The organism is Enteractinococcus helveticum, from assembly GCF_020742345.1.
In the GTDB taxonomy this organism is placed as follows: Bacteria; Actinomycetota; Actinomycetes; order Actinomycetales; family Micrococcaceae; genus Yaniella; species Yaniella helvetica_A.
On record NZ_DYXC01000069.1, the window covers coordinates 1 to 57671 of the forward strand.

Annotated in this window: 50 protein-coding genes and 1 tRNA gene (1 of these 51 running past the window's edge); 27 read left to right on the top strand and 24 right to left on the bottom strand. The window is 55.9% G+C overall.

Annotation, left to right across the window (positions count from 1 at the left end):
* Positions 1–93 precede the first annotated feature (93 nt).
* From rsmA to K8V32_RS05355, 3 genes are all read left to right on the top strand, one after another.
* Positions 94–990 carry a 16S rRNA (adenine(1518)-N(6)/adenine(1519)-N(6))-dimethyltransferase RsmA gene (rsmA, locus tag K8V32_RS05345; RefSeq protein ID WP_303904019.1) on the top strand — a complete coding sequence of 299 codons (897 nt, stop codon included), beginning with the start codon at positions 94–96 and terminating at the stop codon, positions 988–990.
* Positions 987–1955 (top strand): GHMP family kinase ATP-binding protein, encoded by a 969-nt coding sequence (locus K8V32_RS05350; protein WP_303904022.1) that lies wholly within the window; start codon positions 987–989, stop codon positions 1953–1955. Before rsmA ends, K8V32_RS05350 begins: the two co-directional genes overlap by 4 nt.
* A gap of 67 nt (positions 1956–2022) precedes the next feature.
* On the top strand, positions 2023–3822 hold the full coding sequence (locus K8V32_RS05355) for an ABC-F family ATP-binding cassette domain-containing protein (protein WP_303904024.1): 1800 nt from the start codon (positions 2023–2025) through the stop codon (positions 3820–3822).
* 195 nt (positions 3823–4017) lie between these two features.
* On the opposite strand, the gene K8V32_RS05360 is transcribed toward K8V32_RS05355, so the two are convergent.
* The 3 genes from K8V32_RS05360 to K8V32_RS05370 form a co-directional block, all read right to left on the bottom strand.
* Positions 4018–4422 (bottom strand): nuclear transport factor 2 family protein, encoded by a 405-nt coding sequence (locus K8V32_RS05360; RefSeq protein WP_303904026.1) that lies wholly within the window; start codon positions 4420–4422, stop codon positions 4018–4020.
* Between the two features lie 100 nt (positions 4423–4522).
* A complete protein-coding gene (locus tag K8V32_RS05365; protein WP_303904029.1) occupies positions 4523–5671 on the bottom strand; it encodes a threonine synthase in 1149 nt (382 codons plus the stop codon).
* A gap of 46 nt (positions 5672–5717) precedes the next feature.
* Entirely contained in the window at positions 5718–6275 is a 558-nt protein-coding gene (locus tag K8V32_RS05370; RefSeq protein WP_303904031.1) for a MarR family winged helix-turn-helix transcriptional regulator, read from the bottom strand.
* A 532-nt stretch (positions 6276–6807) separates the two neighbouring features.
* Between K8V32_RS05370 and K8V32_RS05375 the strand changes: the two genes are divergently transcribed.
* Positions 6808–8940, top strand: a complete 2133-nt coding sequence (locus K8V32_RS05375; RefSeq protein WP_303904033.1) for an MMPL family transporter — start codon at positions 6808–6810, stop codon at positions 8938–8940.
* A 17-nt stretch (positions 8941–8957) separates the two neighbouring features.
* Here the strand turns inward: K8V32_RS05375 and K8V32_RS05380 are convergent, their stop codons facing one another.
* Positions 8958–9878: a DNA-formamidopyrimidine glycosylase family protein gene (locus tag K8V32_RS05380; RefSeq protein ID WP_303904035.1), complete on the bottom strand. Its 921-nt coding sequence runs from the start codon at positions 9876–9878 to the stop codon at positions 8958–8960.
* Between the two features lie 78 nt (positions 9879–9956).
* A complete protein-coding gene (locus K8V32_RS05385; protein WP_303904038.1) occupies positions 9957–10451 on the bottom strand; it encodes an Rv1352/Rv1906c domain-containing protein in 495 nt (164 codons plus the stop codon).
* Positions 10452–10609: 158 nt separating this feature from the next.
* Here K8V32_RS05385 and K8V32_RS05390 point away from each other — a divergent pair, with 158 nt between their 5' ends.
* From K8V32_RS05390 to K8V32_RS05400, 3 genes are read left to right on the top strand one after another with little or no spacing between them, the layout of a single operon-like run.
* Positions 10610–11545 carry a DMT family transporter gene (locus K8V32_RS05390; RefSeq protein WP_303904041.1) on the top strand — a complete coding sequence of 312 codons (936 nt, stop codon included), beginning with the start codon at positions 10610–10612 and terminating at the stop codon, positions 11543–11545.
* 42 nt (positions 11546–11587) lie between these two features.
* Positions 11588–11938: a DMT family transporter gene (locus K8V32_RS05395; protein ID WP_303904044.1), complete on the top strand. Its 351-nt coding sequence runs from the start codon at positions 11588–11590 to the stop codon at positions 11936–11938.
* On the top strand, positions 11935–12249 hold the full coding sequence (locus K8V32_RS05400) for a DMT family transporter (protein ID WP_303904047.1): 315 nt from the start codon (positions 11935–11937) through the stop codon (positions 12247–12249). Before K8V32_RS05395 ends, K8V32_RS05400 begins: the two co-directional genes overlap by 4 nt.
* Before the next feature lie 10 nt (positions 12250–12259).
* Here K8V32_RS05400 and acs read toward each other — a convergent pair whose 3' ends face one another.
* The 7 genes from acs to K8V32_RS05435 all read right to left on the bottom strand — a co-directional run bounded on the left by acs (position 12260) and on the right by K8V32_RS05435 (position 20335).
* Positions 12260–14212, bottom strand: coding sequence for an acetate--CoA ligase (acs, locus tag K8V32_RS05405; RefSeq protein ID WP_303904050.1), 1953 nt, complete (start codon positions 14210–14212; stop codon positions 12260–12262).
* Positions 14213–14330: 118 nt separating this feature from the next.
* On the bottom strand, positions 14331–14480 hold the full coding sequence (locus K8V32_RS05410) for a hypothetical protein (protein ID WP_303904053.1): 150 nt from the start codon (positions 14478–14480) through the stop codon (positions 14331–14333).
* A 45-nt stretch (positions 14481–14525) separates the two neighbouring features.
* A complete protein-coding gene (locus K8V32_RS05415) occupies positions 14526–15683 on the bottom strand; it encodes a cysteine desulfurase family protein (RefSeq protein ID WP_303904056.1) in 1158 nt (385 codons plus the stop codon).
* A complete protein-coding gene (nadC, locus tag K8V32_RS05420; protein ID WP_303904058.1) occupies positions 15683–16537 on the bottom strand; it encodes a carboxylating nicotinate-nucleotide diphosphorylase in 855 nt (284 codons plus the stop codon). Before nadC ends, K8V32_RS05415 begins: the two co-directional genes overlap by 1 nt.
* A complete protein-coding gene (locus K8V32_RS05425) occupies positions 16524–18128 on the bottom strand; it encodes an L-aspartate oxidase (RefSeq protein WP_303904061.1) in 1605 nt (534 codons plus the stop codon). The genes nadC and K8V32_RS05425 overlap by 14 nt, the downstream gene beginning before the upstream one ends.
* The gene (gene nadA / locus K8V32_RS05430; protein WP_303904064.1) at positions 18125–19438 is read right to left on the bottom strand and encodes a quinolinate synthase NadA; all 1314 of its coding nucleotides are present in this window, start codon (positions 19436–19438) and stop codon (positions 18125–18127) included. Before nadA ends, K8V32_RS05425 begins: the two co-directional genes overlap by 4 nt.
* A gap of 36 nt (positions 19439–19474) precedes the next feature.
* Complete coding sequence (locus tag K8V32_RS05435; RefSeq protein ID WP_369681045.1) at positions 19475–20335, bottom strand: NUDIX hydrolase; 861 nt, start codon at positions 20333–20335, stop codon at positions 19475–19477.
* A 650-nt stretch (positions 20336–20985) separates the two neighbouring features.
* Between K8V32_RS05435 and bioB the strand changes: the two genes are divergently transcribed.
* The 8 genes from bioB (at position 20986) to pth (ending at position 27753) form a co-directional block, all read left to right on the top strand.
* The gene (gene bioB / locus K8V32_RS05440; RefSeq protein WP_303904067.1) at positions 20986–22191 is read left to right on the top strand and encodes a biotin synthase BioB; all 1206 of its coding nucleotides are present in this window, start codon (positions 20986–20988) and stop codon (positions 22189–22191) included.
* A gap of 264 nt (positions 22192–22455) precedes the next feature.
* A complete protein-coding gene (locus K8V32_RS05445; RefSeq protein ID WP_303904070.1) occupies positions 22456–22977 on the top strand; it encodes a type 1 glutamine amidotransferase domain-containing protein in 522 nt (173 codons plus the stop codon).
* A 128-nt stretch (positions 22978–23105) separates the two neighbouring features.
* Positions 23106–23537, top strand: coding sequence for a Rho termination factor N-terminal domain-containing protein (locus K8V32_RS05450; RefSeq protein WP_303904073.1), 432 nt, complete (start codon positions 23106–23108; stop codon positions 23535–23537).
* Positions 23538–23638: 101 nt separating this feature from the next.
* Positions 23639–23710 (top strand) — tRNA-Gln (locus tag K8V32_RS05455).
* A gap of 47 nt (positions 23711–23757) precedes the next feature.
* Positions 23758–25218 (top strand): bifunctional UDP-N-acetylglucosamine diphosphorylase/glucosamine-1-phosphate N-acetyltransferase GlmU, encoded by a 1461-nt coding sequence (glmU, locus tag K8V32_RS05460; RefSeq protein WP_303904261.1) that lies wholly within the window; start codon positions 23758–23760, stop codon positions 25216–25218.
* An 84-nt stretch (positions 25219–25302) separates the two neighbouring features.
* Positions 25303–26283: a ribose-phosphate diphosphokinase gene (locus K8V32_RS05465; protein WP_303904076.1), complete on the top strand. Its 981-nt coding sequence runs from the start codon at positions 25303–25305 to the stop codon at positions 26281–26283.
* A gap of 220 nt (positions 26284–26503) precedes the next feature.
* On the top strand, positions 26504–27130 hold the full coding sequence (locus K8V32_RS05470; RefSeq protein ID WP_303904080.1) for a 50S ribosomal protein L25/general stress protein Ctc: 627 nt from the start codon (positions 26504–26506) through the stop codon (positions 27128–27130).
* A gap of 8 nt (positions 27131–27138) precedes the next feature.
* Entirely contained in the window at positions 27139–27753 is a 615-nt protein-coding gene (pth, locus tag K8V32_RS05475) for an aminoacyl-tRNA hydrolase (protein ID WP_303904083.1), read from the top strand.
* Positions 27754–27818: 65 nt separating this feature from the next.
* On the opposite strand, the gene K8V32_RS05480 is transcribed toward pth, so the two are convergent.
* On the bottom strand, positions 27819–28343 hold the full coding sequence (locus K8V32_RS05480) for a DUF2505 domain-containing protein (RefSeq protein WP_303904086.1): 525 nt from the start codon (positions 28341–28343) through the stop codon (positions 27819–27821).
* A gap of 191 nt (positions 28344–28534) precedes the next feature.
* On the opposite strand from K8V32_RS05480, the gene mfd reads away from it, so the two are divergent.
* Positions 28535–32074: a transcription-repair coupling factor gene (mfd, locus tag K8V32_RS05485; protein WP_303904089.1), complete on the top strand. Its 3540-nt coding sequence runs from the start codon at positions 28535–28537 to the stop codon at positions 32072–32074.
* On the opposite strand, the gene K8V32_RS05490 is transcribed toward mfd, so the two are convergent.
* The 5 genes from K8V32_RS05490 to K8V32_RS05510 all read right to left on the bottom strand — a co-directional run bounded on the left by K8V32_RS05490 (position 32071) and on the right by K8V32_RS05510 (position 37579).
* Positions 32071–33135: an acyltransferase family protein gene (locus K8V32_RS05490; protein ID WP_303904092.1), complete on the bottom strand. Its 1065-nt coding sequence runs from the start codon at positions 33133–33135 to the stop codon at positions 32071–32073. The two genes, mfd and K8V32_RS05490, sit on opposite strands and share 4 nt — an antisense overlap.
* A gap of 862 nt (positions 33136–33997) precedes the next feature.
* On the bottom strand, positions 33998–34291 hold the full coding sequence (locus K8V32_RS05495; protein ID WP_303904095.1) for a hypothetical protein: 294 nt from the start codon (positions 34289–34291) through the stop codon (positions 33998–34000).
* Between the two features lie 50 nt (positions 34292–34341).
* On the bottom strand, positions 34342–35037 hold the full coding sequence (deoC, locus tag K8V32_RS05500) for a deoxyribose-phosphate aldolase (protein WP_303904098.1): 696 nt from the start codon (positions 35035–35037) through the stop codon (positions 34342–34344).
* 9 nt (positions 35038–35046) lie between these two features.
* Complete coding sequence (locus K8V32_RS05505) at positions 35047–36750, bottom strand: phospho-sugar mutase (RefSeq protein ID WP_303904102.1); 1704 nt, start codon at positions 36748–36750, stop codon at positions 35047–35049.
* Position 36751: 1 nt separating this feature from the next.
* Positions 36752–37579, bottom strand: a complete 828-nt coding sequence (locus K8V32_RS05510; RefSeq protein ID WP_303904105.1) for a purine-nucleoside phosphorylase — start codon at positions 37577–37579, stop codon at positions 36752–36754.
* Between the two features lie 99 nt (positions 37580–37678).
* Between K8V32_RS05510 and K8V32_RS05515 the strand changes: the two genes are divergently transcribed.
* Both K8V32_RS05515 and K8V32_RS05520 read left to right on the top strand, forming a co-directional pair.
* Positions 37679–39085 (top strand): NAD(P)H-quinone dehydrogenase, encoded by a 1407-nt coding sequence (locus tag K8V32_RS05515; protein ID WP_303904108.1) that lies wholly within the window; start codon positions 37679–37681, stop codon positions 39083–39085.
* Between the two features lie 89 nt (positions 39086–39174).
* Entirely contained in the window at positions 39175–41160 is a 1986-nt protein-coding gene (locus tag K8V32_RS05520) for an acetoacetate--CoA ligase (RefSeq protein ID WP_303904111.1), read from the top strand.
* Positions 41161–41445: 285 nt separating this feature from the next.
* Here K8V32_RS05520 and K8V32_RS05525 read toward each other — a convergent pair whose 3' ends face one another.
* The 4 genes from K8V32_RS05525 to K8V32_RS05540 form a co-directional block, all read right to left on the bottom strand.
* On the bottom strand, positions 41446–42858 hold the full coding sequence (locus K8V32_RS05525; RefSeq protein ID WP_303904114.1) for an MFS transporter: 1413 nt from the start codon (positions 42856–42858) through the stop codon (positions 41446–41448).
* A gap of 136 nt (positions 42859–42994) precedes the next feature.
* Positions 42995–44824, bottom strand: coding sequence for an acetyl/propionyl/methylcrotonyl-CoA carboxylase subunit alpha (locus K8V32_RS05530; protein ID WP_524536696.1), 1830 nt, complete (start codon positions 44822–44824; stop codon positions 42995–42997).
* 176 nt (positions 44825–45000) lie between these two features.
* Positions 45001–45636 carry a Maf family protein gene (locus tag K8V32_RS05535; RefSeq protein WP_303904120.1) on the bottom strand — a complete coding sequence of 212 codons (636 nt, stop codon included), beginning with the start codon at positions 45634–45636 and terminating at the stop codon, positions 45001–45003.
* Positions 45633–47261, bottom strand: a complete 1629-nt coding sequence (locus K8V32_RS05540) for a DUF885 domain-containing protein (RefSeq protein WP_303904123.1) — start codon at positions 47259–47261, stop codon at positions 45633–45635. Before K8V32_RS05540 ends, K8V32_RS05535 begins: the two co-directional genes overlap by 4 nt.
* Before the next feature lie 174 nt (positions 47262–47435).
* Here K8V32_RS05540 and K8V32_RS05545 point away from each other — a divergent pair, with 174 nt between their 5' ends.
* The 4 genes from K8V32_RS05545 (at position 47436) to K8V32_RS05560 (ending at position 50828) form a co-directional block, all read left to right on the top strand.
* Positions 47436–48197 carry an amino acid ABC transporter ATP-binding protein gene (locus K8V32_RS05545; RefSeq protein ID WP_303904126.1) on the top strand — a complete coding sequence of 254 codons (762 nt, stop codon included), beginning with the start codon at positions 47436–47438 and terminating at the stop codon, positions 48195–48197.
* A 42-nt stretch (positions 48198–48239) separates the two neighbouring features.
* Positions 48240–49106, top strand: a complete 867-nt coding sequence (locus K8V32_RS05550; RefSeq protein WP_303904129.1) for a glutamate ABC transporter substrate-binding protein — start codon at positions 48240–48242, stop codon at positions 49104–49106.
* A gap of 115 nt (positions 49107–49221) precedes the next feature.
* The gene (locus K8V32_RS05555; RefSeq protein WP_303904132.1) at positions 49222–49896 is read left to right on the top strand and encodes an amino acid ABC transporter permease; all 675 of its coding nucleotides are present in this window, start codon (positions 49222–49224) and stop codon (positions 49894–49896) included.
* Positions 49893–50828 (top strand): amino acid ABC transporter permease, encoded by a 936-nt coding sequence (locus tag K8V32_RS05560; RefSeq protein ID WP_303904135.1) that lies wholly within the window; start codon positions 49893–49895, stop codon positions 50826–50828. The genes K8V32_RS05555 and K8V32_RS05560 overlap by 4 nt, the downstream gene beginning before the upstream one ends.
* A 69-nt stretch (positions 50829–50897) precedes the next feature.
* Here K8V32_RS05560 and K8V32_RS05565 read toward each other — a convergent pair whose 3' ends face one another.
* Positions 50898–51101, bottom strand: a complete 204-nt coding sequence (locus K8V32_RS05565; protein ID WP_303904138.1) for a hypothetical protein — start codon at positions 51099–51101, stop codon at positions 50898–50900.
* Positions 51098–52717 (bottom strand): acyl-CoA carboxylase subunit beta, encoded by a 1620-nt coding sequence (locus tag K8V32_RS05570; RefSeq protein WP_303904141.1) that lies wholly within the window; start codon positions 52715–52717, stop codon positions 51098–51100. The genes K8V32_RS05565 and K8V32_RS05570 overlap by 4 nt, the downstream gene beginning before the upstream one ends.
* Positions 52718–52790: 73 nt before the next feature.
* Between K8V32_RS05570 and K8V32_RS05575 the strand changes: the two genes are divergently transcribed.
* The 5 genes in view from K8V32_RS05575 to ligA are tightly spaced (at most 27 nt apart) and all read left to right on the top strand, a layout consistent with a single transcriptional unit that may run on beyond the window.
* On the top strand, positions 52791–53522 hold the full coding sequence (locus tag K8V32_RS05575) for a biotin--[acetyl-CoA-carboxylase] ligase (protein WP_303904144.1): 732 nt from the start codon (positions 52791–52793) through the stop codon (positions 53520–53522).
* 27 nt (positions 53523–53549) lie between these two features.
* Positions 53550–54086, top strand: a complete 537-nt coding sequence (locus K8V32_RS05580) for a PH domain-containing protein (protein WP_303904147.1) — start codon at positions 53550–53552, stop codon at positions 54084–54086.
* Complete coding sequence (locus K8V32_RS05585) at positions 54086–55243, top strand: adenylate/guanylate cyclase domain-containing protein (protein ID WP_303904151.1); 1158 nt, start codon at positions 54086–54088, stop codon at positions 55241–55243. The genes K8V32_RS05580 and K8V32_RS05585 overlap by 1 nt, the downstream gene beginning before the upstream one ends.
* Entirely contained in the window at positions 55243–55965 is a 723-nt protein-coding gene (locus K8V32_RS05590; protein WP_303904154.1) for a PP2C family protein-serine/threonine phosphatase, read from the top strand. The genes K8V32_RS05585 and K8V32_RS05590 overlap by 1 nt, the downstream gene beginning before the upstream one ends.
* Before the next feature lie 7 nt (positions 55966–55972).
* Positions 55973–57671, top strand: the 5' portion of a protein-coding gene (ligA, locus tag K8V32_RS05595) for an NAD-dependent DNA ligase LigA (protein WP_524536695.1). 512 nt of this gene lie beyond the right edge of the window; the window shows 1699 of its 2211 coding nt (coding positions 1–1699); it begins with the start codon at positions 55973–55975; its stop codon lies beyond the right edge, outside the window.

Below are 57671 nucleotides of genomic sequence, written 5' to 3' on the forward strand. Positions count from 1 at the left end.
GCATAGAATTTCGGGGCGGAATCCACCAGGTGGGTTCCGCCCCGAAGCGTTTAACCCGGCCCGTATCTGGCAGAGCAGACTAAGATGGGCTTTGTGACTTCAACAGATCAACCATTATTGTCCGGCGCGGATATCCGCAAACTCGCCGATATCCTCGATCTTCGACCCACAAAAACACTGGGGCAAAACTATGTGATCGACCCAAATACGATCCGCAGAATCGTAGATGCAGCCGACCTGAAGTCCACCGAGCACGTCTTAGAAATCGGCCCCGGGCTGGGGTCGCTCACCCTGGGGCTGATAGATGCTGCTCAGGCGGTTACCGCCGTCGAAATTGATCCACCGGTTGCAGCACGACTTGCCACCACTGTTGAAGAATACCGGGCCGGCAGCGCGCACAGGTTAGCTGTGATCGAAGGAGATGCCATGCGCATCAGTGCTGCCGATATTGCGGCTGCTGCGCCCCAAGCAGCCGCTGGGCCACCCACCGCGATCGTGGCGAACCTTCCCTATAATGTGGCCGTACCGGTCATGCTGCACCTGTTGGCAGAGCTGCCCAGCATCCAACACGGTTTGGTCATGGTTCAACAAGAGGTCGCCGAACGGCTCACCGCCCAACCTGGTAGCAAAATCTACGGTGTCCCCTCGGTGAAAATGGCCTGGTACGCGCACGCAACCTACGCCGGCACGGTTGGCACCAAAGTCTTCTGGCCCGCCCCACGCATCACATCGGGTCTGGTGCAATTCACCGCTCGAAAACCACCTGCCACCACGGCGACTCGAGCCCAGGTCTTTGAAGTCATCGATACGGCTTTTGCCCAACGCCGCAAGACACTGCGTGCTGCGCTGAGCAACTGGGCTGGTTCGGGTGCGGACGCCGAAGAACTCTTGGTGGCAGCAGACGTGGACCCCAAAGCTCGCGGCGAGGTGCTGGATATTGAGCAGTTCTCGCGCATTGCCGAACAAAAACAGCTCAGGGATACACCATGAGTGCACACGCTGCTTCCGATTCCCGCTTTGTGGTCTCCGCCCAAGCACCAGCCATGGTAGCGATCGCCACAGCAGTCGGTACCCCAAGTTCATTCGATGAAGCGGCTGTTGCACACCTCAAACTAGCAATCTCACGGTACGACGTCGCCGTCGTTGAAGCCCGAAAAGATAAAGAAATCTTCATCAGCTTTGAAGACGGGTTCCAAAACCTCATCGACTACGGTGATATTCCTCAACAGGATATGGCCCAGATCTTTCGTGCTATCGACGAGCTACGTACCCACCTGCAGCGACCCCGAGAAATCTCGGGACTAGATATCACCATCCAGAAAAACATTCCCTTTGAAACACACTTAGGCGGGCGTGCTGCCAGTACCGCAGCCGTGTTAGTCGCCCTTGCGCGACTCTGGCATGCCTCCGTGGCTCGCGAGGACTTGATACGGCTGGGCAACCGGATCGGTGACGGCGTGGCCGAAGCGCTCACCGGTGGAGCGCTGATCACCCACTACAGTGCCGATGAGCAATTGCAGACCCCACTGCTGGTACAACGGGAACTTGCCATGGTGATCGTGCCTGCCGCCGTGGATATCGAACCCCAAGAGATGTTCCAAAAAGTCACCGTGATCCGCCAGACCCAATCCGATGCTCATGATCGAAGCAACCTGGAATTTGATTCGAAACTGTTGCACGCCGTCACTCACGGCGAAGCCGAGCAAGTCGCGCTGATGATGCACAATGATTTTCAAAGTGCGCTAGTGAGCATCCTGCCGGAGCATAATGATTGGTTGACCGCCGGCATGAACGAAGGGGCTCTGGCAGCTCAGACCATCGGGGTAGGCGCCTCCTTGGTGTTCATGACCGAAGATATGTCACAAGCCATAGAGCTGGCTGAACGTTTCGAAGAACACATGGAGATCTCCGCGGTTGCCGAATACGGCCCGGTCGCCGGAGCTCATCTACTATAGCGATTCTTCGTGCCCAGAACGAAGCACAGCTACGTCCTAGCGGGCGTCCACTATTATTGATGACGATATGGTGCATCTTTTAGGGGCAGAAGCCCTCCACTTTGAATACCCGACCCAACAAGTCCTAGATTCCGTGACCCTTGGGGTTTCGGCAGGCGACCGTGTTGGCATTGTTGGCCGCAACGGTGATGGTAAGTCCACGCTCATGAAACTCCTTGTGGGCAAACTTGAACCCGACGCCGGTCAGGTGACTGTGCGCAGCGATACCACCATCGGCTTGCTCGACCAATCCGACACCGTTGATACCTCATTGACTGTAGGGCAAGCCATCGTGGGCGATCTTGCCGAACACGAATGGGCCGGGGATCCCAAAATTCGTGACATCATTTCAGGTCTGGTTGCGGATCTGGACTGGGAGGCTACCGTCGGCTCCTTATCCGGAGGACAACGTCGTCGAGTGGCCTTGGCACGATTACTGATCGGTGACTGGGATATTCTGGCACTGGACGAGCCCACGAACCATTTAGATGTTGAAGGTATCGCCTGGCTGGCCGAACACCTGAATCGTCGCTGGCAGAAAAATGCTGGCGGACTGCTCGTCATCACACACGACCGTTGGTTCTTAGATGAAGTGTGTACCCAAACGTGGGAAGTCCATGACGGTATTGTCGACCAGTTCGAGGGCGGTTATGCGGCCTATGTGTTGCAGCGTGTCGAACGCGACCGGATGGCCGCGGCTGCTGAAGCGAAACGGCAAAACCTGCTGCGTAAAGAACTCGCCTGGTTGCGCCGCGGGGCACCAGCCCGAACGGCTAAACCCAAATTTAGAATTGCTGCCGCCAACCAACTCATCGAAGATGTACCACCGGTACGAAATTCGATTGAGCTGCAACGCCTAGCCGTGGCTCGTCTAGGCAAAGACGTTGTTGATATTGAAAATGCCAGCGTCTGCTTTGGCGAACGCGAGGTTCTGCGCAATATCACCTGGCGGATTGCTCCGGGGGAACGAACGGGAATTCTGGGTGCCAACGGAGCCGGCAAATCCACTTTGTTGAGCTTAGTGACCGGGGATCTAGAACCAACATCTGGACGAGTTAAACACGGCAAGACCGTGCAGATCGGGATGCTGGACCAGCAGTTTTCGCAGCTGAAAAAGATCGGATCTGACCGGGTTCGAGAGGTTCTGGCTCAAACGAAAACGAGTTTCACCATTGATGGTAAAGAGCATACACCGGCTCAGTTGCTGGAACGGTTGGGATTCCGCCGGGCGCATCTTTCTGCCCGGGTGGCTGACCTGTCCGGTGGCCAGAAACGTCGTCTGCAATTACTGATGCTGTTACTGAGTGAACCTAACGTGATTGTGCTGGACGAGCCAACCAACGATGTCGATTCGGATATGCTCACGGCCATGGAGGATCTGTTAGATTCCTGGCCTGGTACGCTCATCGTGGTTTCGCACGACCGCTACTTATTGGAGCGGGTGACCGATCAGCAATACGCGATTCTTGATGGCACCTTGCGGCACGTACCCGGGGGAGTGGACGAGTATCTGCAGCTGCGCAAGGCACAGGAACGACAAGCGGAGTCGAACGCTAACGTCAGGAATACTAAGCAAGCCAACGGCACATCATCGACTTCGAAGTTGACGGGTGCACAGCGAAAAGCCGTTCAAAAAGAGGTCGGTTCCATTGAGCGCCGGTTGGGGAAACTCGCCGCAGTTATCGAAGGGCTGCAACACAGCCTTATTGAACACGATCAAAGTGACTACACCGGTTTGCAACGCTATGGTGACGAGCTACGTGAAGCCGAAGATGAGGTCGAAGCACTCGAAGAGCGCTGGCTGGAACTCTCCGATCAGCTCGACTAATTCACAAAGCTCAGCGCGGTTTTACACAGCTGAGACTGACATGGCAGTTACCATAGGATCCCGTTACTGATAGATGGCTTGTTATTACACCGCTTCACACTCGATCCTGAGATAGCGTATGCGCCGCACATTATTCGCGCACTTGACAGTTGTCTTCAGGCATCCCACTGCCTCCAGCGCATGTTGCATGCTGGGCTAGTCGCTTGACGAATGTCTTGGGGTCAGCGACGTATGGTGACATACCCAGCGATTGTCCTGCCATACAAAAATTTCGGTTGTCCATTCGTCGGCAGAGAAGGCTTTGCCCTGCCAGCGACCATGATTTCGTCCGTGCGTCACCACAATGGCCACGTCATGTATGTGCTGAACTGATGTCACCTCGTGAGTCATTTCATCATGTTCCAGGTCACCGCTTTTGACGACCTCTAAAAAGCGATCAAGTGGAATGATGCCATTGGTATCTACTAGCTGCCAATCGGAGGTGGTGAAGTGGCGAAATTTGTCGGCATCATTTTCCACAATTGCCTGTGACCAGTCATCCAGGAGTTTTTGAAAATCTGCTGGGCCAGACGGTGGTGGTGGTTGAGTTGAGAGTTCCATTGCGAGTCCTTTCGATGCTGGGATAAATCACTCGGCACTGACAGGGCTTCACAATTGATGATGTCAGATTAACACCGGCGGTGGAACCTCGGGCAAGGTTTCAGAGGGCTGGATGACCACTAGAAGCCAGCAAGTTGGCAATTGTGGGGGCTGACTTCAAGCCTGATCCGCTTAACACTATGACCGTCTGGTCCGAGCCGCGGATGGTGCCCTGTTCAACCAGTTTCGTGTAGGCGGCCGCGGCAAGAGCACTGGTGGGTTCTACCAACAGTCCGCGCTGGCATAACTGGTGTAGTGCTTGGACGATCTCTGATTCGGTGATCGCCACCGACCTGCCACTGGTGTCACGAAGTGCGTCAACCATCTGGGCTAGGCGCAACGGATGTGCGATAGCCGTGCCTTCAGCAATGGTTGGTCGTATTTCGCGTTGCACCGGCTGGAGTGTGTTTGCGGTGAAGCTCGCGTCCACTGGTGAACAACTTAGCGGTTGCGCGGCGAAAAGTTGCGGCATCTGCTCGATTTGTTTGGCTGCGAGTAATTCACGGAAACCAAGCCAACATCCCAATAGGCTGCTGCCGGCCCCGACTGGAACAATGACGTGATCCGGTGCCTGAAAGTCCAGGTCCTCCCAAAGCTCATAAGCCAAAGTTTTTGTTCCCTGGAGAAAGAACGCTTGCCAATTGTGGTTAGCATAAAACATGTGGTTGATGGCTTGTCGAATGGCTTCATCTTGAGATGCTTCTCGAGACCCCTCGACCAGTTGCACCTCGGCGCCAAAGGCATGAATCTGGGCAATCTTGCCCAGCGAGGTCGATGCAGGCGCAATAACCTTCACCTTCATACCCCCGGCCGCGCCGTATCCTGCCACCGAGGCGCCTCCATTACCGGAACTGTCTTCCACCACGGATGTGATTCCTCGGTCACGTAAATACGACAGCATGACACTGGTGCCGCGATCCTTGAAGCTACCGGTCGGGTTCAGGTAGTCCAGTTTGAAGAAGGGATGCTGATCAGTATGCCATTCATGCGTTACAAGCGGTGTTTTGCCTTCACCGATGGAGATGGGATTGCTGATGGCTATTGGCAGTGCAGCCCGATAGCGCCAAATGGAGTCGGCTGAATGGTCGAGGGCTGCCGGTGTCAGGCCGCTACCTGGTTCGATCCATAGGGGCCGACCTGCGTCAGATCGCCACCGAGGTTGATCAAGGTCATAGGAACTGCCGTCAACGGGATCACGATATACAGCCATGGCCTCATCCTAAGCCCTGAACCCCTTCCTGAAGTTCTGGAGGATCCTACTGGCCTTCGTGAACCGTGAGTTCTTGGGTCATGTCATTCAAAAACCGAATGACCACGTCACGTTCGTCAGGTGTGAGTCGTGCAGCAGCGTGGAAACGTTTGGCCTGTTGTCGTCCAACGGTTTCAACGGCAGCCTCATACGTTTCGTCGGTAATCGAGATGGCCAGCGCGCGACGATCATACGGATGCGGTGCACGGATAATGTGGCCGGCCGCTTCGAGGCGGTCCAAGAGCTTGGTCGTAGAAGCTGTTGAAATATCTAAATGCGCCGCGATGGCACCTGGTGTGGCGATGGTGTCGGTGTTTTGGGCAACGACCAGAAAATGCAGCGCTTTCATATCGGTCGATCCAAGCTTCATATAGCGCCGGGACGCTTCAGACAGCCGTTGTTCTGCCTCTCGAAGCTGGGCTAGAGCGGCCATCAGGTCACCGATTTGTTCGATGTCTGCTGCTGACTGGCCCTTGGGATCGATGAGTCGAGCATTTGGGTCAGAGACGTCCAACGCATAAAGGTTTAATGCATTCTGTGTTGGGTCTTGAGATTTTTTGACCATGAGGAAATATTCCGCCCGTTCTTTGCTCAACCAAAATTAATTGCTAGGTTAGCTAGTAATGTAGCTCAACTAATTATTTTACTGTGATGGCGGAGGCTCCAATGGAAACAGTAAAACTACGATCTCCTCACGCTGTATTGTGGTCTCGCATCACCAAGCATATGAGCGCTCGGTCTACCACGCGGCAAAAACAACGAGACGGATACGAGCTAACTTTCTAAGAGAATACATCTATGGCTGGCTTGTGGAGGTCTCGTTGAGGAATCACACGGTGTTCGCCCCGTAATCGCAACATGTGCCTTTGAACGCGAGATTAGCTCAGCCTTGACCTGCACACCAGCTGCATCATTAGGGGTTTGCAGCAGGCCAATTTTGAGAATCCAACCACCCACCTCGTCGAACGGATATCCGCATGCACCACGACTCGACAACTGCCGTGCGTTCTCGGCAGGATGGCTCTGAACTTCCCAAAGGGCAGGAAAACCAATCACACCGTAGAGTTCCAAAGTGGTTCCGCACGTTCTTGCCTGCCGTGTTGATTTTGATATGGCTTACCGCAGCAGGCATTGGCGGTCCCTATTTCGGGAAAGTCAATGAGGTCTCCTCCAACGATCAGACCGCCTACTTGCCCGAATCGGCTGAAGCGACACGGGTCCAAGAACTACAAGATCAATTCACGGATTCTGACGGCATCCCAGCTGTGGTGCTATTTGTTGCTGACCAGGAACTGACCGAAGAACAATTGACAGAGCTTGGCGACTTGCTTGAAAGTCTTCCAGAGCTCGAGTACATAGAGGATGAGGTCTCGCCACCGATCCCATCCGATGATGGTCTGGCAGTGCAGGCTTTTGTCCCAATCAACTCCGACGCCGATATTGGTACTGTCGTTGCCACACTCGGTGACGAACTCCGAGCCAGCGCCCCAGATGGCGTGATCCTGTATGTTACTGGTCCAGCAGGTTTTAGTGCCGATCTGGGAGAAGCCTTCGCTGGTATCGATGGCCTATTGCTGGGCGTGGCATTGGTTGCGGTGTTCATTATTCTGATCATCGTCTACCGATCGTTCTTGCTACCGATTGCGGTCCTATCAACGAGTATGTTTGCACTATGTGCCGCGCTACTAACGGTCTGGTGGCTGGCCAGATGGGAAATCATCCTACTCAGTGGCCAGACTCAAGGTATCCTCTTTATTCTCGTGATTGGTGCTGCTACTGACTACTCGCTGTTGCTGGTAGCCCGCTATCGTGAAGAGCTACGTATCCACGAGGACAAATGGTCGGCAATTTGGGGAGCTATTAAAGGCGCGGTGGAGCCCATTCTGGCCTCTGGTAGTACCGTCATCGCAGGCTTATTGATGTTGCTGCTCAGCGATTTGAAGTCCAATAGCACCCTGGGCCCGGTAGCCTCGATCGGTATTGTCTTTGCCATGCTGTCTGCCCTGACCTTGCTACCGGCCATCCTGTTTGCTTTCGGTCGCACCGCATTCTGGCCCAAACGCATCAAATACGATCCCGAAACAGTGGCTACCGAACACGGCATTCCATCACAAGGCATCTGGCCGAAGATCGCCAGGATGATTCAGAAGCGTCCGCGCGTCATCTGGAGTGTCACGACCCTGGCATTGCTTGCCGGAGTGGCCTTCATTCCACAACTCAAGGCCGACGGTGTCGCCCAATCAGAACTCGTACTGGGTGCTTCCGAAGCTCGGGATGGGCAAGAAGCCCTCGGTGAGCACTTCCCGGGCGGCTCGGGCAGTCCGATTCAAGTCATTGCAAATGAAGAGGAACTCGACGACGTTGCAAATGTCATGCTAGACCAATCAGCCATTGAAGACGTCTCCATCAGCAGCCAAGACTCACCAAGTGGCACCGCACCCGTGACCGAAGACGGCATCCAAGCCTTCGGTCCACCTGGAACCCCGGCCCCCGAACCAACTGTGGTTGACGGCACCGTGTTACTGCAAGGCACCATGTCCGTTCCTGCCGATTCCACTGACGCATCCCAGACTGTACGTGATATGCGCGACATTTTCGCTGACGCCGCCCCGAGCGCAATGGTCGGTGGTGTCACGGCAACCGATGTCGACACCATCGATGCGTCGATCCAGGACCGCAACGTGATCATCCCGATTATTTTGGCAGTCATTTTGGTGATCCTGATGATCCTGTTGCGCTCTATTGTGGCTCCCGTGTTGTTGATTACCACAACAGTGATCTCATTTGGTACCGCAATGGGTGTCTCAGCGCTGGTCTTCAACCACCTGTTCGACTTCCCGGGAGCTGATCCGGCTGTGCCACTGTATGGGTTCGTCTTCTTGGTCGCGTTAGGAATCGACTACAACATCTTTTTGATGACCCGCGTCAGAGAGGAATCACTGAAACATGGCACCCGCCAAGGTGTATTGCGTGGCCTGACCGTCACCGGTGGTGTTATTACCTCGGCGGGCGTGGTCCTGGCAGCAACCTTTGCGGCCCTGTCGGTCATCCCAATTCTATTCTTGGTTCAGCTGGCCTTTATTGTTGCCTTCGGCGTACTGCTCGATACCTTTATCGTCCGCTCGCTGCTTGTCCCCGCACTGACCTACGACATCGGGCGTGCTATCTGGTGGCCAGCCAAGCTCAGTCGCAAACCTGGAAAACACGAGCAACGCACAGCAGCCCAATAACAACGATTCCCACGGTCCTAACCACGTTGACAATTCGGGCACCAATACAGATCTCGTTCTTTCTCGGTACTGGGACCGAGCTTCTCCAGCCGGACGGGGCCGCCACACCTTAAACACCCTTGACGATCACGCCCGTAAACCCAGAAATTCGGATCATTACGAGCACGACGACGATCGGTCTGCGCCCGTGCCTGTTCCACCGCGGTTGCGACACGAACCCCAAAGGGGGAGTGTTCGTCAGGACGGACATCCACGGTGCGCCGTCGGGCTTGCTGGGGCGCTCGCGGTGGCACATTGATGTCCATAAGGGCTCTTGCTAATAGCACCAGGCCCACCAGGTGTTCGTCACTGAGCTCACTGATGCGACGATGCGGATTGATCCCAGCTAATAACAACACTTCGCACCGATAAATATTGCCGATGCCCGACACTAACCGTTGGTCCAACAGGGCAGTAGCGATGGGTTGGTCTTGGGCTGCCCGAAAGTTCTGCAACGACTGCGTTACCAGCCGGTCATAATGTGCTGGATCAGTCCAGGCCTCATCCAGCAGGTCAGGGCCAAGGAATGCCAGGTACTGTCTGGCTTCTTCTGGCGAAAACATTTCCAGCTTGGCCAAGCTGTTGCCCACCACGCTATGTTCCTCAAACGCTAAAATACAGCGCGTTCTATATGACGGTCGCGTATCAATCTGCCAGGCGCCGTCCATTCCTAAGTGCGACACGATCACAAACTGCTGGGATGCATCGGTCGCGTTCAGATCTGCGGCAACTGTGACTGAAAGGTATTTCGCACGGGTTCGGATAGTCACCACGAACCAGCCCGATAAATCCACCGTCGCCAAGTGTGGAACACGAAAGTCACTACGCTTGATGATCTGGTCTTGCATGATCGGCCGGAGCCGATGGGCTAACCGGACGAGGGAATCACCTTCGGGCATAGGGCACCGTTCCTGTCCATCGCTCGGGATCGTTTGGGATAAATCCTAGCGACCCTCCGGCGCCGTGGAGCCATGATGTTATTGCAGTGTCCACTCTCCACAGCGCGAGGTTTCAAATGCTACGTCTGATGTCGCAATGGTGACGTAGGCGGTGCCTTCGACGACGTTATTGGTGATGATCTCATTGGATTCACCACTCGTGCCTGATAGACGGGCCCAGTAGCAATCGCTACCGTTTGACCGGTAAGTGCCCGGTTTGATGTCTTCGCCTACGAGATAGATGCCCGAACCCGGAATAGTATTTTCTTCGATTTGCGTTTCGGTGGCGGTGAGCGCTTCGTCGCGTTCATCAAGTTCAGCCCGGCGATCGTCCATATCCGCAGGCTCAACTTCGATTTCAACTTCTTTAGTGATGATTTCAGGTTCCGGTGTGCCGCCATAACCGACTGCTCCACCAATACCAAGTGCTGCGACAACTCCAACGATCCAGGGCCATATGCGAGGCTTCTTGGCGGACTGCATCGTGCGGGAGGATTGGGGTGGCGGCGGGGGCGGGCCAGGGTGCAACGTCATAGTGTCCTTCAACGGTAAAAGATGCGTGATTCCTATGAGGAATTTATCAGAGATCTCCCAGTTAACATACAGGTTGATCTTGTGGGTTGAAAGATATGGCCAGGTCAACACACAGAGCGGCAAGCCTGTGGTATCTTCCAGATGATGGGAGACAGTCAGTGAATCGTGACCATTTATGGGGTATGACCGCCGTACTCATTGCGGCGTTTTTATGGGGAACCACCGGCACGGCGGCAACGTTTGCCCCTGACGTCGGGCCCCTAGCAATCGGTGCTGCGGCACTTGGCATCGGCGGACTGCTACAAGCCCTCGTCGCGATCCCCGCCTTGCGTCGCTCTAGGCTGCATCTGCAAGCGCATTGGAAACTCGTGGCAACCGGTGCGGTAGCTGTCTTTGTCTATCCGCTGGCGTTTTATTCGTCAATGCATTTGGCAGGTGTGGCCATCGGCACGGTCATTTCATTGGCGTCAGCACCACTGGCATCCGGGATTTTGGAACGGGTGATTGATCGCCGTCGACTGGGTGGCTGGTGGTATCTGGCAGCTTTGCTGGGTATCGCCGGCAGTATCTTATTAATTGTCTCGTCCCAACGTGATGACCTGGCTGGCGGGGATGCTACCGCATTGGGTATCGGGTTAGGCCTGGTTGCGGCAGCGGCCTATGCGCTGTACTCCTGGGTTGTGCAGCGATTGATGCTCGACGGCGTCGGCCGAGCCGCGGCGATGGGTTCAGTTTTTGGACTGGGCGGAGCGAGCCTGGTGCCGGTGTTGCTGCTCACCGGTGCACCGTTGCTGGCCACCCCCGAAGCATTTGCGGTGGGCACCTATATGGCGCTGGTGCCGATGTTCTTAGGCTATGTGGCTTTCGGATTTGGCCTGTCGAAGATCCCGGCGAGTTCGGCGACGACCCTGACGCTGATTGAACCGGCCGTGGCCACGGTGTTGGCGGTTTTGATCGTTGGTGAGCGGCTCACGGTCACCGGCTGGGTGGGATTGAGCATCTTCGGAATTGTGCTGGTCATCCTGGCGTTTAGCCCACAGCCAAGGAAGCGAAACACCACGTCTGCCCGTCCCGCGCTTGTTAACCGCGATTGATAGAGTAATCCGGGATTCCTCGCGAAAGTTGGTGACCCTCACATGTTTAAAAACTGGCTGTTACTTCTCGGGGCAATTGTTGCCGAGGTTCTTGGCACCATGTGCTTACGGGCAGCCGTCGATCAACCCATCTTCGCAATCGGGGTCGTCAGCGGCTACGTCATTGCCTTCATCTTATTGGGGCTGGCATTGGGCAGAGGTATCCCCATCGGTATCGCATATGGGATCTGGGCGGCCGCCGGGGTCGCGCTGGTCGCGGTGTTGGGTGCCATGTTGTTTGCAGAAGCCCTGAGCTTTATTGCGATCATCGGTATTGTCACCATTATGGCCGGGGTGTTTATTGTCCAAACCGGGCAGCGTGATCCAAGTACAGCCGAGGTGTTGGATTCATGAGTTGGCTGTTTTTATCGTTGTCCATCGTTTCCGAGATCATCGCAACCCTGAGCTTGCGCGCTTCAGATGGCTTCCGGAAGAAAATCTGGGTCCTTCCGCTAGCCGTGTTTTACTCGTTAGCGTTCTTTTTCCTTGCGGTCACGATCTCATACGGCATGCCGGTGGCCATTGCCTATGGCATCTGGTCAGCCGTCGGCGTTGCCTTGATCGCCTTGCTGGCACGCATCATTTGGAAAGAACCCCTGACCCCGCGCATGATCTTTGGACTGGTCTTGATCATGGCCGGGGTGCTGCTCGTCGAGCTGGGGTAGGTGCCGTCGATCAGGCTCGAGCAGCGCGAACCTGCTGCTGGATGGTGTCCATCACCGAGGCATCGGCCAGGGTGGTGGTGTCACCAATTTCTCGGTCCTCGGCCAAATCTTTGAGCAGGCGTCGCATGATTTTGCCCGAGCGTGTCTTGGGCAAATCAGACACCACGGTGATCGAGCGCGGTGTCGCAATCGGCCCGATGGCCGCCCGCACATGATCACGCAACATTTCCACGACGCGGTTGTGTTCCTGGGCGCTTTCTCGCAGAATCACAAACGCCTCAATAGCCTGACCGGTGGTTTCATCCTGGGCACCCACCACAGCGGCCTCTGCCACCATTGCGTGGGCCACCAGAGCAGATTCAATTTCAGCGGTGGACATCCGGTGCCCGGAAACATTGAGCACATCATCGACGCGTCCCAGCACCCAAATATCGCCGTCTTGATCGTATTTTGCGCCGTCGCCGGCAAAATATACGCCCGGATACTGCGACCAATAGGTTTTCTTATAGCGCTCTTCATCACCCCACAGCGTGCGCAACATGCCTGGCCAGGGTTCGGTAATGACCAGATACCCGCCGTTGCCGGGTTCTACCGAGTTGCCGGCCTCATCATAAATATCGGCGGTGATCCCGGGTAGGGCACGCATTGCGGCCCCGGGTTTGGTTGCGGTGACCCCGGGTAGCGCGCTTATGAGAATGTGCCCGTTTTCGGTCTGCCACCAGGTATCAACAATGGGGCAGCTATTCTGACCAATGTGCTCGCGGTACCACATCCAGGCTTCGGGGTTGATCGGTTCGCCCACACTGCCCAGCAGCCGCAGCGAGGACAAATCATATTCGGCCGGGATATCACGCCCCCACCGCATAAACGTGCGAATACTGGTGGGTGCACAATACAGGATGGTCACACCGTATTTCTGCACGATCTCCCACCAGCGAGCCCGGTGCGGAGTATCCGGGGTGCCCTCATACAGCACCGAGGTGGTGGCATTGGTCAGTGGCCCATAGACAATATAGGAATGCCCGGTAACCCAGCCGATGTCGGCGGCCGTCCAGTAAATATCGGTCTCGGGTTTGATATCAAACACCGCCCAATGGGTATAGGCCACCCCAACCATGTACCCGCCGGTGGTGTGCATAATGCCCTTGGGCTTGCCCGTGGTGCCCGAGGAATACATGATGTACAGCGGGTGTTCGGCGTCAAAAAATTCTGGTTGGTGCGTCTCGGATTGTTTATCGACGACGTCGTGCCACCAATGGTCGCGATCATTATGCCAGTCGATGTCTTGTCCGGTGCGTTTGACCACCAGTACGGTGTGGACTTCGGGGATGTCTTCTATAGCCTTATCAACCGTAGCTTTTAATGGGTTGGTTTTGCCCCGGCGGTAGCCGCCGTCGGAGGTGATGACCACTTCCACCCCGCAGTCGCGCACCCGGTCGGCAATAGCTTTATCCGAAAAACCACCGAAAATCACGGTGTGTGGTGCTCCGATTCGGGCGCAGGCGAGCATCGCAAACACGGTTTCGGGAATCATGGGCATGTAGATGGCCACGCGGTCGCCGGTTTTTACGCCCAGTTCAAGCAGTGCGTTTGCGGCTTTGGAAACTTCGCGCAGCAGTTCGTGATAGGTGATAGTCCGGGTGTCGCCGCCTTCACCCTCGAAATAGTAGGCGACTCGATCGCCCAGGCCGGCTTCGACGTGGCGATCCACGCAGTTATATGCCGCATTGAGTTTGCCGCCGGTAAACCACTTGGCAAACGGGGCATCCGACCAATCTAAGACGTCATCGAATGCGGTGTCCCAGCTGATGCGCTGAGCCTGGTCCGCCCAGAAACCCAACCGGTCGGCCTCGGCCTGGTCGTAGAGTTCGGCGGTGGCATTGGCTTGGGCCGCAAATTCGCCGGGTGGAGCAAAGCTGCGGTCTTCGTGGCTGAGTTCGCGGATTGTGGGGTTTTCGGCCATGATCTGCTCCTTGAGACTACGGCCCCGAGGAGCACATTACCACTGCAGTCAGCGGCTGGGTGGGGGATGGGGTACTCCACGAGACGTGTGCAACGGTGAGGTAGTGCTGCTTAGTACCCTACGTGTGGTTTCGATGGTGCCACAAGGGTAGTGAGCTTTTTCCTTCCACCAGGGCGGCGAGTCGGGTCTTTTCGGAACATGCTTGTTGGACATCAGGCGCCGTGCCTTCGATGACGACGACGGTGATCTCTTGGTTGGTTCCTGCCACCTCGTAGCGTGAACCGAAACACCGGTGCGTGCCGGCTCATGGTTGTCACCGGGCCGCAGCAGCATGCCGGTCAAGAACCCGCAGCGTGGTTTTCACCAGCTGTTCGAAGGCGTCGTCATCGAGTGGATCCGGGAAGGTAAAACGCAGTGCAGTGACCGCCACATCCGGGTCATAGCCCATGGCCAACAGGATGCCGGAGGGCTCTTTCTTGCCTGCTGAACAGGCCGAACCGGAGGAGGCCGCAACACCGGCCACGTCCAGGTCGACCAACATGGATTCACCGGAAAAGCCCTCGATGACAAATGATGCGTGATTTGGGGTGCGTTCGGTGGGATGGCCGGTGAGCTTGGCTCCGGGAATCGCCTGGGTGATGCGCCGAATAAACTCATCTCGCTGAGCCATCATCGCTTGGGCGCGGGTCCCAGCGGTTGGCATGACTGCGGCTACAGCGGCACCAAAACCGGCGATCGCTGCCAGGTTCTCAGTGCCCGCCCGGTGCCCGGATTCTTGTCCACCACCGTGTAACAGTGGCTCAAATGTAATACCGTTGCGAATCACCAGTGCCCCAGCACCCTGGGGACCACCGAATTTATGTGAGGCCACCGACATCGCATCTACGGCGGCGCCGGGCCATTGGTCGGCTGCGAAACTCACGGGCAGGCAGGCTGCGGCTTGGACGGCGTCGGTATGCATAACGGCACCGACACCCCGGGCCGCCTGGGCGATCCGGTCAATGGCTTGCACCGTGCCGATCTCGCCGTTGGCCAAACCGACGGAAACCAATGTGGTGTCGTCGCGAATTGCTGCGATAGCAGCGGCTTGATCTACTCGACCCATTGAGTCCACCCCGATTTCGGTGATCTCAAAACCACCAACGCGAGCCAGGAACTCACATGATTTTCGAATGGAAGAGTGTTCGATGGCCGTGGTGACAATGTGTTTGCCACGCGGGGTAGCGGTGGCAATACCCTTGAGCGCCAGATTATTGGCCTCGGTGCCCCCGGCCGTAAACACGACTTCGGCTGTGCGCGCCCCAAACGCTTGGGCGACTTGTTGGCGGGCATGTATCAGGGTTGCCTTGGCCGTTTTCCCTGGCGTGTGCACCGAAGAAGCGTTGCCAGGTCCACGCTCTAATACCGCCAGCATGGCGTGCCTAGCTTCGGGCCGCAACGGGGCGGTAGCAGCGGCATCGAGGTAGAACATCAGACAGCATCCAATCCAAGATCAAGTGCGGTAGCCCCGTGGGTGAGGGCGCCAACCGAAATAATATCCACGCCAGTCTTAGCAATTGCTGCCACCGTATCAAGGTTCACTCCACCCGAGGCCTCGACGATGCAGCGTCCCGCAATATGTTCCACGCCTGCACGCAGGTCATCCAGAGAAAAATTGTCGAGCAAAATCCCGGTGACTCCCGCAGCGAGCACCGGCTGGATCTGGGCCAGTTCATCGACTTCGACAATGATCGGTGTGGTATGCCCCACGGAGGCTTTGACCGTACAGATCGCGGCGGTAAGCCCCTCGCCGTGGGTGGCGCCCAGGGCTGCCAGGTGATTGTCTTTGAGCATGATCGCATCCGAGAGACTAAACCGGTGATTCACTCCGCCCCCTGCAACCACAGCATGTTTTTCCAGCGCTCGCAGCCCGGGGGTGGTTTTGCGGGTATCAGCGATGCGAGCCTGAGCTGCAACCGTGGCAACCTCGTTGACGAATAGTGAGGTCAATGTCGCGATGCCGCTCAGGCGCTGAGTGAAGTTCAACGCCACGCGTTCGGCGGTCAAAATACCTGCGGCCGGGCCGGCAACCGAGGCCAGTACGGTGCCGGTGGTAAAACTGGTGCCGTCGTCGAGCAGATCGGTCACCATAATCTCGGCATCCACCTGGCGGAAGGTCTCAACCAGCACCGCACCGCCAGCAAAGACCCCGGGTTCGCGGGCAACGAGCTGTGCACGAAATGGCATGCTGGCAGGGATGGAGGCGGCCACGGTGGCATCACCCCACGGGGTATCCTCCGCCAGCGCACGGGCTACCGCATCGCCGATGAGTTTAGGCGTCAACATGAACAGGTGTCTCCTTGGTCCGTGTGGTTGGTGTCTGATCGTCGGATTCAATCGGTGTCGTGGTCAGGCGCCAGGCGGTTCGATACGCTTGATTGGCGTCTTGGTCTGGGAAGTCGGCCCGCCAGTGGCCGCCGCGGGACTCGGTGCGCCGTAGGGCGGCGGTTGCCATGACCCGCATGAGATCACCCATTGGGTGGCGAATCGTTTCAAGCTGCCTCAATGCCACGTTTAGGTCTGCTTCGGTGCGGGTCATCCCAAGGTGGGTATCGACCACCCGTTGCAGCTTACGCAGCTGCTGGGGCGAATCGATCCGTGATGTCGTGGCCCCTGCGACCTCGGTGGCGGTTGCGACAAACTTGCTAAACCCAGCATCGGGCTGCCAACGAGCGCTGGCAATGTCGGAACAGGCGGCGTCGGCGGCACGAGTACCGAATACGAGCCCTTCTAACAGTGAATTTGAGGCCAGGCGATTGGCGCCGTGGAAACCCGTTGACGCAACTTCTCCGGCAGCATAGAGACCGGCCACTGACGTTCGGCCCGCAGAATCCGTAGCGACCCCGCCCATACAGTAGTGCGCCGCCGGGGCCACCGGAACCTGCTCGTAACCCCAGTCGATTCCTAAGGCTGCCAGTGCGTGGGTGAGCACTGGAAAACGACGGGCCAGGGTGCCAGGCCCGTGACGCTGTTCAATGACCCTGGCATCCAGCCACACCGACGACGTACCAACGTCTCGCATGACTTGGGCGATGGTTCGAGAGACGACGTCGCGGGGTGCCAGTTCGGCATCCGGATGTGCAGCAGACATGAACCGCTTGCCGGTAGGATCCCGCAGCACGGCGCCAGCACCGCGAACCGCTTCGGAGACCAGCTGACCGGTCCCCGGAATTACGGTGGGATGGAATTGTACAAATTCCATATCAGCTAACACCGCCCCGGCACGGGCAGCAGCCAACACACCGTTGCCGGTAATTGCTGCTGAGGAAGACGTGTTGGAATACAACCCGGCGAATCCGCCGGTTGCCAGAACCACCGCATCGGCGCCAAGCCGTGTACAACCACCGGCAAGGCGCACCGTGAGACCGCAGACGTGGTTCTGCGCAATATGGATGTGCTGCAGACTGGCTTGTTCCACCAACTGCACTACACCGGTGTCAATATGGTGTTGAACCTGGGCGGTCAAAAACCTCGACAGAGCAGCACCGGTACTATCTTCACCGGCGTGTACCACGCGCGATGTGCTGTGGGCTGCCTCGAGCCCGAACGTTAGGGTGCCATCAGCATTTCGGTCGGCGGTAAATCCGGCCTCCAGCAGGTCTCGCATCCGCTGTGCGCCCTCGGTTACCACGAACTGAGCCACCTGTGGGTCTACCAAACCGGCGCCGGCCCGTATGGTGTCAGCGGCATGCAGTGCTGGCGTGTCATCGGCACTCAGAGCTGCAGCAATCCCACCTTGGGCCAGGGCGGTGTTTCCCGCTGAGATAGCATCACGGCCAAACCGACCGGTGGTTACCAGGGTGACGTCGGCGCCGGCGGTGACCAGGCGGTTGACCGCTGTCAGACCGGCGACGCCTGCACCCACCACGACGATCATGGCCGAGCCGCCAACATGCGCTCCAGTGCGACCTCGGCATCGGCTGCCACAGTTGGGTCAACCGAAATTTGATTCGGGGTCTGACCGGCAACGAGGGCCTCCAATACCCAGGCCAGATAGGCCGGGTGGATGCGGTACATTGTTGAGCACGGACACACTACCGGATCCAGGCAGAAGATAGTCATCTCTGGGTGTTGGGCTTGCAAGCGGTTGACCAGGTTGATTTCGGTGCCCACGGCAAAAACATCACCGGGTTTGCCGGCTTCGATCGCTTTGCGGATGTATTCGGTGGAGCCTACGCCGTCAGCGGCTTCGACCACCGGGGCCGGGCATTCCGGGTGCACAATGACCTGAACGTTGTCATAATCTGCACGCGCCTTGTCGATCTGGGCGACGGTGAATCGTTTGTGTACCGAACAAAACCCATTCCACAAAATGACTTTGGCATCGATGAGTTGCTGTTGAGTATTGCCGCCCAGGGGCAAATAGGGGCGCCATAGTGGCATCTGGTCTTCGGTAATGCCCATTGCCTTAGCCGTGTTGCGTCCCAGGTGCTGATCGGGGAAGAAGATGACGCGCTTGCCGCGTTCAAAAGCCCATTCCAATACGGTAGTGGCATTTGATGAGGTACATACAATGCCGCCGTTGCGACCACAGAACGCCTTGATCGCAGCAGAAGAGTTCATATACGTTACCGGGATGAGCTCGGCCTGGTCGTCGGCTGAGGTTCCAAACACGGTGGTGAGCTGTTGCCAGGCCTCTTCAACTTGGTCAATCGTTGCCATATCAGCCATGGAACAACCGGCCGCCAGGTTTGGCAGGATCACCGACTGGTGGGTTTGTGACAGAATATCGGCGGTTTCTGCCATGAAGTGGACACCACAGAACACGAATGCTTCAGCTTCTGGATGGTCTTTGGCCGCTTGGGCCAGCATGAAGGAGTCGCCAACAAAATCAGCGTATTTGACGATCTCATCGCGCTGATAAAAGTGGCCCAGAATTTTCAGGCGATCTCCGAGTGTGGCTTTGGCCGCGGTGATGCGTGCCTCAAGTTCTGCTTCGGAAGCCTGCGTGTACTCGACTGGAATTGGCCCCTGATGCGGGGTAGTGGGCGGGGCGACGTCGTCGGTTGATGCTCCAGGACCATAACCTTGTTGGCGGTCAATGTGCCATGGATCGGTGGTCAATTGACTGTCGCACGTGGTGGTGATGTCTTTGGGAATACCAACGGCGATGGTATCGCCTAATGCGGTGCGCTGGCGCTGTTCGGCACTGGCGGCTGAGGCAATGAGATTGGCTACGCTCGTCATGAGACTCCTTGAAGGAAAGACAATTTTCGTGGGCTATTACTGTTCGGGCTGGTCTTTGAATCGGTACAGTCTGGCAGGCCGGTGTGGGGTGCCTTGTTCTACTCGGCCGGTATCTACCAGTTGTCCCTGGGCCAACATGTCGCGTCGGAAATTTGCTGGATCGATCTGTTCGCCAAGAATGGCTTCATGCACGCGGCGCATCTGGGCCAGAGTGAATTCTTCACCTAAGAATCGGTGGGCGACCATGGAATATGCGGTGCGCTGACGTAGTCGCCACACCGCATAATCGATGATGTCGGCGTGATCAAAGGCAAGATGTGGTAGGCGGTCGATGGAAAACCAGGCGACGTTGGCATCGGCTGAGGAGATGAGCGCCTGAGAGAATTCCGTGACCGCATCTTGGGTTGCCGAGGCGACGTCACCGGCTACATCACGTGAAGATTCGGTTGTCGGTGGGATACGGAGCTCAAGCTGTCCATAGAGCCCCCAATAGGCCACTGTGACGAGGCGCTGGGCGGTAGCCGACCGGGTTGTCGCGCCGAAGGTATAGAGCTGTTCGAGGTAGCCGGGGGAGCGCAATACGGCCTCATGTAGGGTGCGTGCCGCTGTCTGGTCGAGATCTTCATCCCAGGGGATCGGGCCACCGGGTAGTGCCCAACGCCCCGCGAAGGGCGGGCGAGTCCGTCGCACCAGTGGAATCCATAGCGTGGTCAGGTTTTCTTCGCGGGCTCCCTCGCGTCCAGCGTATTCACCCCAGGTGGAGATCACTTCACCAGAACTTGGATCAGCAATATTTGCATCCACCGGTGGATGGATGGCAAACGCGACGGTCGACACCGCGACTGCCGGTGGCATGAACCGACGCTCGGAAGCGCTCGGAGCCGAAAGATTCACCACACAGGTACCTCGTTGCGATAGAAACTGAACAAAACTTACTTAAAGTCAAACTGACTTTAAGTAAGTATGAGCTGTCTCTCAGGGAATTGTCAAACAGGTATTCGGTGTTAGTGCAGAAAAAGCGCGTAGAAGTGTTGACGGCGTGCAGGTGAGATGACAGGAAATTTCTGAAACCGTGCTTTCAGTGGCCTGGGAAACCCCTTGCCCTTTTTGTTGCAGTGTCGCCGTATCGTCAGGCGCAGCACCGCCGGCTGTATCGTGCCCGGTATGCGGTCACTAGCCTTTGTGGCGCGGGTGGATATGGCAGGCTCATCTGGTTCTGCTGGTGGTCCCAGTGAAATAAGCTTTGCGGCCGCCGGGCACGCTCGGAACGCGGTGTCCGGACGACGTGCATTCAGTAACGTTGCAGCACCAGTCGTCCAAAGGGGAAGGTGCATCGTGGGTAGAACTGTGTGACAAGTTCAGGTTGGGTGGTCTTGTGGCGACGGGCGGTTTGTGGAGTCTTCTCCAACGCGCCAATTCATCGTGAGAGGAAAGCTGTCGGGCCGGCTCTTTGAGTGCATCAGCCACTGTCAAAATTTGTGTTGCTGGAGGCTGGTTGCGAACATGCGGTAATTGACAATGGCTGAACACTGTTCAATCATTGAACAGTGTTCAATAACTTTTTTGATATCGCTGAGCGTTCCTGCGCAGGCGAGCCCGCTACGGCGGATGAAGCCCTAGGCGTCCTAAAATCGACCGACAACGAACTGCTGGAACTTGTTGCGGCAACCTCCAAAGTACGTCGAAAATACTTTGGAAATAAGGTGAAAATTAACTATTTGGTGAACATCAAATCTGGACTCTGCCCAGAAGACTGTGGGTATTGTTCGCAGCGATTAGGGTCAGACACTGATGTTCTGAAATATCCTTGGTTGCCTTCCAAAGAAGCGCAACGTCAGGCAGAATTCGGTTTGTCTGGTGGCGCATCGAGGGTCTGCCTGGTGGCGTCGGGTCGTGGCCCGTCCAATCGTGACGTCAAGAAGGTCTCCGAGATGGTCACGTCGATCAAGGTCAATAATCCGGGAGTCGAAGTGTGTGCCTGCTTAGGGTTCTTAAAAGACGGTCAGGCCGAGACACTCAAGGCAGCCGGTGTTGATGCGTATAACCATAACCTCAACACCGCAGAATCGTACTATCCCAGCATCTGTTCCTCACATACATTCGCAGACCGTGTAGATACTGTGACACGAGCACGCAGCGCTGGACTGTCTCCGTGTTCCGGGTTAATCGTGGGGATGGGCGAAACCGATGAGCAGGTCGTTGAAGCCATACAGTCCTTACAAGCTGTGGATTCCGACTCAATCCCCGTGAACTTCTTGATCCCATTTGATGACACACCGATGGCCGGCACGTACGAACTGTCTGCGCAGCAAGCCATGCGCATTCTATGCGCCGTTCGACTCATGTGCCCCGACAGTGAGCTGCGGATTGCCGGTGGGCGAGAAATGCACTTGCGCAGCTGGCAACCATTAAGTCTGCATGTGGTTAACTCAATCTTTTTAGGTGACTACCTCACTGTCGAAGGACAAACCGCTGAAGCCGATCTAGACATGATCGTCGAAGGTGGTTTCGACATTGTGGGAGCACAGGAAACTGCCGCCGAACTGCGAGACAGAGTTCGAGCCCATCGTTCAGCGCGCTGGGCAGTTCTCCACCCAGAAAGCACAGACCAGATCCCAAGTCACGACGAGACGGCAAATGCAACGCTCCCCTGTGGTAAGAGTCAACCGCTAGCAGCAGGCTCCACATCAGACGTCACCATTCCGGTGATTCGCCGTCGTGGGGCCGGGACTGAAGCGGCACCCAATGCTTGAAACCCAGCAGCAACCCTGATGGCACCAGAGCGCAAGCACGTGGGGCACCGATGTACCTGGCTTGGAGTTGGATGAGACCCGGGAAGCGTGGCAGCAACTGGTGCCTGTAGCCTGAGCCCCAGGTTTCCGGCATCGTTGAGCTGTCGCACGACCTTGTAGGGTCTGTGATGGGTGCATCGTTGATTGCTGCGGAATTGCCGACCTTTCAAAGACCCCCGAACCTCGTTACGGTTAAGCAGAAACCCAATCGATAGGAGCGAATTCATGAGCAACCTACAAGGACGTCGCGTAGCTTTTCTGGTCACCAATGGTTATGAGCCTTCTGAATTGTATTCGCCGTGGGACACCGTGGTCGAAAACGGTGGAGAAGCCGTCCTGGTCTCGCCTGAGTCCGACGCGGTATCCGGGAAGGATCACTCTCAAAAAGTCGACGTTAATGTTGCGGAAGCCAACGCCGACGAGTTTGATGCACTCGTTCTTCCCGGAGGAACGAAAAACGCTGACCAGTTGCGGATGAATAACGATGCCGTGAAATTCACCAAGGCATTCTTTGAAGCAAATAAAACGGTTGCATCGATCTGTCACGCGGCCTGGATGCTAGCTGAAGCAGACGTCGCCCAAGGGCGTAATATGACCAGCTACCCAAGCCTACAAACCGATCTGCGCAATGCCGGGGCGCATTGGTCTGATGAAGAACTCGTGGTGGATGGCAACCTCATCACATCCCGTACTCCGAAGGACCTGCCGGCCTTCAATGAAGCCATCGTCAATAAACTGACTGAGTAATCAGCAACAGCAAGCGATATTGCGGTGGGAGCGAAATTTTTGTTTACATCACAATATCGCTTTCTAGGGAACACCACCCCTCAGGCACGTGCTGCCATGGTTGTGAGGTGATGCGTCATAATGGAGACATGACTTCATCTGAGCAGTCCAAACGTTCATCGCGGGTCGGCAAACTCTTCGGGCTTGCCGCGCTTGCTGTTGCCGGCGTCGTTGTTGGAACCTATGTGGCAAATATGATTCGCAAAGATCGCACGCATGAGAATCTTTGGGGGCAACTGCCCGCTGACACTCAAATTCCAGAAGAACTCGCCTCGGGCGATCATCTCGACGCCGCAGATTTGGAAGAAGCCGTCACGACATCGGCAATTACCCATGACGTCGCTGGACATGACATTGAAGATCAGGCAGAACCAACCGTGGGCATGGCGTTAGAAGCGCGCACGGTGGAGGAACTCTACGAGCTGGCAAAGCAACACGACATCCCCGGACGGTCGAACATGCGCAAAGCGCAGCTCATTGCGTCCCTGCGTGACGCTGGGGTCTGCGAGGCCTCTGGTTAATATCCGGTTTGGTGACAACGTTTTGTCACTCAACGCGGCCTAATTCGGAATTTGTAGCCAAATGTGGCACAATGTTTCAGGTGCTGATGATCAATCAGTGATCCGCCCTGGTGTAATGGCAGCACGCCAGCCTTTGGAGCTGTGTGGTCTAGGTTCGAATCCTAGGGGCGGAACTGCCGCATCGCGGTTGAGAAAATAGTGTCTTACGATCAAAGGTGAGATTTCCTTGAATTCTTCTTCTCCCGCGGCTGTCATCGTGCTGGCCGCAGGCGCCGGCACTCGAATGAAATCCTCGCTTCCCAAAGTACTCCACTCCATTGGTGGTCGTTCTTTGGTTGGTCATGCGCTAGATGCGGCTGTCAGTCTCAAACCAGAACATCTCGTGGCTGTAGTGCGCCATGAACGCGAACGCGTCGTGGAACACCTGCTGGCACATAATGCGGACCTTGTCATTGCTGATCAAGACGAGATCCCAGGTACCGGCCGGGCCGTGGAACAGGGTCTGGAAGCTATCGGCTCAGTTACCGGAACCGTCGTTGTGACATACGGCGATGTGCCACTTTTGACCCCTGAAACACTCAATGCGTTAGTTACCGAACACCAGAACGCCGGAAATGCAGTAACGGTATTGAGCGCCGACGTTCCGGATGCTACTGGCTACGGGCGGATTGTGCGCGACGACAGTGGTCTTGTGACACAGATTGTCGAGCACAAAGACGCCCTAAAAATCGCCGAAGAAACCGGCGACAGCACACTGGTGGATATCACTGAAATTAATTCCGGTATCTACGCTTTCGACGGCAAGATCCTGTCCCAAAGCTTGGCACAGGTGACTACAGAGAACGTCCAAGGCGAGAAATACCTCACCGACGTGCTGGAACTTGCCCGCGAAGCAGGCGGCCGTGTTGCCGCGTACGTGACAGATGATCTGATGGAAGTCGAAGGCGTCAATGATCGCGTTCAGTTAGCGACCCTCGGCGCCGAACTGAACCGACGCGTCACGCAACGCTGGATGCGTTCCGGGGTCACCATTATCGACCCGTCCACCACCTGGATTGATGTTGACGTCGAACTGGCCCAGGACGTCACGATTAAACCCAACACGCAGTTGCACGGTACAACCACCATTGCCACTGGTGCCACGATTGGTCCCGACACCACGCTCCACGACGTTCAAGTCGGTGAAAATGCTACCGTCCGTCGAACAGAAGCCACCCAGGCGAAGATCGGACCAAATGCCAACGTTGGACCATTCACCTATATCCGTCCCGGCACGGTCCTGGGCGAGCACGGCAAAATCGGTGCCTTCTACGAGACCAAAAACGTCAATATTGGCCGCGGGGCAAAACTGTCGCACTTGGGCTATGCCGGCGACGCTGACATCGGCGAAAATACTAATATCGGGTGTGGCAACATTACTGCCAACTACGACGGCGTCAACAAACACCGCACCACAATCGGTGCTGAAGTTCGTACCGGATCCAACACCGTCTTCACCGCTCCTGTCGAGATTGGCGATGGCGCCTACACCGCCGCCGGAGCAGTTGTACGGAAGAACGTACCACCTGGTGCACTGACAATGAATGCTGTGGACCAGCGCATCATCGAAGACTGGGTTCTGGAACGTCGCGCCGGTTCTGCTGCAGCCGAAGCCGCTCAGAAAGCACGCGACAAATCATAAGTTTTCCAACAGACTGTTGGAGGACTGTAGGACGATCTACAGTTAGAACAACAAAACACGCCGTACGTTCTAGGGAGAACTTGGTTGAGCGAAATCGTCACCAATGAGAACAAAAAACTCGTGTTAGCCTCGGGTCGCGCACACCCAGAGCTTGCCGCAGAAATCGCTGAACACCTGGGCACCGAGTTGTTGCCGTTGGATGCTTACGATTTTGCAAACGGTGAAATGTACGTCCGCCCCGGAGAATCTGTTCGCGGTAAAGACGTATTCATCATCCAAGCTCACCCGGCACCGATGAATAATTGGGTCATGGAACAGCTGCTGCTGTGCGATGCCATGAAACGCGCCTCTGCACGTCGCATCACCGTGGTTTCGCCGTTCTACCCCTACGCCCGCCAGGATAAGAAAGGCCGCGGACGCGAACCAATTTCGGCTCGCATGATCGCTGACCTGTACCTGGCAACCGGTGCCAACCGGATTATGTCCATGGACCTGCATACCTCGCAGATCCAGGGTTTCTTCGACGGTCCGGTCGATCACCTATTCGCCTTCCCCATCCTGGCCGATTACATTCGAGGCCGTGTGGACGTCGACAACGTCACCGTGGTCTCCCCAGACACCGGTCGGGTACGCGTAGCAGAACAATGGGCCGAACGCCTCGGCGGAGCACCACTGGCATTCGTCCATAAATCTCGTGACCTCAGCCAGCCAAATAAGGCTGAATCCAAAACTGTGGTCGGTGAAGTCGAAGGTCGCGTCTGTGTGCTCATCGATGACATGATCGACACCGGAGGCACAATTGCCGGTGCAGTGAAAATCCTAAAAGAAGCCGGTGCAGCAGAAGTCATCATTGCCGCCACCCACGCCGTCTTCTCAGACCCGGCAGCAGAACGCCTAGCAAACTCTGGAGCCTCGGAAGTCGTGGTTACCAACACCCTGCCACTTCCAGAAGAAAGGCGTTTCGACAACCTCACTGTGCTGTCAGTTGCCCCAATCTTGGCCAATGCCATTCGCGAGGTATTCGAAGACGGCTCCGTGACCAGCCTGTTTGACGGTAACGCCTAACCCGTTAGCTTTTTCGCATTTGACCGCTGCCAGTTTGTGGTCGCGGTCAAATTCGTTAAAGCCATATACCAGTGCTATAGTAGTGAGTCGTTGCCCAGGCGAGGGAGTCTCACCCACTCCGTGATCGACGAGGCTTTGCAAACACCATCGTGATGCTTTGCAGTTCCTGCCTGGAAACCACGAGTGCTCAACGCACCGTACCAACTACAGGAGGAATCCCATGGCCATTGACTACATCGAATTGCCAGTTGAAACCCGCACCGACTTCGGTAAGGGCGCATCTCGCCGTGCACGCCGTGACGGCTATATCCCTGCCGTACTCTACGGCCACGGTGAAGAACCACGTCACCTGCTCTTGCCACGCCACGAAGGCTTCCTGGCATTGCGTAACCCGAACCAGCTGCTGCGTCTGACCGAAGGCGACAATTCAGAAATGGCGCTGCCAAAAGACATCCAGCGCAACCCACTCAAAGAAGAGATCGTCCACGTCGACCTCATCCTCGTGCGTCGCGGCGAACGCGTTACCGTTGACGTCTGGATCGATGTTATTGGTGAACCAGCACCAGACCACGCTCACGTCATGGACGTTACCTCTATTCCAGTTGAAGCAGACGCACTGGATCTGCCCGAAACCGTTCAGATCGATCTGACCGGCCGTACCGCAGGCGAACACGTTTACGCACCAGACGTTATCCTGCCAGAAGGCGTAACTATTGATCTTGAAGACGACTTCCTCATCGCCACCGTCGATGAAATCGTTGAGCAGGATCTTGGCGAAGAAGCAGAAGCAGACGAAGGCGAAGTCCCAACTGTAGCTGAAGAAGCTGCTGAAAACGACGCTGAGTAAGTCTGCCCTTGACGACTCGCACCAACGGAACACTTGATCCCACCACCGGCCCTGTCCTGGTGGTGGGATTGGGTAATCCCGGAGACCGCTATGCCGCCACCCGACACAATATCGGGCATATGGTGGTCAACGAACTTGCCACACGAAATGCCCAACGTTGGAGCACCCATAAAGCTGGTGCCGCAGTTGCAGAATTTCGATTAGGCATCGGTGGACCAAAGATTGTACTGGCCAAACCAGCAACCTACATGAACCTGTCGGGCAAACCGGTTGCGGCGCTGATGAAGTTCTTCAACATCGGTCCCGAAAACCTCATCGTCGTCCACGACGAACTTGACGTGGACCACGATGCGCTGCGTTTAAAACGTGGGGGAGGAGAAGGTGGCCACAACGGGCTGAAATCTATTTCCCAAGCCATCGGCACGAGAGACTACCTACGGGTCCGAGCTGGCATTGGGCGTCCACCTGGCAGTATGGCACCAGCAGACTATGTACTGCGGCCATTTTCTGCAACCGAGCAACAGACGCTTGCCCTGCACATCGATCGAGCCGCCGATGCGGTGGAATCGCTCGTTGAGCGCGGACTGACCACCACCCAAAATCAGTTCCATCAAAAAGCCTAGACACCACAATGGCGGGATGAGTCTCTTCGGCATCACCCCGCCGTTGCTGGCTTAATGCGTCGTGCTTAGTGCTGATCTAGCCAGGAATCCAGTTTTGAAGTCATCCCGGTGAGCATTTTGCCAACCTGCGGTTCAGCCATCTGAGCGATCTTAGACCCCATGAAGGGGATCTTGGAATCAACAGAACCGGCAATTTCAACCACGGTGCCCGTCTCATCGTCAGTTGGGATCAGTTTGATCGTGGCAGTGCCGGTCGCTTTGGCCAACGGCACCTTAATCGTCACATTGGCATTGCGTGAACCGTCATCGCTAGCTGCCGACCACGCTTCTGACTGTTCAACTTGGACCCGACCCTTGACGAAACGTTGGACAGCAGAGGGCAACCGGTTGGCGATCTGCTCGCCGTCAATGCTGCGATGAATCGTCACCTGGGCGGTGTCACTGAGGGTAGGCTGTGCCGGAGTGACCGTGAATTGGTCGATGTCGGCACGGAATCCATCGGAAACATGCTGTTGGAACTCCCGGTTGATTAACCCTTCAAAGACTTTCTGTGGAGGGTGGGAAACGACGGTGGATTCTTGAAAAGCCATGGGCTCACTCTCTGCTGCTCGCTAACAGTGGATAGAACGCAAGTGTAAACGATGCAGCTTGGGAAAACCGTTATGCTAAAGGGTGCGCCGGTTGTGATTCATACCAGAAAACGGGAAGTTAAATTTTGTCTGAAGACGCTGTGTTATCAGGGTTGATAAACCACCTCCAAGCCGATTCTGCCGTAGCCGCCATGCGGACTTCTATTGCCCGGCCTGACCGAACCAAAGATCTCTCGCTGAGTCTTCCCGACGGCGCCCGCGAAGCCGTCACGGCTGCGCTAGTAGACTCCTTACAGGACGCCTCCTTCGCGGCACCCGTGGTACTGCTGGTGACAGCCACGGCCCGTGAGGCAGAAGATCTTGCCCAAGGCCTGGGTGCCTGGATGGATGCTAGGGCGATAGCGCATTTCCCGTCGTGGGAGACCCTGCCACATGAGCGACTGTCACCGCGCAGCGATACCGTGGGTGAACGCATGGCAGTATTGCGCAAATTGGCTCACCCAGGACGTGATGGCCAACCGGCACTACGTGTCGTGACCGCCCCGGTACGATCCATCGTTCAACCAATCGTCAAGGGCCTAGGGGATCTAGAACCGGTCCTATTACGCACCGGTGAATTTTATGACTTCGAACAGGTAGTCCAAGACCTCGCCAACGCAGCTTACACACGTGTTGACATGGTATCCCGCCGCGGTGAATTTGCCGTCCGGGGTGGCATCATCGACGTGTTCCCACCCACCGAAGACCATCCGTACCGCATTGAATTCTTCGGTGATGAAATCGAAGAGATCCGGTATTTCTCCATTGCAGATCAACGCTCGTTAGTCGATACCTCCGACGACGGCTCAGCAACCCCGACGTCGATGTACGCGCCGCCATGCCGTGAACTGCTCTTGACCGACGACGTCCAGCAGAAGGCTCGAGACCTCCAGGTGTCGATGCCCAACGTGTTGGAAATCCTTGAACCAATGTCCAACGGTGTAGCAGTCGAGGGGATGGAATCGCTGGCACCGTTAGTCACGCAGATGGAATCCTTCCTCGATGTCTTGCCGGAAGGCTCCGTCACGATCGTGATTGAACCTGAAAAGGTACGGTCCCGAGTCCATGACCTGTTGTCGACCAATGAGGAATTCTTGGCTGCTGCCTGGGCCGCAGCCGGGGAAGGCCTGGCAGCCCCGGTAGAAAATCAGCACGAAGCCGGCGGCTTCGCCACACTGGGAGATACTCGGACCTTGGCGCTGGAACGGGATCAAGGGTGGTGGCAGTTTACTGCCTTCGATATGGATGACACCTTTGATGCCACAGCGCTGCGTACCGGGTTTACTGCTCCGGCACAATTTGCTGGCGATGTGCCGGCGCTGATGGAACACGTGGAAAACCGCATCCGAGACAACTGGTCCATTGCGGTGGCTACCCACGGACCCGGTCCTGCACGTCGTCTGGCCGAAATCTTCAACGAGGCAGGCCACACTGCAACCGTGGTTGACCGCATCACCGAAGCCAAACCAGCCCACATCCAGATTACTGTCGCCAGCCTAGGCGCTGGATTTGCCTGGGCTGACCACCGCTTCGCCGTGGTGACCGAATACGACCTATTTGGTCGTCAAGCCGCAGGTACCCAGCGCGGTGAGAAACGCTCCCTGGCGCGTAAACGCCGCAACGCAGTCGACCCGCTAGCGCTTAAAGAAGGCGACTACGTTGTTCATAATCAACACGGGATTGCGAAATTCATTGAGCTGCAGCGTCGCAAAGTTGCCGGTGCACGCTCGAGTGCCGGTGAAGAAGGCTATCGCGAATATCTGGTCTTAGAGTTTGCGCCCTCCAAACGCGGAGGTGCCGGTGACCGGCTATTTGTACCCACCGACCAGCTTGACCAGGTCAGCCAATATGTCGGTGGCGATACGCCGACGCTGTCGAAGATGGGTGGGTCAGACTGGGCCCAAACCAAGTCCAAAGCGCGCCGAGCAACCCGAGAGATCGCCAAAGAACTCATCCAGTTGTATTCAGCTCGCATGGCAACCAGGGGCCACGCGTTTTCACCCGACAGCCCGTGGCAGGCTGAACTGGAAGAAGCTTTCCCACACATTGAAACCCCGGACCAGCTGACCACGGTTGAAGAAGTCAAACACGACATGGAAGCCGAAGTGCCCATGGATCGATTGGTTGCCGGTGACGTAGGGTTTGGTAAAACAGAGGTCGCTGTCCGGGCTGCGTTCAAGGCGATCCAGGACGGCAAACAGGTGGCATTATTGGTTCCCACCACCCTGTTGGCTCGTCAGCACACCGAAACTTTTGCCGAGCGATTCGCCGGGTTCCCTGTGACGGTGCGGGCCTTGTCACGATTCCAAAAGACCAAACAATCTCGCGAGACGATCGATGCGCTAGCCGAAGGAACCGTGGACATGGTCATCGGTACCCATCGGTTGCTATCCGATGAGATCCAGTTTAAGGACCTTGGCCTGGTGATCATTGACGAAGAACAGCGCTTCGGCGTCGAACACAAAGAAAAACTCAAACAGCTGCGTACCAATGTTGATGTGCTGGCTATGACAGCAACCCCGATTCCACGAACCCTGGAAATGTCAATGACTGGGATCCGTGAGACTTCTACCTTGGCCACCCCGCCGGAACAACGCCACCCGGTATTGACCTACGTTGGCCCGTACACCGACAAACAAATCATTGCGGCTATTCGTCGTGAGATGATGCGCGAGGGCCAGGTGTTCTATGTCCACAACCGGGTCAACAGCATCAATAAGGTTGCGGCACGCATTCAAGAATTAATTCCTGAAGCACGCGTGGCAGTTGTCCACGGTCGTATGTCCGAGTCCACGCTGGAACAGATCATGGTCGATTTCTGGGAAAAAGAATACGACGTGCTGGTTTCTACTACGATTATCGAAACCGGACTGGACATTGCCAACGCCAACACCCTGATCATCGAAGACGCCCATCGCTACGGCCTTTCCCAGCTACATCAGTTGCGTGGTCGTGTGGGGCGTGGCCGTGATCGCGCATATGCCTACTTCCTGTATGACACCGGCAAACCACTAAATGAAACCGCTATGGAACGTCTCAAAGCTGTGGCCACCCATAATGAGCTTGGCTCAGGCTTGCAATTGGCCCAAAAGGACCTTGAGATCCGTGGGGCAGGAAACCTGCTGGGTGGAGAACAATCCGGTCACATCGCCGGGGTTGGCTTCGACCTATATATTCGCATGGTGGGAGAAGCCGTTACGGATTTCAAGGGCGAAGAAGATACGTCACCGCCAGAAGTCAAAGTCGAGCTGCCCGTCAACGCGCACCTGCCGCATGACTATGTACCAGGGGAACGACTGCGCCTGGAGGCCTACCGCAATCTGGCTCAAGCCTCCGACACTGCAGCCGTGGAAGCTGCCGTTGAAGAGCTACAGGACCGCTACGGTGAACTGCCCGAAGCCGCACAGAACCTCGTGGCCGTGGCGAACTTCCGAAACACCGCTCGCGAATATGGTGTCCATGAGGTGATGCTGATGGGCAAGAACATCAAGTTCGGCCCGGTGGAGGAACTACCAGACTCACGCGCGATGCGCATGAAGCGGATGTACCCGGGGGCTGTGCATCGGGCGCCGCTCAAAGCCATCATGGTACCACGACCCAAAACCCAGGCGGTGACCGGCAAAGACCTCGTCGATGCCGAACTGCTGGAATGGGCCGGCAAGTTCTTAGCGAATATCTTCGGCGAAAACTAAACCTTTATCCGGGACCGTAAGAGTCCCGGATCCCGAGGTGCCCCCGACAGCAGCCGTGCGGCCGGTGTCGTATTGATCAGCAAGCCGACGATAAACGAGACGACCAAGGCGACGCTCATGCGCAATAACCAGTGCGCCAGCGAATCATCGTCGAAGCCGTTTTGGTGCATCCATACCAACACCAGTCCGTGGAAAAATACCACAGCCGTGCCGGTGCGTACCAAACGTGAGACGCTTGTTTGGACGGCTGGGAACTTTTGTATCCCATCGTTGACCCAGGTGGCAAAAATCAAAATGAAGCCAGCGGTTACCACGATGGCAATCAGGGGTGTAAGCAAGATCGTGCCAAAGTCTCCGACCTGAATATAGTGGGCACGTACCTCGGTTGTGTACGTGACCCCCAGTGCGGTTACGACTAACGCCAGGCCGAGGGCGGCCAAGACGTGAGAAGAATATCGGCGAACCAGCGGCATGAGGAGTTTCCGCAGCTGTTCTCCGACGAGCAGATAGAACATGACCGGCCATGCCAGTCCGAGCCGAAGCGGTGTTTCTACCAGTGGATGGGTTTCGAATACGCCATTGGTAACTAACTGATAGCAAGCATACGAAGTCAGCACCCCTAGCAGAGCGACGGTCCAGACCACAGCTGAGCCCAGTGGCTCTAAAAATCTGCGTAGCAGCGTCGCACCGGCCAGGGTTGTGATGAACCAGGCGGCCATCCAAAAGATTGATTGCCCTGCTCCACCCGACCAGCCGGAATGTAAATGGTCGAGGATAATGTCGCGTTGTCCCCATTCCACAGCAATAAGCCACACTGAGATGATCACTGACCAGGCCAGATAGGGGATGAGCAGCGTGTCCCAGCGCCTAGAAAATTCCGAGAATAGTGTGCGCCCCGGAGTAAAGAAGAACCCGGAGAGCATGAAGAATAACGGCATCCGCCAGATGGTGAGCAATTCCGAGTTGGGAAAATAACCAGCGTGGCCTACCACCACCATAATGATGGAAAAGACACGAAGCAGGTCGATTCCGAGGTTCCGAGTTGGGCGGGTGGTGATCATAAATCCGTTTCAACTATGAGGCAGCAATGATTACCCGAAGTAGTCGTTTCTGAGCTACTCCAGATAGCGCACGAGCCGCCGGTGTCATGTTCAAAACAGCCCCACGGCAAACGCTGTGGTCAAGGCTACCCCAAAGCTAATGAAAAGATCACCTGAAGCATTGGTATTGAAGCCAATTGCCTGTATCCACAATAGGATTAAGCCATTGGATAGCCCTACTGTCGAAACCGTCCGCAGTTAGTCGTCCCACGACTGGTTCCAGGAACATCCACCCGTGCAGCAACCGGTTGACGCCGGTTGAATAGATCATCAAAAAGCCGACGGCACGATCATTGCGATACCCGGAGCGATGAATGACCAGCCAAATCGTCCAGCATGAATGTAGTGTGCGGCAACGTTGTCATGATATGCCACCACGAGCGACGCAGTAAGCAAAAAGATCACCGGAATGCGCGAAGCAACTGATCGCTTAGAAGGCCCGGATCAGCAGGAACCATGAAGACATCCCAAAGCCGAGCACCCTGTATCGTTGCGCGAACCGATGTACAGGTGGTGCAGCATATCTGTTGGCGTATCCCATTTGATACCAACCACGATCAGGGTAATGATCATAGACCATGTCAGGTGGGGGATTAAAAGCGCCAGGACAGCATAAGGAATAACCGCATCCGCCATACGAAAAGCAGGCTGGAACCGTCACAGATTCCCGAATGTATCCGCACGACCCTGGCAGTAGAAAGGCGACTCAGTGCGTCGATGCTGAGATTTCGGTGTGACATATTCACGTGGTAGGAAACCTAACTGCACCCGGGGTAATAGACCCACCCCGGGTGCAGTTAGGTAGCTCTTTGCGAGAGTCCTTTTAGAGATTAGGAGAGTTGGTTTCGTGAGCTGGATCAGTCACGAATTCTGCATCAACGGTATTGGAACGTCCGACGATTTGCTTCGGAATAAAGTATGCGACAGCACTCAGAATCACGACGCTAAGCATCGGAACCCAGACATTTTCAAATGACAGCAGGTTGATCATATACAAGCCAGCAACAAACAGGGCGAGTGCGATGACGAAGATCAGCAAGTTACCAGCCGTATTGCCTTCACCGGAGAAATTTGCCGGTTTACCGTCACGAATCACGGGGACACCTCGTTCTTTCAAAAATTCTATTGTCGCCAGCATAGCGTGGGCGACGGTGCGATGATGTGTTGTTAACTAAGGATAGCGTAAGTCGAACTAGCTCCGAGCCGGGTTGCGCCAGCTTTGAGCATCTCGATGGCATCTTGTCGGGTGCGGATGCCGCCAGAAGCTTTGACACCAAGATCATTACCTACGGTATTGCGCAGCAAAGCCACATCTGTCACTGTCGCACCGCCGGGTCCGAATCCAGTGGAGGTCTTGACGAAGTTAGCACCGGCTTCAACGGCTGCTTCACAAGCAATGATCTTCGCCTGCTCTGTCAGCGATGCCGTCTCTAAGATGACTTTGACGATCACGTCATGCCCGGCTGCGGCTTCCACGACAGAACGAATATCATGCACCACTGCAGCCTTATCGGCAACCAGCGCTGCAGACTGGTTGATTACCATATCGACTTCCTCGGCACCCTGGGCAATGGCCTGGGCAGTTTCAAAGGCTTTGGTTTCTGGGGTCTGGGCTCCAGATGGAAAACCGATGACCGTACAGATCTTGACCGGTGATTCAGCAAGACGTTTGGCAGCGTGCGCGACCCAAATGGGCTGCACACACACCGAGGCTGTAATAAATTCTGCGGCTTGATCACAGAGTTTATCGATATCTTGGGCCGTGGCGGTGGGCGCCAGCAGAGTGTGATCGATCAGCAACGCCAGCTGGCTGCTATCGAGTTCATCCACTTGTGTTGGGCTCAGTGGGGCGGTATCGGACACGGAGTCTCCTTATTTGACTTGGACCAGGGTGGCTGCTTCGTCGCGTAACTGCTGCAATATCGAGCGTATGTTGTCTATTCCGGTCCCGGGGTCAGCCGTGACCGAAACATAGCATTTGACCTTCGGCTCGGTACCTGAAGGACGAATCATTAATCGCGCAGACACGGATCCTTGTGTAGTAAACGCCAGCATGTTCATAGGGCCGTAGCGTTGCGACAGAGCGACATCGGGCTGCTGATAATCAACAATGCTGACCGGTGCGAAGCCCGCTAAGGATTTCGGCGGATTGGCTCGTAGATCGTCCACGAGCAGCTTGCCAGTACTGGGGGAGGGCACCGGGACGGCGACCATATCGGTCAAGGTTGCTCCCAGGTGATCATTCAGTTGCGTCAGATATGTCAATAGGTTGGAACCAGCGGCTTTGAGCTCAGCCGCAAGATCAAGGAGCACAACGGCTGCGGACAATCCATCTTTGTCGTTGACCAAATGTGGGGCCACCGCATAACCGAGTGCTTCTTCATACCCATAGCCCAGGTGACCAACCCGACAAATCCATTTGAAGCCCGTCGGGGTCACTTCATGGTGGACATCGTGTTGTGCTGCCAACTGAGCTAACTGCGGTGCGGAGACAATCGAATTTGCCGCAGCCAAATTCTGCTGTGCCAGATACGGCATGAGCCGGGCACCCAGCAACAGACCAACCTGATCACCGGAAAGCCGTTGCCATTGACCATCGACGGGGAGCGCGACGGCCAACCGGTCGGCATCAGGATCATGAGCCACAATCAGATCAGCCTGCGCTACCTGGCTCGCTGTGGCAAATGCTTCATCCAACGCCCCGGGTTCTTCCGGGTTCGGAAAGGCCACGGTAGGAAACGCCGGATCTGGCTCCGACTGGCTGGTCACAAGCTGTGGGGCATTAAAACCGGTGGCCTCGAGCAGCTTGATAAAGGTTGCGGCGCCAACGCCGTGCATAGCCGTATAGACGACATGCAGATCACTTCGGGGTGTGTGCGCTGGTGAAAGTTCCGCAACGAACTCGGCTACAGCCATGACGTAATCGTCGATGATGGTGTCTGGAATGTATTCCCAGCCGCTAGCTGCTCGGGGTGGCAGGTGGTCGGCGGTGTTCCATAGCTGGATATGACCGGCGATGATCTGGTCGGTGGGTGCGGTTAGCTGCCCGTAGGCTCCGGCAGTATCGTCGGCTGTCAGCAGCTGGGGGCCAAGGTACACCTTATAGCCGTTATCTGCCGGCGGATTATGCGAGGCGGTCACCATAATGCCGACATCGGCCTGAAAATGTTTCAACGCAAAGGCCAACACCGGGGTGGGTGTCCTGACCGCTAGCAGCCGGACTCGACATCCCGCTGCGGTGAGCACCGCGGCAGAATCAACGGCAAAGTCTTTTGAACCGTGGCGGGCATCGTAGCCGATGACTACAGAAGGAATTTTGATGTGTTGTTTGGCGAAATCTGCGATTCCTGCAGCAGCTCGTTGCACGACGACGCGATTCATTCGCGCGGTGCCTGGCCCCAGTGGGGCGCGAAGTCCTGCGGTGCCAAACGTTAAAAACCCGGCAAATCGTGCTGTCAAAGCGGTAAGCGCGGTTTCGTCCCCGGCGTCAGCGGCGTGAATTTCTTGGGTCAACACTCCCGCATTTTCGGGGTCAAGGGTGAGCCATTCACGGGCTGCTGCAATCGGGTCACTCATATCAGATGGCCTGAATGATATCGGCAAGTAGCTTTGAGACCTGTGGCGCGGCGGCCTGACCGGCAGCGATAACATCCTCATGGGACAGGCGAGCCTCCGTGATCCCGGCTCCGGGGTTGGTGACCAGCGAGATGCCCAAGACTTCCAAACCGGCGTGCCGGGCTGCGATAGTATCCAACGCCGTCGACATTCCCACCAGATCCCCTCCGAGCTTGGCGGCCATGGCCACTTCGGCTGGGGTTTCATACTGCGGACCGGCGAATTGCACGTAGATGCCTTCGGTTAAATGTGGATCGACCTGTTTGGCGATGGTACGCAACCGGGCGGCATAAGCATCAGTCATGTCAACAAATTCTGGACCGACCAGTGGGGTCACACCGGTCAGATTGATGTGATCGGCAATCAGCACCGGGGTGCCGGGGGTAAGGCGAGGATCAAGCCCGCCGCAACCATTCGTCAGTACGACGACGCCGGCGCCGGTTGCGGCAATGGTGCGAACCACGTGAGCCACGGCGTGGACATCACGGTTGGCATAAAAGTGGGTGCGCGAACCGAACACTAGCGCGCGACGACCATGAGCTAACCGGACCGAGGTGACCTTCTGTACGTGACCAGCCACGCCGTCGCCGCCCAGACCGGGGATGTCGTTGAACGAGACTTCGGCTACCACTTCGCCAAGGGAGTCGATTGTGTGTGCCCAGCCGGAGCCCAACACCACCCCGATATCGTGTCGGTCCGTGCCCAATGTGTCGGCCAATACGGCCGCTGCCTGGCGGGCGAGTTCAAAGCCGGGGTGATCTCCGAATAAAAATTGTCTCGTATCGTTCACAGCCCCCACTGTAGCGCCGCGACAGATCAAAACCAACGAAACACCAGGTGTACGCGTGTGATTGTGCATTTTGATGCAAAACAGACCACAATAGAACCCGTGAGCACTCTAGAAATTGTCCCGCGTCCTTCCATTACGATCATCGGCGGTGGCCCCGGTGGCTATGAAGCCGCCCTAGTGGCCTCCAAATTTGGTGCCGATGTTACACTCATTGAACGCAATGGGATTGGCGGATCAGCGGTATTGACCGACGTCGTGCCATCCAAAACCCTCATTGCCTCGGCTGATTCGCGACGGCGCGTCATGAGTGCTCCGAGCCTGGGGTTGGAATTTGATGCGCACTCGGTCAAGTCCAACATCGAACGCATTGACCGCCGTCTGCTGCGCCTGGCCTCGGATCAGTCCGAAGATATTCGCCGTGGCCTGCAAGCCAACGGGGTGCGCATTGTCATGGGCCAGGCCCGATTCGTCAATCGTAATGTTGTGGAAGTCAAAACCATGGAGGGCGATGTCGAAGAAGTCGCCGCTGATGCAGTACTGATCGCCACGGGTGCCTCACCACGTGAGCTACCGACCGCAAAGCCCGATGGTGAACGCATATTCAACTGGAAACAACTCTATGCGATGAACGAGCTACCCGAACACATGGTGGTGGTTGGATCCGGTGTCACGGGTGCCGAATTTGCATCCGCCTACCAACTGCTGGGGTCTAACGTGACGTTAGTATCCTCGCGTGACACCTTGCTGCCGGGTGAAGACCCCGATGCAGCGCAGGTACTGGAAGAAGTGTTCTCTGAAAGCGGAGTCAACGTGATTTCCCGTACCAGAGCCGAAGCCGTGACACGGATTCGTAACGGCGTGCGTGTTGAGCTGTCCTCGGGAGGCTATGTTGAAGGCTCCCACTGTTTATTGGCAGTAGGCGGGATCCCCAATACTAGCGAGCTGGGCTTGGACAATATTGGTGTGGAGGTCACCGAGACCGGCCACATTAAAATCGATGCGGTCTCGCGTACCTCGGTGCCGGGGATTTATGCCGCCGGCGACTGTACCGGACGTCTCGCGCTGGCCTCGGTTGCCGCCATGCAGGGGCGCATCGCCGTCAACCACATTCTGGGCGACGTCGTCAAACCGTTCTCCCGCAACCAGGTTGCCTCGAATATTTTCACCTCCCCGGAAATCGCCACGGTGGGTATCACCGATGCGATGGTCAAGTCCGGCGAATACCAGGTCGATGAGTACATGATCCCGATGGCCTCCAATCCGCGCGCCAAAATGATGAACGTCACCGAGGGGTTCGTCAAGATCTTCGCTCGTCGCGGCTCCGGCCACGTTGTGGGCGGGGTGATTGTTGCACCGCGGGCTTCGGACTTGATCTATCCACTGTCGTTAGCCGTGTCTCAAAAACTCCACGTCGATGACCTAGCCGAGACATTTACTATCTATCCATCGCTGTCGGGCACCGTGGCGGAAGTGGCTCGCCAATTGCATAAGCGAGAACAGTTCTAATGACGGCGTCCGGCGCACCCGGCTGCGCTGGAGCTTGGCCAGGGCTACACTGAAAATCATGATGATCTCGTGCGTCGTTGGGAGATATCGTGACTGACAATATTTTGTGGCAGCCCACACAAGACCAGGTGCAGGCAACCGCCATGTATCAGTTCATGGAAACCATGAACACTCAACACGGTTTGGCACTGCAAACCTACCTGGACCTGTGGCAGTGGTCCGTGGAGAACCTGGAACTCTTCTGGACAGAAATCTGGGACTACTTCGAGGTGATTGGCCAAAAACCCACCTCAGCCATGCTGACCGGGCAGCTGCCTGATGCCCAATGGGGTAAAGGTGCCAAGGTCAACTACGCAGAAAATATTTTGCGACACGCCCACCAGCTGGCTGATACCGAAGCCGTTGTCGGACTCGATGAATCCCTCAACCGCACCGTTTTAACCTGGAAACAACTCAACGAACAGGTTGGCGCCTTCGCCCACCATTTGCGCAGCATCGGCGTAGGCCCCGGCGACGTCGTAGCAGCAGCCGTACCCAATATCCCACAGGCCATCGTGGCACTCCTGGGCACTGCAGCGGTGGGGGCCATCTGGTCGGTGGTCAACGTCGACTTCGGCGTCACCGGAATCGTCAGTCGATTCAAACAGCTTGCACCCAAAGTCCTCATCACGATCGATGCCCTAGAACTCGGCGGAAAACTTCGCGACCAAACCGATGACCTGGACGCGCTGTTGACCCAACTGGATTCGGTGAGTCACCACATCCTGGTCGAAAATGCCGGGCCTCAGGTCAGTGACACCGTGGCTCAGATCACGGCAAAACATCAGGTCAGCACAACCCGTTACGCTGACATCATCGCCCAGCCGCGCGAACCGGAATTTGCACCCGTCGAATTCTCCCATCCGCTGTGGGTGCTATACTCGTCGGGCACCACTGGCACGCCCAAAGGCATCGTCCAGGGCCATGGCGGCACCGTATTAGAGATCGCCAAATCCTTTGGGCTGCACTACCGAGTGCCCCAAGGCGCACCCGTCTACATCAGTACGTCCACCACGTGGATGCTGTGGAATATGCAAGTCGCCACCTTGATCACCGGAGCCAAGGCCGTTACATACTCCGGCGCGGTCTTCGCCGGGGGACCCGGGCGCCAATTTGAGATCCTGGCCAAGGAACAGGTGGCCTTCTTCGGCTGCGGTGCCGCGATCCTCACCGGCGTTCAGGAATCTGGCTTCATCCCCAAAAATCATTACGACCTGTCACATTTGACCGATATCCTGGTTTCTGCCTCACCACTGCCGGCACGCACCTGGCGATGGGTCTATGATGCCGTCAGCCCCAAGCTGCGCCTACGATCCGATTCCGGTGGCACCGACGTGTGTTCGGTATTTGTCGGCTCCAACCCGATGGATCCGGTGCGCATCAACGAACTAATGGGCCCCGCCTTAGGGGTGGCCGCCGACGTCTATGACGAAACCGGCACTCCCGTAACCGAACAGGTCGGCGAGTTAGTCATTACCAAACCCATGCCAACCATGCCACTGTATTTTTGGAATGACGACGACGGCGCCCGCTACCGCGACGCCTATTTCAGCCAGGACCCGCACATCTGGTACCACGGCGACTTCGCCACGAAAACTGATCGGCTGTCCTTTGTCATCCACGGTCGCTCAGATGCCACGCTAAACCGCGGTGGTATCCGCATGGGGTCCTCTGATCTCTACCAGATCGTCGACGGTCTGGTCGAGGTCAGCGCCTCGATGGTTATCGGTGCAGAACTCGACGACGGCGGTTATTACATGCCACTGTTCGTCGTCCCGCGCGATCCCCACATTGATCCGCAGGCCCTCAAAACCAAGATCATTGAAGCCATCCGCACCGAGCTGTCACCTCGCTATGTACCCGATGAGATCATCATCGCCCCCGGTGTGCCGATGACAAAAACCGGCAAGCTGATGGAAGTTCCAATCAAACGCGTTTTCCAGGGCATGTCCCCAGAAAAGGTCGCCACCGAAACCGCTGCTGAACCCGAGGTACTCAAGTGGTTTTTGAATTACGCATCCAACTACGCCCAGTAGGCCGCTCGAATTCGACTCCGCGACAGAAGCCATCGACATATTCGGTGTCTATTCGCGGGGTATAAGGTGGGGTACCGTCATGCAAGGCTGGAATGAATCCATTCACGCCACAACGGTACAGGCTCACACAATAACGTAACGGCCAAGTGCAGTTGGCAGAGCGATATGGAAATGCGCTCACCGGCTTTGGACATGATAAAACTGACGTCTTTGCGCCATAGCATGACGAGGCCCCGAACGCAGTGTGCGTCCGGGGCCTCGAAGAATAGTTCCAGTATTCTACATTTATGATGTGCGCTGAATTTCGTCCTGTTGCAAGTTGGACAGCGAACGGTATTTGGTCTCCGGGCTCAGCGCCAAGAAGATCAGCGTGATAGCTGATGCAGCGGCCAAATAATAGCCGACATAGGACACATCATAGTTCCCCATGAGCCAGGTAGCGATGAACGGAGTGAGCGCGGCACCCAGGATCGAAGAAACGTTATACGCAATACCAGAACCGGTGTAACGGGTTTCCGTTGGGAACAGTTCCGGCAGGATTGCTGACATTGGGCCGAAGGTCAGACCCATCAGGGCCATCCCTGCGATCATGAACAACACCATACGCATGGTGTTGAGGCTGCCATCAGTATTGACGATGATGTCAGCATTCAGCCACCAACCAAACAGCAGGCCGAAGGCGATCATCAGCGCGGTGATCACGAGCATAGTTGGTTTTCGCCCGAATTTGTCGGCGAAAATACCGGCAACTGGAATACATGCTGCGAAGAATAAAATCGAGATGAGCTGGATGACTAAGAAATCATTATAGGAAGTACCCAGACCGCCAGCATCAGGTGCACCGATGGCGTAGGAGAGGATCCAGGTGGTCATCAGGTAAAACAGCACATAGGTTGCGTACATGATGAACGTACCCAGGATCAGCTGCCACCAGTTTTTGCGGAAAACGTCTTTCAACGGGGCCTTGACGCGCTCATCTTTTTGGATAGCGCGCTTGAAAACAGGGGTTTCTTCAAGCGAAACACGGACCCAGAGCCCGATGGCTACCATGATGATCGACGCCAAGAACGGTACGCGCCAGACCCAGTCAATAAAAACGTGGTTATCGCCGTGCTCGGCAGAATTGTATCCGAAAGCCAGCGTCAAGATGAGGAAGAAACCGTTGGCCAACAGGAAACCAAACGGAGCACCCAGTTGTGGCCACATGGCCGCGGTGGCTCGCTTACCTGGTTTGGCGGTTTCGGTGACCAGCAGAGCCGCCCCCGACCATTCGCCACCGAGCCCAAGACCCTGGCAGAAGCGCATGATCGTCAGCATAGCTGGCGCCCACAAACCAATCTGGTAGAACGTTGGCAGCAAACCAATGATGAAGGTTGCAATACCCATGGTCAACAGCGCACCGATAAGCGTGACCTTACGACCCAGACGGTCACCCATGTGACCGAAAATGATGGAGCCGAGCGGTCGGGCGACGAAGGCCGCACCAAAAGTGGCCATCGAAGCAAGCAGCGCGGTTTGCGCGTCACCACCTGGGAAGAAAATCAGCGGGAAGACCGATACCGCTGCGGTGGCGTAGATATAGAAATCGTAGAATTCGATGGTTGTGCCGACGACCGAGGCCAAGATGATTTTCCAGCGGGGAACGCCCAGCTCATCATCTTGTACACCATGCGAAGTCATTGCGGATTGCGTTGACATCAGAAGTACCTTTGTTGTGAGTTTAAAAAGCATTCAGGTGGCATCCAAAGATATCACCTTGAAAACAGTTAATTATAGGTAGGTCACCAGCTGGTCTATCAAACTCCGACTCCGTATTACCCTGGAATTGCCCGTATTATCCTTCGATTGTGGCCAAAATCGCACCGGCGTTCACTGTTGCGCCAGCTTCAGCGCTGAGCTCGGTGACTTTGCCAGCTTTATGGGCTGTGATGGGTTGTTCCATTTTCATGGCCTCAAGTACCAGGATGAGGTCTCCTTCGGAGACTTCATCTCCAACGTCGACACCCAGTTTAACGATCGTGCCCTGCATGGGAGACGTCACCGAGTCGCCCGAGGCCACAGAGGCACCGCTACTGGCTGTTGCACGACGTCCAGGACGACGACGTTTTGGTTTGGTATCAACCGCAGCGATACCGGCAAGTGAGTCCGGCAGGGTGACTTCAACGCGCTTGCCATTAACCTCAACGGTTACGACCCGACGATCAACGTCGTCGTCAGCATTCATGCCTGGAACAACCGATTGTGGTTGCAGCTCATTGATGAAATCAGTCTCGATCCACCGGGTGTGGACGGTGAAAGGACCCTCGGCGGGGATCTTTTGACCCGGCTGATCTAGCTCGGGTGCAAAGTTTGGATCCTGGATGACCGTGCGGTGGAACGGCAGCACTGTTGCAAGGCCGGCGATGCGCATTTCATTGAGGGCTCGTTGTGAGCGCTGCAAAGCTTCTTTGCGGTCTTTGCCGGTCACGATCAGTTTGGCGACCATCGAGTCAAAGGCTCCCGAAATGGTTTCGCCTTCTTCAACTCCGGTATCAATGCGGACACCAGGGCCGCCGGGTAGACGCATTTTGGTGATCATGCCGGGGGCGGGCATGAAGTTTTGACCGGGATCTTCTGCGGTAATGCGGAATTCAAATGAGTGGCCTACGACTTGTGGGTGGTCATAGCCCAGGAGCTCTCCACGGGCGATGCGGAACTGCTCTCGCACCAGGTCAATGCCGGTGACTTCTTCCGACACCGTGTGTTCGACCTGCAGACGCGTGTTGACTTCCAAAAATGAGATCGTGCCGTCCTGGCCGATCAAGAACTCACAAGTACCGGCTCCAACGTAGCCCGCCTCTTGCAGCAAAGCGACCGAGGCGTTGTAGAGCTGCTGTTGTTGGTCTGGGGTCAAATATGGTGCGGGGGCTTCTTCAACCAGTTTTTGGTTTCGACGCTGTAGCGAACAGTCGCGGGTGGAAATGACAACAACGTTGCCCTCTTGGTCTGCCAGGCACTGGGTTTCCAAATGGCGTGGTGCATCGAGGAAGCGTTCGACAAAGCACTCGCCCCGACCAAAAGCTAAGGTCGCCTCCCGGACGGCAGATTCATAAGCTTCAGGGATTTCGGCGCGTTTGCGGACAACTTTGATGCCGCGACCGCCCCCGCCGTGAGCGGCTTTGATGGCTAATGGAAGACCGAATTCATCCGCGAAGTCAACAACTTCCTGGGAGGACTCCACCGGATCAGTGGTACCCGGGGCCAGTGGCGCCCCAACCTTATGTGCGATGTGGCGGGCTGCGACCTTATCACCCAGCGCGTGGATGGCCGCTGGGGGAGGCCCAATCCAGACCATTCCTGCATCAATCACGGCTTGAGCAAAGTCAGCGTTTTCTGCCATGAATCCATAACCGGGGTGAACTGCATCGGCGCCGGAGTCTTTGGCAGCTTTCAGCACCTTGTCCATGGACAGATAGGTATCTGCTACGGTCTCACCGTTGAGGGAGAATGCGTGGTCTGCCAAGCGGACGTGCATCGCATCGCGGTCAGGGTTGGCATAAATCGCGACGGCTTCTAGTCCTTCGTCTTGTGCAGCGCGAATGATACGCACCGCGATTTCACCTCGATTAGCGATCAAAACCTTCGAAAAGGATCGGTAGACCATCGAGGACGACGCAGTGGTCATGGACATAGAAACTTAACTCCTTGGTTGGAACGCTCCGCAGAATAGGCGCACGATACGGTAAGCATACCGTTGCCATCTAAAGCAGCTTAGGACGAATCGGTGGAAACCATACAGAATGACGCACCGTGTCAGCTAATAATGCGCACTTTATTGTAGGAAACCTACAAGACTGTGGTCTACTTGGCTACCTGCCAGAGCTTCGTGAGCGAAACGCCCATGCCTTCAAAGAGTTCGCGCACTGCTCGCAAGGACAGCCCCAGCACCGCATTCGGGTCGCCTTCGACCCGTTCGATCATGGTGGCACCATAACCCTCGAGGGTGAATCCACCTGCAACATAGAGGGGCTCACCGGTGGCTATATAATCCTCGATCACCGCATCACTTACCCTGGCAAATGACACGTTGGCGCTAACGACCTCTTCGGCAACCTCGCGTTTTTGTTGATCCTGAATCTCAATGACACAGTGACCACTGTGCAGGGTGCCCGTCTTGCCGCGCTGAGCTTGCCAGCGGACTCGAGCAACGTCGGGCTGCAGTGGTTTCCCATAGGGTTTACCTTCAAACTCGAAGACAGAATCGGCGGCAATAATGTAGGTGGGACGAGTGATCTGGTGTTCTAGCAGGAGTAAATCTGCCACAGTGTGAGCTTTGGCAGTTGCAAGTGCCTGGGCTTGTTCTTGAGGTAAGGCAATGGTTGCGGCGAGTGCTTCCTCATCAATGTCGGCAGGACGTTGATGAAAGGACAGCCCGGCACGGCGCAAGATATGGGCCCGGGCGCTGGAAGCTGAACCCAGAATAATGTCAATGGTCATCGCAGTGCTCTCTCTAAGGTGTCCAGGCCCATGGATCCCAACTGCAGGGCGCGGGTATGGAAAGTTTTCAGATCAAACCCCGGTGTCGGTTCGTGTGCGGCACGAATTTGTTGCCAGATCCGCTTGCCGACGGCATAGCTTGGTGCCTGTCCTGGCCAGCCGAGATACCGAACAAACTCAAATGCCAAAACGCCAGGAGTCTCATTGAGATGTGCTTGTAAAAATGCAAAACCAGTCTCGGGATCCCACGTTTTGCCACCCCATGATTGCGGTGACTTAAACCCACAGTGCACCCCGATGTCAAAAACTACTCGAGCAGCTCGCATTCGCTGGGCGTCCAACATACCTAAGTAGTCGCCAGGGTCATCAAGATAACCGAGTTCTTTCATGAGGTCTTCAGCATACAGCGCCCAGCCTTCGCCATGACCGGAGACCCATAACCAGTTGCGCCGCCACGAGTTGAGCTGGTCGGCATTGAGCATGGCGGTGGCGATCTGTAAGTGATGCCCGGGGACTCCTTCGTGAAAGACTGTAGTGGTCTGCTGCCAGGTGGTAAAGGAATCTTCGCCTTCCGGTACCGACCACCACATGCGCCCGGGGCGTGAAAAGTCTTCGGAAGGGCCCGTATAATAAATCCCGCCATCTTGGGTCGGGGCGATCATTGCTTCGACATAATCCATGGGAGCCGGGATGTGAAAATGTTGTTTCATGGCCGCAATGGTCGAATCCGAGAGGTCTTGCATCCATTCCCGCAGGGCCTCGATACCGTGCAGCTGACGAGCCGGGTCAGCAGAAAATACCTGGCGGGCTTGTGCAATGCTCAGTCCCGGTTGAACGCGGTCTGCAATGCGTTGCTGCTCGTCAACAATACGGTCTAGTTCTGCAAGAGCCCAAGCATAGGTTTCAGCCAGATCAATTTTGGAACCTAGGAATTCCTGCGAGGCTAGCGCGTAGTAGTCCTGACCCACAGCATCGTAGGGCCGTGCCTGACCGTGTAAGTCCTCTTTGAGGTAGGTCGCAAAATCTGCATACGCGGCAGCAGCTTGGCGGGCGCTACGATCAACATCGGTATACAAAGTGTGGGGCAGGTGAGAGGCCGAAGTGACCAAGTCTGTGAAAAAGTTTTCCGCTGCTGCCTGGGCTTGGACAATACAGGCTTCAACCTGGCGTTGAGCCGGTGGCAGACCATCTTCGACCGCCCTGTTGAGACGAGCTCGATAACCGCTCAGTGCCGAGTCGACCTTGGCTAACCGAGCTGCGATATTGCGCCAGTCTTCAGAGGTTTCAGTGGGCATCAGATCGAACGTAGCCCGAATATCTTGCACCGGAGAGGCAATATTATTGAGCGGCACTACTCCGGTCGCATATAACTGGCGGTCCACCGTCAGTCGTTCTACCAGGGCGTCCTGAGTGACGCGGTCCTGGTTTGACCGCGGTACGAGTTTGTCCAAACGTCGGAGCACATCGGCTTGAAGCGCGTCCAATGCCGCTGCACCGTCGGGCGAATAGTCCGACAGTTTATCTGCGTAACCAGGTAGTCCAATTTCAGATGCGGTAACTGGATACAGCTCAGCCAGGTGTCGCGCGTAGTCCTCGGCCAGAGCATCAATAGAAGTTTCAGGCATAGTCTCATCCTATGGGGCAGTCCGGTCGGTTTGCCGGATCGCACGGGCAGATTCACCCTGAACATTCTAAAACTGCCCCGTGGCAAAGACGGCCTGACCTGTTAGGATGTTATCCAAGTCACACCGGCGTGAGTTGCTAGCCCCTAGCATTCGGACGTTTTGTAGGAGCTCATCATGACAACTGAGACCACCCCAACCCCGCTAGTTCGAATGTCTGGAGTCAATAAACATTTTGGCAGTTTTCAAGCGCTGTCGGATATCAACGTTGACATCCCCAAGGGCCAAGTTTGCATTGTGGTCGGCCCCTCAGGGTCCGGGAAATCTACCTTGTGCCGCACCATCAACCGACTTGAAACTATTGACGACGACGGCGGATTCATCGAAATCGACGGTAAGCGACTGCCTGAAGAAGGCAAAGCCTTGGCTGCCCTGCGTGCCGACGTCGGTATGGTATTTCAATCCTTCAACCTCTTCGCACACAAAAGCGTTCTAGAAAACGTTACCCTTGGCCCGACTAAAGTTCGCAGGTTGTCCAAAAAACAGGCCGAAAAAGAAGCAATGGAATACCTAGAACGTGTGGGTGTTGGCGAACAAGCTCGAAAACTGCCAGCACAACTCTCCGGCGGTCAGCAACAACGTGTCGCGATCGCTCGAGCCCTTGCCATGAAACCCAAGGTTCTACTGTTTGACGAACCGACTTCAGCGCTCGACCCAGAAATGGTCCAAGAAGTCCTAGACGTCATGATTGACCTAGCTGCAGGTGGTATGACCATGGTCGTTGTCACCCACGAAATGGGCTTCGCACGCAAAGCCGGAGACCGCTTGCTCTTTATGTCCGAAGGGGCCGTCATCGAAGACACCACACCGGAGAAATTCTTCAAAGACCCAGAAACCAGCCGAGCCAAAGATTTCCTCTCAAAAATCTTGACCGAATAATACTTCACTTCACTATTCATTACGCACTGAAAGGTACTCACCATGAAGACACCTTGGATGAAGATTGCAGCATTAGGAGCAGCCGGTGTGCTGGTACTGTCCGCCTGTTCACCGGGCGCAACAGAGGATTCGGCAGAAGACGATGCCGCCGGCGGTGGCGGCGGTGAAACCGTCACCGTGGGCATCAAATATGATCAACCAGGCCTGGGATTCCGTGAAGGAAACAACCCGCCAACAGGTTTCGACGTTGATGTTGCCAAAGCTGTGCTTGCCGAGATGGGGTACGAAGAGAACCAGATTGAATGGGTTGAATCACCAACCCCACAGCGTGAAAATATGCTGGAAAACGGTCAGGTCGACATGATCTTTGCCACCTACTCGATAACCGATGAACGCGATGAACGAGTCGATTTTGCTGGCCCATACTTCATGGCCGGTCAAGACATCCTCGTGAGCGTTGACGAAAATGACATTACAAGCCCCGAGGACCTCAACGGTCGAAACCTGTGTTCCGTCACCGGATCTACGCCAGCTCAAAACGTACGCGACATGTACGCAGATGAAGTAGAACTGGTCGAACAGGATGGGTACAGCGAATGCTTGACGTTCTTACAATCCGGGCAAGTTGATGCGGTCACCACCGATGACATCATCCTGGCTGGTCTTGCGGCATCCGATGAATATGCCGGCCAGTTTAAAGTCGTCGGTAACCCCTTTACTGAAGAACCATATGGTGTGGGACTTCAGGAAGGCGACGTTGAAACCTGTGAACAAGTCAATGAAGCCATTCAGAAACTCCAAGACGACGGCACCATTGATGAACTGTTGGCCGCCAATACTGAAGGCGTCGACTATGAAGCCAACGCCGAGCTCAATGACAACATTGAGCTCGTGACCTGTGGCGAATAATTCAACGGGTTAGTCGTCACTTCCGTGCGGCGAGGATTCGGCACCTCGAGATCTTCCGACGGTGCCGAATCCTCATCAGCACTCCTCACTAGCTCACTCCATTAGGCAGGCGACTATGGAAGATATTCTCTTTCTTTTTGAGCAATATCCAATTTGGGAGGGGTTCTGGACCAACATTAGACTGGCGTTTTGGTCCGCTCTCTTTGCCTTCACACTCGGCGTCATCCTCGCGCTGTTTCGTATCTCCCCGGTGCGCTCCATGAGTTGGCTCAGCGCGACTTTCATCAACCTGGTACGCAACGTCCCGCTGACGGTACTCGTTGTGATGGGCGTCCTGGTGTTCTGGGGCCAGCTGCATATGACATTGCATTCCGACTTCGATACGAACTTTTTCATGTTGGCAACAATCGCATTGTCGATCTACCATGCACCATTTTTTGCTGAAGCCATCCGTTCTGGGGTCAATACGGTTCCGCTTGGTCAAGCTGAAGCGGCACGCTCTATCGGCCTAGGGTTCTTTGCCGCAGCGCGGCTGATCATCATTCCACAAGCCCTACGAGGGGCGATCACCCCGATAGGCAATACTCTGATCGCCTTAATCAAAAACACAACGGTAGCTGCTGCCGCCTCGGTCATGGAAGCCTCAGGTGTGATGCGCACGATGATTGAATTCAACCCGAACATCATGGTGGCCATCTTTATGATCATTGCCATCGGGTTCAGCCTGATTGTTATTCCAGTTGGTCTGCTCACCACCTGGTTATCAGAGAAATTGGCGGTGACCCGATGAGTAACCAATACGTCCTCTTTGACGCACCAGGTCCGCGTTCGCGACGCATCATTACCGTATTAAACATCCTCGTTGCACTCATAGCTATCGGGGTGTTGACCTGGCTATATTTCGCACTTGCAGCCCAAGGACAGATGCAACCTCACCTATGGTGGAATGCAATTAACCTCAATGCTTGGTCCAACTATCTGCTCCCAGGGCTTATATTTACCCTGCAGGCCGCTGCCATCGCCGTGGTGACCTCGGTGATTTTCGGGCTGTTTTTCGGCTTCTTACGATTAGCACCGATCCGGGTCCTACGCTGGATCTCTATGGTCATCGTGGAATTCTTCCGGGCGGTACCCGTGCTAGTGCTGATGGTATTCCTGCACTTCTTTATTTCCCAGTACCTCTCGACCGTTGTTGACCCACGGAACTCGGCATACTATGCGGTGATTATTGCTCTGACACTATATAACGGAGCAGTCATTGCTGAACTTGTCAGATCCGGTGTCCGATCGTTGCCAGCAGGTCAACGTGAAGCAGCCTTAGCAGTTGGAATGACCACGACGAAATCCCTGCGTTTTGTCGAAGTGCCACAAGCACTCGTTGCGATGCTGCCATCGTTGGTCTCACAGTTTGTGATTATTCTGAAAGACTCTGCGCTGGGCTATATCATCGGTTTTGCTGAACTGTTGCGCTACTCGCGACAACTCGGAGCCGGCTACGGCAATATTATGCAGGCATTGGTGGTTGCGGCCATCATCTTTATCGTCATCAACTCAATCTTGGTGTGGGTGGCACAAATACTGTCACGTCGACTCAGCTCGCGAACCTCTGGTGTTACCGAGGTTGGCATCCCCGGAGTTGCTCCAATTGCCGGCGACACGGCCGAAGAAGAATTCACGGAGACGCGCGCCCAAGCGGTTATTCAACAAGACACCCCAAAATAGGCAGACAGTACGGCCTCATGCCCACACAATCCAACTGCTTTGGACTTGAGGCCGTATTCTCTAGAAGTTTTAGTAGCCTCGGGGTGGCGTGTGCCAACCGGGAGCCGAATTCCACGTGGACATGACACGGTTCCGTGTTGAATAATCCACGGGAGGTTCAGGTGGCGGTAACTCCACAAGCTGCGTGTTGATCACGGTCAGCAATGCTGCTGTTTCTTCTTCTGACAGGACTGTGCCGTGGACTTTTATGCCGGTTGATTCAGGTTGTGTCATAGTGGGATATTTCCGTGTTTACGAGCAGGACGGGACTCACGTTTAGCTACCGTGGCGCGCAGCGCACGTACCACCTGGGCGCGAGTTTCCGATGGTGCGATGACCGCATCAATATAACCTGAATCAGCAGCTTCATAGGGATTCAGTAAAGCAGCTTCGTAGTCTTCAATAAGTTCGGTGCGACGTGCTTCCACGTCACCACCGGCTTCCTCGACCGCGGCCAGGTCACGGCGGTACAAGATATTGACTGCGCCCTGGGCCCCCATGACACCGATCTGGGCTGTCGGCCAGGCTAGATTGAGGTCAGCCCCGAGCTTCTTGGAACCCATCACAATGTAGGCGCCACCGAAGGCTTTGCGAGTGATCACGGTAATTTTCGGGACGGTGGCTTCGGCATAGGCATAGATGAGTTTTGCACCGCGGCGAATTATGCCCGAGTGTTCTTGATCCACTCCGGGCAGGAATCCAGGGACATCGACGAGCGTGATAATTGGGATATTGAACGCATCACAGAACCGCACGAAGCGGGCAGCTTTTTCTGAAGCTGCGATATCCAAGGTGCCAGCCAGCTGTGAAGGTTGGTTGGCTACAACGCCCACGGTGCGACCTTCGATCCGGCCCAAACCTACAATGACATTCGGGGCATAGCGTTCCTGGATTTGCAGTAGCGCGCCGTCATCAACGATTGTGGCGATGACTTGCAGCATGTCATAAGGCTGGTTTGCAGAGTCCGGAATGATGGTGTCTAATGCGAGGTCTTCAACATTGGTTTCCAGGTCCTGCTGGTAAGCGGAATCTTGGGTGACAAAGTTGTGTGCTGGCAGATAATCCAACAGTTCAGATACCCAGCTAAACGCATCTTGCTCATCGGTTGCCATATATGCGGCGGTGCCGGAGGTTTCGTTATGTTGACGTGCCCCGCCGAGGGTTTCCATATCGACGGCTTCACCGGTGACCGATTTGATAACATCCGGTCCGGTGATGAACATGTGCGAGGTCTGGTCAACCATGACCACAAAGTCAGTCAGGGCAGGGGAGTAGGCGGCGCCTCCGGCGGCCGGGCCCATGATGATTGAAATCTGTGGCACGACACCCGAGGCCATCACGTTGTTGCGGAAAATATCGGCAAACATCGCCAGAGAATCGACGCCTTCTTGAATGCGTGCCCCGCCGCCATCATTGATAGCAATGATCGGAAAACCGTTGGAGGCAGCAAATTCCTGGGTCTTGACGATTTTTTCGCCGTTGACCTTCGACAGAGAGCCCCCAAAAACCGTAAAGTCCTGGGCATAGACTGCGACGTTGCGACCGTCGATGGTTCCATAGCCGGCGATGACACCATCACCTTCTGGGTGCCGGGCGTCCATGCCGAAGGCAGTCGTACGGTGGGTTCGTAGCTGGTCAAATTCTACAAAGGATCCTTCATCGAGTAGCGCGTGAATGCGCTCTCGAGCGGTTTGTTTTCCCCTGGCATGTTGGCGATCGACAGGTCCTTGTCCGGTCGGTAGCAGGGCTGCTTCGCGGCGGTGGAAAAAGTCTTCAAGTTTGCCAGCCGTAGTGGTGATATCTGGGGTGGTAACGCCCAGCTCCTCACCAGTCTTGTCGGGGTTGGTCAACGGTCCTCCAAGGTAGAGTATGGCCTGTATCCTGGATAATACTACCGGTTGTTTTAAATGAAGGTTGTAGCACGTGGCCCAACAAGAACCTCGGCGCATTGCCCCGGGCGTGTATTGGATTGATCAGACCCCCTCAACACAAGATCTTGCTACAGGCACAGAACGTGTTCGCAAACACGGGGACGTGATCGCCACTGACAACCAGACCGCAGGCCGCGGGCGACTGGACCGCACCTGGGACACCCCACCGGGTACTGCGGCAGCCATGTCCATTGTGTTGCGCCCAAAGGTTGACCCCCAGCTGATGAGCACAATGACACTGGTAGCCGCTGATGCGCTGGTGTCCTGGTTCCGTGAGCTGCATGTTCCCGCGGCAGTCAAATGGCCAAACGACGTCTTAGATGCTGACGGCCGAAAATTGTGTGGGATTCTAGCCCAGTGGCTACCTGAGACACAGGCTGTTGTCATTGGGATTGGCACCAATCTACGCTTTAGCGATGGATCTGGTCATGAAAGAGCTGCTGCACTGGCAGACTACGGTGTAGAAATTTCAGCCCAAGATTTCGTAATAGAAGCTCGCCATCGGCTGATGGATGCGGTGGAGCGCTTTATCGCCAAGCCCGATGTGAAACCACTGGAAACAACCATGAGTACGATTGGTCAACGGGTCAAAGCGATCCTGCCAGATGGTAAAAATATTATCGGAACCGCCATGGGGTTGGGGCCGACCGGTAGCCTATTAATAGCAGGCGAAACACTGCAAGAGATCTTCGCTGCAGATATTGTACATTTGCGGCCGGCGTGAAACGGTTCGACGAGACCAAGGAGGGGTATGCGATCACACTACGTGACCGGTGAACACCTGCTGGTGCGTACCCGTGCGCATCCGTCGGTGTTAATTCGTCCTGCCTGGACATTTATTTTATGGGCCGGTATTGCGGGATTCTTATCAGGGGTCATGGCCAGTTACGCGCTGCCAGAATTTTTACGCACCGCAGCCCCGACCTTGACTGCCATCGGGCTAGGGATTATCGCCGTCGGAATCTTTCTAACCGTTGTGCGACCCTTGTGGCAATGGCTGGTATCTCGATACGAAATCACTACCCACCGGGTTGCTCACAAATTGGGAGCTATCGCCGTTAAACGTCACTGGGTGGCGTTACATTCTTTGGTGTCACTGACCATTCATCAGAAGCGACGCCAGCGGCGGCGTGGTTCCGGGGACCTGCACCTGATGAACTCTCGAGGACAAACTTGGATATTGCATGATGTCCCAGAGATTGCAGAATTTCAGACCCTGGTAGATGTGGAACGATTTGGTTCCCATGGCCGCTACAACAGCGGTTCGCTCAGTGAAAGTAGGGGCTAGTGAGTAACGACTCAGCCGGTGAAGAGACCACCGACCCAACACCAACCCGGCCGCTGGATATCGTACAGCCGGAGTCTACGACTGCGGCAACATTAGGTGAAGCCGAACCATTTACGGAAAGTTGGACTCAAGCGATTAAAGTCCTTGATGAGGAACTTATTGGTGGCCCACGGTTACTAACTCCGCGCGACGTCGCCAAACAACTCGGCGTCTCGGTGGTCTCTGCCCGTAAAATCTGGCGGGCTATGGGCTTTCCGAACATTCAAGCCACTGAAAAAGTCTTCACGACACAAGACGTCGCTGCGATGGCCACGATTGTGGAACTGGTTCGCGAAGATGTCCTCAACGAAGAAACTGCGATCTCGATTGCTCGTTCGATTGGGCAGATGACCGACCGCATGGTGGTGTGGCAGATCGAAGCACTGGTCGAAGACAAGATGAACTCTGAAAGTCTCAGCGACCCCGAGGCACGCCGCGAAGTTGTGCGCTTGCTTCCATCGGTGATCGAATCCTTAGAAGACGTCGTCACGTATTCGTATCGTCGTCAGCTGAACTCTGCCTTGCAACGACTCACCGTCCGCGTCGAAGCTGGATTAGCCGCCTCGGAAGAAGGCCGCGATGGGACCGAAGATGATACACCACTGCCACTGGCTCGTGCCGTGGGTTTTGCCGACATGGTCTCCTATACTGCCCTGTCACGCACCATGAGTGAGCGAACCCTGGCCCAAATGGTGCAACGCTTTGAACAAACTTGTGCCGAAATCATCGCGGTGGGTGGCGGCCACCTGGTCAAAACTGTGGGCGACGAAGTATTGTTCAACGCCGAAACACCCGAAGCCGGTGCCGAAATTGCGCTGGCCTTATCACAGGCACTTAGCGAAGACCCCGTGCTACCATCGGCCAGGGTATCCGTTGTGTGGGGTCGAGTCCTATCCCGACTGGGCGATATTTACGGCTCGACCGTCAACCTCGCCGCCCGGCTCACCGCACTGGCAGATCCGGGAACGGTCTTAGTCGACCAGCTCACGGCCAGTGTGTTGGCTGACGATGAACGATATATTTTAATTCCACAGCCACCGCAGTCAGTCAGGGGATTTGGGCTCATCAATCCATCAATGCTCCTGCGTGGTGCCGGAGATGGGATTGAGGTTGACTGATGTATCGCTTTACAGCAGCAGGCGCCACGCACGTTGGATTCGTTCGAGATCTCAATGAAGATGCCTACCTGATCCGGGATGGTCTCTATCTGGTAGCTGATGGTATGGGTGGCCACGACGGCGGCGAACTCGCCTCCGCAGCGGTGGTTGATACCTTCGCCAATGCCTGGGATAACAATACTGAGCCGTGGGAATTATTCACCCTGCAGGAATGGCTCACCGAGGCCAACCGGAACGTGTACGACATTGCCTCGGGCCGTGCCGGCACAACTTTGACCATGCTAACCAACGTGTTGCATCAAAATAAAGAACAACTAGTCGTCGCCAATGTCGGCGACTCGCGAACCTACCGCTACCGTGCCAACGATGAGGCCTTCATCCAGCTGACTCAAGACCACTCAGCAGTGGCCGAAATGGTCCGACTTGGCCAGCTCAGTGCCAAAGAGGCTCGCGGACACCCGGCCCGAAATGTCATCACCCGTGCCGTGGGCTCAGCGTTACGCCTATTAGCTGACGTTGTCCTCCTTGATGCCGAAGTCGGCGATCGATTTTTGCTGTGCACCGATGGACTCACCGGCAAAGTTGAAGATCAAGAGATTGGATTGATCTTAGCCTCGGCCCTGACGGTCAAGGATGCCGCCGATCAACTAGTGGAACTGGCACTAGAAACCGACGGGTCGGATAATGTCACAGTGATCGTCGCTGAAGTCCTTGAACACTGACAGTACAATGTCTGATGTGACTACTCCTGATCCTCAACTACTTGAGCACTACGAAAATCTCAAAGACCAAGTCCGCCATCACCGTCGCGCATATTATGTGGACGACGCACCAGAAATCTCTGACGCGGACTTTGATGTCCTCTTTCGAGAACTAGAAGATCTAGAGGCGCTCCACCCCAATATTGTCACCGGTGATTCACCGACCCAAGAAGTCGGTGGCGATGCTGTTTTCTCACCGGTGGAACACCTCTCACAGATGTATTCACTGGAAGATGTTTTCTCCTTTGAAGAACTGGAAGCTTGGTTTGCACGAGTCGGCGCAGGACTAGAACGTCTTGGTGCCGGTGACGACGTCGGCTGGTTGACGGAAGTCAAAATTGATGGCCTGGCTATCAACCTGGTTTATCGCAATGGCAGCCTGGTTCGCGCCGCGACTCGCGGGGATGGCAGGATCGGTGAAGATGTTACCCACAACGTGTTGACGATTAAAGAAATCCCCACCAAACTTTCTGGAGAGAATATTCCAGAGGAACTGGAAGTCCGCGGCGAAATTTTCATGCCGGGGGAGGCTTTTGTCGAACTCAATGCAGCACGTGCTGAGGCTGGACTTGCTCCCTTTGCCAACCCTCGCAACGCTGCAGCAGGGTCACTGCGTCAGAAAGACCCTGCCGAAACCGCAAAACGTCGACTCGCCATGTTCGTTCACGGATTCGGCACCGTCACCGGGGCAACCATTACCTCCCAGCATGAAGCCTACGAAAAATTAGCTGAATGGGGTCTACCGGTCTCGCCATACTCCAAACTCATTCGCGGGACCTCCGGCACTGTGGCCGATAAAGTTATCGACTACATAAACCACTATGGCGAACATCGCCATGATCTGGTGCACCAGATCGACGGGATTGTGGTCAAAGTTGATGACATGAGCTACCAACGACAATTGGGTTTCACCTCGCGCACCCCGCGTTGGTCGGTGGCTTATAAGTACCCGCCGGAAGAAGTGCATACCAAATTGCTCGATATCGCCGTCAACGTTGGACGCACCGGACGCGTGACCCCGTATGCGATTATGCAACCGGTCTTCGTTGACGGCTCGACCGTCTCGATGGCTACCCTGCATAACCAGGACGTGGTCAAAGCCAAGAACGTCAAAATTGGCGATACCGTGGTATTGCGCAAAGCCGGCGATATCATCCCAGAAATTGTCGGACCGGTGCTCCCATTGCGTGATGACGACGTCGTGGACTTCGTAATGCCAACTCATTGCCCATCGTGTGATGCCCTATTGCGTCCCATGAAGCAAGGCGACGTTGATTTACGGTGCCCGAACGCCGAAGGCTGCCCGGCGCAACTGACCGGCCGCATCGAACACGCCGCCTCCCGTGGCGGATTCGACATCGAAGCGCTGGGCGAAGAGGCTGCCACCTGGCTGACCAACGGTCCGGGCCCAAATCCGGCAGATAATGCAGGACGTGTCGAACCCACCGGTCCCGGTGTCATTACCTCCGATGGCCAACTATTTGATCTGGCGACCAACGGGGATGAAGAACTCAAAGCCAAATTGGCAGGGGTCCAAGTCTGGCGCGAGAAACGTTCCAAAGGTCAGGCCACCGGACAGTGGGAACTCGTACCGTATTTCTATACCCGCACCACCGGGCAACCGACCGCCAATACGAAGCGGCTTTTTGACGAACTGGAAAAAGCAA

Bases quoted from the DNA above. Each gene is read 5' to 3' on its own strand.
- K8V32_RS05540 (WP_303904123.1), bottom strand. From the start codon at position 47,261: ATGCCTGAAACTTCTATTGATGCTCTGGCCGAGGACTACGCGCGACAC.
- K8V32_RS05525 (WP_303904114.1), bottom strand. From the start codon at position 42,858: ATGTCAACGCAATCCGCAATGACTTCGCATGGTGTACAAGATGATGAG.
- K8V32_RS05470 (WP_303904080.1), top strand. From the start codon at position 26,504: ATGGCCATTGACTACATCGAATTGCCAGTTGAAACCCGCACCGACTTC.
- nadA (WP_303904064.1), bottom strand. From the start codon at position 19,438: ATGACGAGCGTAGCCAATCTCATTGCCTCAGCCGCCAGTGCCGAACAG.
- K8V32_RS05395 (WP_303904044.1), top strand. From the start codon at position 11,588: ATGTTTAAAAACTGGCTGTTACTTCTCGGGGCAATTGTTGCCGAGGTT.
- K8V32_RS05415 (WP_303904056.1), bottom strand. From the start codon at position 15,683: ATGTTCTACCTCGATGCCGCTGCTACCGCCCCGTTGCGGCCCGAAGCT.
- K8V32_RS05545 (WP_303904126.1), top strand. From the start codon at position 47,436: ATGACAACTGAGACCACCCCAACCCCGCTAGTTCGAATGTCTGGAGTC.
- K8V32_RS05580 (WP_303904147.1), top strand. From the start codon at position 53,550: ATGCGATCACACTACGTGACCGGTGAACACCTGCTGGTGCGTACCCGT.
- K8V32_RS05560 (WP_303904135.1), top strand. From the start codon at position 49,893: ATGAGTAACCAATACGTCCTCTTTGACGCACCAGGTCCGCGTTCGCGA.
- K8V32_RS05565 (WP_303904138.1), bottom strand. From the start codon at position 51,101: ATGACACAACCTGAATCAACCGGCATAAAAGTCCACGGCACAGTCCTG.
- K8V32_RS05445 (WP_303904070.1), top strand. From the start codon at position 22,456: ATGAGCAACCTACAAGGACGTCGCGTAGCTTTTCTGGTCACCAATGGT.
- K8V32_RS05425 (WP_303904061.1), bottom strand. From the start codon at position 18,128: ATGATCGTCGTGGTGGGTGCAGGCGTCGCCGGTCTGACAGCGGTCAAC.
- K8V32_RS05555 (WP_303904132.1), top strand. From the start codon at position 49,222: ATGGAAGATATTCTCTTTCTTTTTGAGCAATATCCAATTTGGGAGGGG.
- mfd (WP_303904089.1), top strand. From the start codon at position 28,535: ATGCGGACTTCTATTGCCCGGCCTGACCGAACCAAAGATCTCTCGCTG.
- acs (WP_303904050.1), bottom strand. From the start codon at position 14,212: ATGGCCGAAAACCCCACAATCCGCGAACTCAGCCACGAAGACCGCAGC.
- K8V32_RS05350 (WP_303904022.1), top strand. From the start codon at position 987: ATGAGTGCACACGCTGCTTCCGATTCCCGCTTTGTGGTCTCCGCCCAA.
- K8V32_RS05550 (WP_303904129.1), top strand. From the start codon at position 48,240: ATGAAGACACCTTGGATGAAGATTGCAGCATTAGGAGCAGCCGGTGTG.
- K8V32_RS05355 (WP_303904024.1), top strand. From the start codon at position 2,023: ATGGTGCATCTTTTAGGGGCAGAAGCCCTCCACTTTGAATACCCGACC.
- K8V32_RS05360 (WP_303904026.1), bottom strand. From the start codon at position 4,422: ATGGAACTCTCAACTCAACCACCACCACCGTCTGGCCCAGCAGATTTT.
- nadC (WP_303904058.1), bottom strand. From the start codon at position 16,537: ATGTTGACGCCTAAACTCATCGGCGATGCGGTAGCCCGTGCGCTGGCG.
- K8V32_RS05480 (WP_303904086.1), bottom strand. From the start codon at position 28,343: ATGGCTTTTCAAGAATCCACCGTCGTTTCCCACCCTCCACAGAAAGTC.
- K8V32_RS05530 (WP_524536696.1), bottom strand. From the start codon at position 44,824: ATGACCACTGCGTCGTCCTCGATGGTCTACCGATCCTTTTCGAAGGTT.
- K8V32_RS05385 (WP_303904038.1), bottom strand. From the start codon at position 10,451: ATGACGTTGCACCCTGGCCCGCCCCCGCCGCCACCCCAATCCTCCCGC.
- K8V32_RS05365 (WP_303904029.1), bottom strand. From the start codon at position 5,671: ATGGCTGTATATCGTGATCCCGTTGACGGCAGTTCCTATGACCTTGAT.
- K8V32_RS05590 (WP_303904154.1), top strand. From the start codon at position 55,243: ATGTATCGCTTTACAGCAGCAGGCGCCACGCACGTTGGATTCGTTCGA.
- K8V32_RS05400 (WP_303904047.1), top strand. From the start codon at position 11,935: ATGAGTTGGCTGTTTTTATCGTTGTCCATCGTTTCCGAGATCATCGCA.
- K8V32_RS05535 (WP_303904120.1), bottom strand. From the start codon at position 45,636: ATGACCATTGACATTATTCTGGGTTCAGCTTCCAGCGCCCGGGCCCAT.
- K8V32_RS05380 (WP_303904035.1), bottom strand. From the start codon at position 9,878: ATGCCCGAAGGTGATTCCCTCGTCCGGTTAGCCCATCGGCTCCGGCCG.
- K8V32_RS05370 (WP_303904031.1), bottom strand. From the start codon at position 6,275: ATGGTCAAAAAATCTCAAGACCCAACACAGAATGCATTAAACCTTTAT.
- K8V32_RS05490 (WP_303904092.1), bottom strand. From the start codon at position 33,135: ATGATCACCACCCGCCCAACTCGGAACCTCGGAATCGACCTGCTTCGT.
- K8V32_RS05505 (WP_303904102.1), bottom strand. From the start codon at position 36,750: ATGAGTGACCCGATTGCAGCAGCCCGTGAATGGCTCACCCTTGACCCC.
- K8V32_RS05450 (WP_303904073.1), top strand. From the start codon at position 23,106: ATGACTTCATCTGAGCAGTCCAAACGTTCATCGCGGGTCGGCAAACTC.